This window comes from Cupriavidus sp. a3 (assembly GCF_051015765.1).
Taxonomy (GTDB): Bacteria; Pseudomonadota; Gammaproteobacteria; order Burkholderiales; family Burkholderiaceae; genus Cupriavidus; species Cupriavidus oxalaticus_A.
In genome coordinates this window covers 848,411-903,425 of sequence record NZ_CP170644.1, presented here as the reverse complement: position 1 = coordinate 903,425, position 55,015 = coordinate 848,411, and the positions used below count along the sequence as shown (strand labels likewise).

At 68.4% G+C, this 55,015-nt stretch carries 54 protein-coding genes, 2 tRNA genes and 1 pseudogene (2 of these 57 cut by a window edge); 27 read left to right on the top strand and 30 right to left on the bottom strand.

All coding sequences use genetic code 11. The features are described 5' to 3' along the window. The 3 genes in view from ACAD63_RS26005 to ACAD63_RS25995 are tightly spaced (at most 52 nt apart) and all read left to right on the top strand, a layout consistent with a single transcriptional unit that may run on beyond the window. Positions 1-92 carry the 3' end of a BON domain-containing protein gene (locus tag ACAD63_RS26005; protein ID WP_133094494.1) on the top strand. It extends 280 nt beyond the left edge of the window, so 92 of the gene's 372 nt are visible here — the last part of the coding sequence; the start codon falls outside the window, past its left edge; the stop codon is at positions 90-92. A 35-nt stretch (positions 93-127) separates the two neighbouring features. Next, positions 128-361, top strand: a complete 234-nt coding sequence (locus tag ACAD63_RS26000; RefSeq protein WP_133094493.1) for a hypothetical protein — start codon at positions 128-130, stop codon at positions 359-361. Positions 362-413: 52 nt separating this feature from the next. Further along, positions 414-803, top strand: a complete 390-nt coding sequence (locus ACAD63_RS25995) for a hypothetical protein (RefSeq protein WP_133094492.1) — start codon at positions 414-416, stop codon at positions 801-803. Positions 804-867: 64 nt separating this feature from the next. Here ACAD63_RS25995 and ACAD63_RS25990 read toward each other — a convergent pair whose 3' ends face one another. The 4 genes from ACAD63_RS25990 to uvrA all read right to left on the bottom strand — a co-directional run bounded on the left by ACAD63_RS25990 (position 868) and on the right by uvrA (position 9,005). Further along, on the bottom strand, positions 868-1,599 hold the full coding sequence (locus ACAD63_RS25990) for a BON domain-containing protein (protein WP_135702847.1): 732 nt from the start codon (positions 1,597-1,599) through the stop codon (positions 868-870). A gap of 42 nt (positions 1,600-1,641) precedes the next feature. Then, positions 1,642-2,535, bottom strand: a complete 894-nt coding sequence (locus ACAD63_RS25985; protein ID WP_434034572.1) for an endonuclease/exonuclease/phosphatase family protein — start codon at positions 2,533-2,535, stop codon at positions 1,642-1,644. Between the two features lie 111 nt (positions 2,536-2,646). Beyond that, on the bottom strand, positions 2,647-3,000 hold the full coding sequence (locus tag ACAD63_RS25980) for an endonuclease (RefSeq protein ID WP_133094489.1): 354 nt from the start codon (positions 2,998-3,000) through the stop codon (positions 2,647-2,649). A gap of 107 nt (positions 3,001-3,107) precedes the next feature. After that, complete coding sequence (gene uvrA / locus ACAD63_RS25975; RefSeq protein WP_195427832.1) at positions 3,108-9,005, bottom strand: excinuclease ABC subunit UvrA; 5,898 nt, start codon at positions 9,003-9,005, stop codon at positions 3,108-3,110. A 311-nt stretch (positions 9,006-9,316) separates the two neighbouring features. Between uvrA and ACAD63_RS25970 the strand changes: the two genes are divergently transcribed. Continuing rightward, complete coding sequence (locus tag ACAD63_RS25970) at positions 9,317-9,595, top strand: type II toxin-antitoxin system RelE/ParE family toxin (RefSeq protein ID WP_434034571.1); 279 nt, start codon at positions 9,317-9,319, stop codon at positions 9,593-9,595. A 10-nt stretch (positions 9,596-9,605) separates the two neighbouring features. Then, positions 9,606-9,935 (top strand): HigA family addiction module antitoxin, encoded by a 330-nt coding sequence (locus ACAD63_RS25965; RefSeq protein ID WP_133094486.1) that lies wholly within the window; start codon positions 9,606-9,608, stop codon positions 9,933-9,935. Between the two features lie 48 nt (positions 9,936-9,983). Here the strand turns inward: ACAD63_RS25965 and ACAD63_RS25960 are convergent, their stop codons facing one another. The 4 genes from ACAD63_RS25960 to ACAD63_RS25945 form a co-directional block, all read right to left on the bottom strand. Then, the gene (locus tag ACAD63_RS25960; protein ID WP_434034570.1) at positions 9,984-11,342 is read right to left on the bottom strand and encodes a serine hydrolase domain-containing protein; all 1,359 of its coding nucleotides are present in this window, start codon (positions 11,340-11,342) and stop codon (positions 9,984-9,986) included. A gap of 50 nt (positions 11,343-11,392) precedes the next feature. Further along, on the bottom strand, positions 11,393-11,875 hold the full coding sequence (locus ACAD63_RS25955; protein ID WP_133094484.1) for a MarR family winged helix-turn-helix transcriptional regulator: 483 nt from the start codon (positions 11,873-11,875) through the stop codon (positions 11,393-11,395). A gap of 200 nt (positions 11,876-12,075) precedes the next feature. Further along, positions 12,076-12,672: a GTP cyclohydrolase II gene (ribA, locus tag ACAD63_RS25950; protein ID WP_133094483.1), complete on the bottom strand. Its 597-nt coding sequence runs from the start codon at positions 12,670-12,672 to the stop codon at positions 12,076-12,078. Positions 12,673-12,875: 203 nt separating this feature from the next. Further along, positions 12,876-13,346, bottom strand: coding sequence for an Lrp/AsnC family transcriptional regulator (locus ACAD63_RS25945; RefSeq protein WP_133094482.1), 471 nt, complete (start codon positions 13,344-13,346; stop codon positions 12,876-12,878). 152 nt (positions 13,347-13,498) lie between these two features. Here ACAD63_RS25945 and ACAD63_RS25940 point away from each other — a divergent pair, with 152 nt between their 5' ends. Then, on the top strand, positions 13,499-13,861 hold the full coding sequence (locus ACAD63_RS25940; RefSeq protein ID WP_133094481.1) for an AsnC family transcriptional regulator: 363 nt from the start codon (positions 13,499-13,501) through the stop codon (positions 13,859-13,861). Positions 13,862-13,870: 9 nt separating this feature from the next. Here ACAD63_RS25940 and ACAD63_RS25935 read toward each other — a convergent pair whose 3' ends face one another. Continuing rightward, a complete protein-coding gene (locus ACAD63_RS25935) occupies positions 13,871-14,788 on the bottom strand; it encodes a LysR family transcriptional regulator (RefSeq protein WP_135702852.1) in 918 nt (305 codons plus the stop codon). 147 nt (positions 14,789-14,935) lie between these two features. Between ACAD63_RS25935 and metE the strand changes: the two genes are divergently transcribed. Next, a complete protein-coding gene (gene metE, locus ACAD63_RS25930) occupies positions 14,936-17,311 on the top strand; it encodes a 5-methyltetrahydropteroyltriglutamate--homocysteine S-methyltransferase (protein WP_434034569.1) in 2,376 nt (791 codons plus the stop codon). An 88-nt stretch (positions 17,312-17,399) separates the two neighbouring features. Here metE and ACAD63_RS25925 read toward each other — a convergent pair whose 3' ends face one another. Further along, entirely contained in the window at positions 17,400-18,818 is a 1,419-nt protein-coding gene (locus tag ACAD63_RS25925; RefSeq protein ID WP_434034568.1) for a DUF1254 domain-containing protein, read from the bottom strand. Between the two features lie 263 nt (positions 18,819-19,081). Beyond that, complete coding sequence (locus ACAD63_RS25920; protein ID WP_133094477.1) at positions 19,082-19,459, bottom strand: short-chain fatty acid transporter; 378 nt, start codon at positions 19,457-19,459, stop codon at positions 19,082-19,084. A 225-nt stretch (positions 19,460-19,684) separates the two neighbouring features. Between ACAD63_RS25920 and ACAD63_RS25915 the strand changes: the two genes are divergently transcribed. Beyond that, on the top strand, positions 19,685-21,394 hold the full coding sequence (locus tag ACAD63_RS25915) for an MBL fold metallo-hydrolase (RefSeq protein WP_133094476.1): 1,710 nt from the start codon (positions 19,685-19,687) through the stop codon (positions 21,392-21,394). Positions 21,395-21,491: 97 nt separating this feature from the next. After that, a tRNA-Arg gene (locus ACAD63_RS25910) sits at positions 21,492-21,568 on the top strand. A gap of 102 nt (positions 21,569-21,670) precedes the next feature. On the opposite strand, the gene ACAD63_RS25905 is transcribed toward ACAD63_RS25910, so the two are convergent. After that, positions 21,671-22,468: a hydrolase gene (locus ACAD63_RS25905; RefSeq protein WP_434034685.1), complete on the bottom strand. Its 798-nt coding sequence runs from the start codon at positions 22,466-22,468 to the stop codon at positions 21,671-21,673. A 426-nt stretch (positions 22,469-22,894) separates the two neighbouring features. Between ACAD63_RS25905 and ACAD63_RS25900 the strand changes: the two genes are divergently transcribed. Together ACAD63_RS25900 and ACAD63_RS25895 are read left to right on the top strand one after the other, a co-directional pair. Then, positions 22,895-23,032 carry a hypothetical protein gene (locus tag ACAD63_RS25900; RefSeq protein WP_240745813.1) on the top strand — a complete coding sequence of 46 codons (138 nt, stop codon included), beginning with the start codon at positions 22,895-22,897 and terminating at the stop codon, positions 23,030-23,032. Between the two features lie 82 nt (positions 23,033-23,114). Then, positions 23,115-23,330 carry a diguanylate cyclase domain-containing protein gene (locus ACAD63_RS25895; protein ID WP_255519722.1) on the top strand — a complete coding sequence of 72 codons (216 nt, stop codon included), beginning with the start codon at positions 23,115-23,117 and terminating at the stop codon, positions 23,328-23,330. A gap of 110 nt (positions 23,331-23,440) precedes the next feature. Here the strand turns inward: ACAD63_RS25895 and ACAD63_RS25890 are convergent. From ACAD63_RS25890 to ACAD63_RS25860, 7 genes are all read right to left on the bottom strand, one after another. Continuing rightward, positions 23,441-23,527, bottom strand: a tRNA-Leu gene (locus ACAD63_RS25890). A gap of 123 nt (positions 23,528-23,650) precedes the next feature. Further along, entirely contained in the window at positions 23,651-24,937 is a 1,287-nt protein-coding gene (locus ACAD63_RS25885; RefSeq protein WP_434034567.1) for an amidohydrolase family protein, read from the bottom strand. Between the two features lie 111 nt (positions 24,938-25,048). Next, positions 25,049-25,771, bottom strand: a complete 723-nt coding sequence (locus tag ACAD63_RS25880) for a TetR/AcrR family transcriptional regulator (RefSeq protein WP_240745814.1) — start codon at positions 25,769-25,771, stop codon at positions 25,049-25,051. Continuing rightward, positions 25,771-26,481, bottom strand: coding sequence for a uracil phosphoribosyltransferase (gene upp / locus ACAD63_RS25875; RefSeq protein ID WP_135702858.1), 711 nt, complete (start codon positions 26,479-26,481; stop codon positions 25,771-25,773). Before upp ends, ACAD63_RS25880 begins: the two co-directional genes overlap by 1 nt. Positions 26,482-26,580: 99 nt before the next feature. After that, positions 26,581-27,870 carry a URC4/urg3 family protein gene (locus tag ACAD63_RS25870; RefSeq protein WP_240745815.1) on the bottom strand — a complete coding sequence of 430 codons (1,290 nt, stop codon included), beginning with the start codon at positions 27,868-27,870 and terminating at the stop codon, positions 26,581-26,583. A gap of 29 nt (positions 27,871-27,899) precedes the next feature. Continuing rightward, positions 27,900-29,138, bottom strand: a complete 1,239-nt coding sequence (locus ACAD63_RS25865; protein ID WP_135702860.1) for a GTP cyclohydrolase II — start codon at positions 29,136-29,138, stop codon at positions 27,900-27,902. Positions 29,139-29,371: 233 nt separating this feature from the next. Further along, entirely contained in the window at positions 29,372-30,481 is a 1,110-nt protein-coding gene (locus ACAD63_RS25860) for an acyltransferase family protein (protein ID WP_135702861.1), read from the bottom strand. Between the two features lie 252 nt (positions 30,482-30,733). Here ACAD63_RS25860 and ACAD63_RS25855 point away from each other — a divergent pair, with 252 nt between their 5' ends. Next, positions 30,734-31,675, top strand: coding sequence for an amino acid ABC transporter substrate-binding protein (locus ACAD63_RS25855; RefSeq protein WP_195427839.1), 942 nt, complete (start codon positions 30,734-30,736; stop codon positions 31,673-31,675). A 194-nt stretch (positions 31,676-31,869) separates the two neighbouring features. Beyond that, entirely contained in the window at positions 31,870-32,178 is a 309-nt protein-coding gene (locus tag ACAD63_RS25850; protein ID WP_133094468.1) for an amino acid ABC transporter permease, read from the top strand. Between the two features lie 92 nt (positions 32,179-32,270). Here the strand turns inward: ACAD63_RS25850 and ACAD63_RS25845 are convergent, their stop codons facing one another. Next, the gene (locus ACAD63_RS25845) at positions 32,271-33,176 is read right to left on the bottom strand and encodes a hypothetical protein (protein ID WP_434034566.1); all 906 of its coding nucleotides are present in this window, start codon (positions 33,174-33,176) and stop codon (positions 32,271-32,273) included. 199 nt (positions 33,177-33,375) lie between these two features. Here ACAD63_RS25845 and ACAD63_RS25840 point away from each other — a divergent pair, with 199 nt between their 5' ends. The 8 genes and pseudogenes from ACAD63_RS25840 (at position 33,376) to ACAD63_RS25805 (ending at position 40,753) form a co-directional block, all read left to right on the top strand. After that, positions 33,376-33,939: an HdeD family acid-resistance protein gene (locus tag ACAD63_RS25840; protein WP_135702864.1), complete on the top strand. Its 564-nt coding sequence runs from the start codon at positions 33,376-33,378 to the stop codon at positions 33,937-33,939. 284 nt (positions 33,940-34,223) lie between these two features. Further along, on the top strand, positions 34,224-35,963 hold the full coding sequence (locus tag ACAD63_RS25835; RefSeq protein ID WP_135702865.1) for a glycosyltransferase family 39 protein: 1,740 nt from the start codon (positions 34,224-34,226) through the stop codon (positions 35,961-35,963). A gap of 19 nt (positions 35,964-35,982) precedes the next feature. Then, positions 35,983-36,354 carry an EamA family transporter gene (locus ACAD63_RS25830; RefSeq protein ID WP_133094463.1) on the top strand — a complete coding sequence of 124 codons (372 nt, stop codon included), beginning with the start codon at positions 35,983-35,985 and terminating at the stop codon, positions 36,352-36,354. Positions 36,355-36,457: 103 nt separating this feature from the next. After that, on the top strand, positions 36,458-37,630 hold the full coding sequence (locus ACAD63_RS25825) for a DegT/DnrJ/EryC1/StrS family aminotransferase (RefSeq protein WP_133094462.1): 1,173 nt from the start codon (positions 36,458-36,460) through the stop codon (positions 37,628-37,630). Then, complete coding sequence (locus ACAD63_RS25820; protein ID WP_133094461.1) at positions 37,609-38,604, top strand: glycosyltransferase; 996 nt, start codon at positions 37,609-37,611, stop codon at positions 38,602-38,604. The genes ACAD63_RS25825 and ACAD63_RS25820 overlap by 22 nt, the downstream gene beginning before the upstream one ends. Continuing rightward, positions 38,604-39,533, top strand: coding sequence for a formyltransferase (locus ACAD63_RS25815; protein ID WP_195427875.1), 930 nt, complete (start codon positions 38,604-38,606; stop codon positions 39,531-39,533). The genes ACAD63_RS25820 and ACAD63_RS25815 overlap by 1 nt, the downstream gene beginning before the upstream one ends. Before the next feature lie 112 nt (positions 39,534-39,645). Further along, positions 39,646-39,834 (top strand): annotated as a pseudogene (locus ACAD63_RS25810) (bifunctional UDP-4-keto-pentose/UDP-xylose synthase); the annotation flags it as partial. Between the two features lie 13 nt (positions 39,835-39,847). Next, complete coding sequence (locus ACAD63_RS25805) at positions 39,848-40,753, top strand: polysaccharide deacetylase family protein (protein WP_434034565.1); 906 nt, start codon at positions 39,848-39,850, stop codon at positions 40,751-40,753. A gap of 72 nt (positions 40,754-40,825) precedes the next feature. Here the strand turns inward: ACAD63_RS25805 and ACAD63_RS25800 are convergent, their stop codons facing one another. Then, on the bottom strand, positions 40,826-42,976 hold the full coding sequence (locus ACAD63_RS25800; protein ID WP_434034564.1) for a heavy metal translocating P-type ATPase: 2,151 nt from the start codon (positions 42,974-42,976) through the stop codon (positions 40,826-40,828). Positions 42,977-43,072: 96 nt separating this feature from the next. On the opposite strand from ACAD63_RS25800, the gene ACAD63_RS25795 reads away from it, so the two are divergent. After that, positions 43,073-43,204 (top strand): hypothetical protein, encoded by a 132-nt coding sequence (locus ACAD63_RS25795; RefSeq protein ID WP_256376129.1) that lies wholly within the window; start codon positions 43,073-43,075, stop codon positions 43,202-43,204. Between the two features lie 94 nt (positions 43,205-43,298). Here the strand turns inward: ACAD63_RS25795 and ACAD63_RS25790 are convergent, their stop codons facing one another. The 3 genes from ACAD63_RS25790 to ACAD63_RS25780 all read right to left on the bottom strand — a co-directional run bounded on the left by ACAD63_RS25790 (position 43,299) and on the right by ACAD63_RS25780 (position 45,988). Next, positions 43,299-43,709: a VOC family protein gene (locus ACAD63_RS25790; protein ID WP_135702869.1), complete on the bottom strand. Its 411-nt coding sequence runs from the start codon at positions 43,707-43,709 to the stop codon at positions 43,299-43,301. Positions 43,710-43,838: 129 nt separating this feature from the next. Beyond that, positions 43,839-45,290 (bottom strand): heavy metal sensor histidine kinase, encoded by a 1,452-nt coding sequence (locus ACAD63_RS25785; protein ID WP_135702870.1) that lies wholly within the window; start codon positions 45,288-45,290, stop codon positions 43,839-43,841. Then, a complete protein-coding gene (locus ACAD63_RS25780; RefSeq protein ID WP_133094455.1) occupies positions 45,287-45,988 on the bottom strand; it encodes a heavy metal response regulator transcription factor in 702 nt (233 codons plus the stop codon). Before ACAD63_RS25780 ends, ACAD63_RS25785 begins: the two co-directional genes overlap by 4 nt. Positions 45,989-46,203: 215 nt before the next feature. Between ACAD63_RS25780 and ACAD63_RS25775 the strand changes: the two genes are divergently transcribed. Then, entirely contained in the window at positions 46,204-46,650 is a 447-nt protein-coding gene (locus tag ACAD63_RS25775; RefSeq protein WP_133094454.1) for a hypothetical protein, read from the top strand. Positions 46,651-46,727: 77 nt separating this feature from the next. Here the strand turns inward: ACAD63_RS25775 and ACAD63_RS25770 are convergent, their stop codons facing one another. Continuing rightward, positions 46,728-47,042, bottom strand: a complete 315-nt coding sequence (locus tag ACAD63_RS25770) for an H-NS family nucleoid-associated regulatory protein (protein ID WP_135702871.1) — start codon at positions 47,040-47,042, stop codon at positions 46,728-46,730. Positions 47,043-47,334: 292 nt separating this feature from the next. On the opposite strand from ACAD63_RS25770, the gene ACAD63_RS25765 reads away from it, so the two are divergent. Beyond that, positions 47,335-47,610 carry a hydroxyquinol 1,2-dioxygenase gene (locus ACAD63_RS25765; RefSeq protein ID WP_434034563.1) on the top strand — a complete coding sequence of 92 codons (276 nt, stop codon included), beginning with the start codon at positions 47,335-47,337 and terminating at the stop codon, positions 47,608-47,610. Positions 47,611-47,670: 60 nt separating this feature from the next. Here ACAD63_RS25765 and ACAD63_RS25760 read toward each other — a convergent pair whose 3' ends face one another. After that, entirely contained in the window at positions 47,671-48,558 is an 888-nt protein-coding gene (locus tag ACAD63_RS25760) for a 3-keto-5-aminohexanoate cleavage protein (RefSeq protein WP_135702872.1), read from the bottom strand. Next, positions 48,555-49,532, bottom strand: coding sequence for a 3-hydroxyacyl-CoA dehydrogenase family protein (locus ACAD63_RS25755; RefSeq protein ID WP_434034562.1), 978 nt, complete (start codon positions 49,530-49,532; stop codon positions 48,555-48,557). The genes ACAD63_RS25760 and ACAD63_RS25755 overlap by 4 nt, the downstream gene beginning before the upstream one ends. 214 nt (positions 49,533-49,746) lie before the next feature. Between ACAD63_RS25755 and ACAD63_RS25750 the strand changes: the two genes are divergently transcribed. Together ACAD63_RS25750 and ACAD63_RS25745 are read left to right on the top strand one after the other, a co-directional pair. Next, positions 49,747-50,685 carry a LysR family transcriptional regulator gene (locus tag ACAD63_RS25750; RefSeq protein WP_133094449.1) on the top strand — a complete coding sequence of 313 codons (939 nt, stop codon included), beginning with the start codon at positions 49,747-49,749 and terminating at the stop codon, positions 50,683-50,685. Then, the gene (locus tag ACAD63_RS25745) at positions 50,682-50,804 is read left to right on the top strand and encodes a hypothetical protein (protein WP_255519723.1); all 123 of its coding nucleotides are present in this window, start codon (positions 50,682-50,684) and stop codon (positions 50,802-50,804) included. Before ACAD63_RS25750 ends, ACAD63_RS25745 begins: the two co-directional genes overlap by 4 nt. A 180-nt stretch (positions 50,805-50,984) precedes the next feature. Here the strand turns inward: ACAD63_RS25745 and ACAD63_RS25740 are convergent, their stop codons facing one another. From ACAD63_RS25740 to ACAD63_RS25730, 3 genes are all read right to left on the bottom strand, one after another. Then, positions 50,985-51,155, bottom strand: coding sequence for a hypothetical protein (locus tag ACAD63_RS25740; protein WP_165971468.1), 171 nt, complete (start codon positions 51,153-51,155; stop codon positions 50,985-50,987). Positions 51,156-51,321: 166 nt separating this feature from the next. After that, positions 51,322-51,993, bottom strand: a complete 672-nt coding sequence (locus tag ACAD63_RS25735) for a GntR family transcriptional regulator (protein ID WP_434034561.1) — start codon at positions 51,991-51,993, stop codon at positions 51,322-51,324. 3 nt (positions 51,994-51,996) lie between these two features. Beyond that, complete coding sequence (locus ACAD63_RS25730; RefSeq protein ID WP_434034560.1) at positions 51,997-53,751, bottom strand: IlvD/Edd family dehydratase; 1,755 nt, start codon at positions 53,749-53,751, stop codon at positions 51,997-51,999. A 258-nt stretch (positions 53,752-54,009) separates the two neighbouring features. Between ACAD63_RS25730 and ACAD63_RS25725 the strand changes: the two genes are divergently transcribed. Then, a protein-coding gene (locus tag ACAD63_RS25725) for a Bug family tripartite tricarboxylate transporter substrate binding protein (RefSeq protein ID WP_133094446.1) crosses the window boundary here: on the top strand, positions 54,010-55,015 show its 5' portion. It continues 29 nt past the right edge of the window; 1,006 of the gene's 1,035 nt are visible here — the first part of the coding sequence; the start codon lies at positions 54,010-54,012; its stop codon lies off the right edge, out of view.

The window sequence follows — 55,015 nt, the reverse complement described above, 5'->3', positions numbered from 1 at the left end:
ACGACAAGCAGCGCGTCATGGCCATGGAACTGGCGCGCTCGGTGCGCGGCGTGACCGCGGTATCCGACGAACTGCGTGCCGGTACGGACTGACGACGCAGATACGTGAAATTGCCCCTGGAGACACCATGAGCACCCATCGCCAACCCGACCATGACACCACCCGGCGCCGCAGCGAGCCGCGGCCGGACCCGCACAAGGGCGGGCCCGACACCGAGCATGAGCGCGGCAAGCCGGGACGCGACCGCCGCCACGACGTCGAGCGCGAGCACGACATTCCCGACGAGAACGGCGTGCCGCCTTCGGTCAGGCGCCGCAGCGGCAATCCGGAGGAAAGCGAACCCCCGGTGGAGAACACCTGACGGCTGCCGGGAAGCCACACCGGACCGCACAGGAGAGACTAAAGGAGAAAGCATGAGCAAGACCGTACGTACCGGCGCCCGCCACAGGGACCGTGTCGGCAGCACCAGCGGCACGCGGCGCGACGGCGCGCAAGCTTCCGCCGGCGGCGGCCGCCCGCGCGACAAGACCGCGACGGGCGCCGCGCGGGCGCAGGCCGGCAATATCCCGAGCACGCTGGACCCTGATCTCGAGCAAGAGCCCAGCGACATCGAGAGCGAGATCGAGCAGCGCGACGAAGACGCGCACATGCCGCCGGAAGACGAAATCCCGGAAGAAGAGATTGCCGACGAAGTGGTGCGCGCGGCCGAAGGCCTGCCGGCCGAGGTGCCGGTCGACAAGGCCGACCGTACCGACGACCGCGAAGAGCACCCGCCGAACCCGCCCCGGGTCAACAAGGACTGAAGCGCAGGGCAGGAAAAAGGGCGGCCTTGCCGCCCTTGCCATTCTCCCGAGCTCTCCCCCGCCCCTACTCGGAAGCCAGCAACCCGTAGCGCTGCACGCGGATGTGGTTGATCACGTCCTGCACGCCGAACACGCGCTCCGCAATGTCCTCGATATCGTACTTGGTGCGGCGGTCGTTGACCTTGCCTTCCAGCGTCACCACGCCCTCCTGCACGCGGACTTCGACATCGCTGACATCGAGTTCGTCATCGCGCGCCAGCCGGTTGCAGACATCGTCGTGGATGCGGTCGTCGTCGCGCCGGTAGTTGCGTGGGCCGGCGGGACGGCGCTGCGTGGGGGCGTCCCACTCGTCGCCAAGGTCGCCAAGGTCGCCATAGCCGCGCGCCTCGCGCTCATAGCGCTCGTCCTGCCAGCGCCGGTAGCCATAGCGCTCTGGCTCGCCATAGCCGCCATCGCGCTCATTGCGCTGGTAGCGGCCTCGGCCCGCGCCCGCCGGACTACGCCGCGACCATTCGTCCTCGTAGCGGGCGTCGTCGCCGCCACGGCTGGCATAAGTACGCTCGGCCGGCCAGCGCCATTCCTCGACGTACAGTCCATACCACTCTTCGTCGCCTGGCGTTACGTCCTGGGTCTGGTCGCGGGGAAGACGCTCCGCGGCATTGCCATAGCGGCCGCCGCTGAGTTCTCGCTGGCGCCGGTTGCGCGACTCGGCCGGAATGCCGCTGTAGCCCTGTTCGTTGCCGCCATATTGCTTGTCGGGGCGCCTGCGCAGGTAGTTGTCGTCGCTCTGTCTCATCGTCGTGCTCCTATGTTTGCCGGATGTTTGGCCTCTGTTTGCCTATGCTTCGGCACGGATCTCCGGGCCCGCGGCGGCCGAAGGTGCTTCTGCCAACGGCACTTCGAAGCAGGCCAGCAACGGCAGGTGGTCCGAGGCAACGCGCGCCAGCGGCGAGCGGTGGCTGGCCACCGAGACCAGGTGCGCGCGCGGCGAGACCCAGATCCGGTCCAGCGCGAATATCGGCATGCGCGAAGGAAACGTCGCCGTGTGCGGGGTATGTTCGAAATACGCGTGCAGCCAGCGCAGCGGGCGCCCCCACAAGAACCACTCGTTGACGTCGCCCAGCAGGATGGTGGGCAACGGCGGCGCCGCGGCCACGTAGTTCAGCAATTGCTGCACCTGGTGGCGCCGTTCGCCGGGGCGCAGGCCCAGGTGCGTGGCAATGACGCGCAGCGCGCTGGCGTGCCCCGATGCGGTACAGGCAAGCGTGACGTCGATCGCGCCGCGCGCCTCGCAGCCCTTCACCGTGAGGTCGATCTGGTTGACCGCCTGCGGCGCAAAGCGCGTCAGCAGCGCATTGCCGAAATCCGCATTGCCGCGCACGCGGGTAAAGCCCGACACCACGTGCATGCCGGTGTGCCCGGCCAGGTATTCGAGCGTGTGGTCGTTGCTGCTGCCCGACTCGACTTCCTGCAGCGCGACGATATCGGCGCCCAGTTCTTCCAGCACCGCGGCGATCCGGTCGGGCCGGTAACGGCGGTCGGTACCGACGGCGCGATGGATGTTGTAGCTGACCACCGTCATGCGCGCGAGCCCGGCGGACCGAATGGGTCCGCAGTTCAGCGCCTGGCTGGCATACGGCACGCTGAACTGGTCGTTGGCCGCTTGCGCGCTGTGGAGTCCGTGCGCTTGCGCAGGAATTACAAGAGGCGGTAAGTCCGGTTGCATTCGCATTTTGCCGCGCGCCTTCCCCGCTGGAAAGGCTGGAAAGGCCGCTGCCGGCGCGGCATGATGCCGCGCACCTGGCAAGCGGCCGTTGCGAAAATCGCAGTCAGGCGATCAACATCAGGCACCGTCCAGGAACTGGCTGCGCGGGCCAAGGCGGCGGCCCAGTTCCGGGCTGACCCAGCGCGTCCCTTCCATGTACGGATCAGCCGTGCGCTGCACAGGCGCGGTGGTCATGCCAGGTTGCGCCGGCACGGTAGAAGGCTGGGCCTCGGGCGCGGGCGCGAGGTCCTGGCGCGTGGGAGCGTTGGCGCCCTGCGTGTATGGATCGAACTTGTCGGTGCTGCGTGCGCCCTGCGAATAAGGATCATAGGTGCCGCGCGGCGTGCCAGGCGTCATCTGCGCCATGGCGGGAATCGCAGCGGCGGCGAGCGCGATGGCGGCGAGGAGCCGGCTGGGTCGGATATGCTTCATGGTTACCTCCGTTCAGGGCGCGATGTGCGCGCCAGCAACCATGAGCAAGCGAAAGGCGTGCCTGTGCCGTGTGGCCCTGGCTACGCCGCTCGCCTGCGGCAAGGAGCTCAGGCCATGCTGACCTTGCCTGGCGCGCCGGCCTGCTCCGTCTCCGCCTTGCCGCGCGCCAGCACCGGCACCAGCGCCGCGCCGGTATGGCTGGCCTGGATCCGCGCCAGCGACTCCGGATCGGCCGCGCCGACGATGGTGCCGCCGCCCGCGCCGCCTTCCGGTCCCAGGTCGATGATCCAGTCGGCCTCGGCGATCACGTCGAGGTCATGCTCGATCACCACCACGCTGTGGCCGCCGTCGGTGAGGCGATGCAGCACGCGGATCAGGCGCGCCACGTCGGCCATGTGCAGGCCGACGGTAGGCTCGTCCAGCACGTACAGCGTGTGCGGCGCCTTCTGGCCGCGGCGGGTGATGTCGTCGCGCACCTTGCTCAGTTCGGTGACCAGCTTGATGCGCTGCGCCTCGCCGCCGGACAGCGTCGGCGATGGCTGGCCCAGTGTCAGGTAGCCCAGCCCCACGTCCTTCATCAGCTGCAGCGGGTGCGCAATATTGGACATCGATGCAAAAAATTCCACTGCCTCATCGATCTCCATGGTCAGCACGTCGCCGATGTTCTTGCCGCGCCAGGTGACGGCGAGCGTCTCGGGATTGAAGCGCTGTCCGTGGCAGACGTCGCATGGCACTTTCACGTCCGGCAGGAAGCTCATGCCGATGGTGCGCACGCCCTGCCCTTCGCACGCGGGACAGCGGCCATCGCCGGTGTTGAAAGAGAAGCGCGACGCGGTATAGCCGCGCGCACGCGCCTCGAGCGTATCGGCGAACAGCCGTCGGATCGTGTCCCATACGCCGATGTACGTCGCCGGGCAGGAACGCGGGGTCTTGCCGATCGGGGTCTGGTCGACTTCGAGCACGCGGTCGATCGATTCCCAGCCGGTGATGGCCTCGCAGCCATACCAGTCGTGTTCGACCTTGAGCGGCTTCCTTGCCGTCGACTTGCTCGTCCTGGCCTCTTCCCTGGCCGCATTGCGCGCGCGGCGCGTGGCCGGCGACGACAGCACCGAGCGGCCCACCGCATCGAGCAGGTTCGTCATCAGCACGTCGCGCGCCAGCGTCGACTTGCCCGAGCCTGACACGCCGGTGATCGCCACCAGCCGCGACAGCGGGATGCGCGCGTTCACGTTGCGCAGGTTGTGCAGCGAAGCGCCGTGCACTGTCAGCCATTCGGCCGGGTCGGCCGGCTTGCCGGCCGCGCCCGGCTGCACCGGGCGGCGCGCCTGCAGCGGGTGGATGATCGGCTGTGCCAGGAACTGGCCGGTGGTGGAAGCCGGCGCCGCGGCAAGCTCCGCCACGCCGCCCTGCGCCACCAGCGTGCCGCCGCGCTTGCCCGCGCCGGGGCCGATGTCGATGATGTGGTCGGCGCGGCGGATGGTGTCTTCGTCATGCTCGACCACCACCAGCGTATTGCCCTTGTCGCCCAGCTTGCGCAGCGCATCGAGCAGGATCTGGTTGTCGCGCGGGTGCAGGCCGATGGTGGGCTCGTCCAGCACGTAGCACACGCCCTGCAGGTTGCTGCCGAGCTGCGCCGCGAGCCGGATGCGCTGCGCCTCGCCGCCGGACAGGCTGGGCGCGGCGCGGTCCAGGCTCAGGTAGCCCAGGCCCACTTCCTCCAGGAACTGCAGGCGGCTGCCGATCTCGCTGACCACGTCGCGCGCGATCTCGGCGTCGCGGCCGGCCAGGCGCAGGCCGTCGACCCAGCGGCGCGTATCGGACACGGTCCATTGCGCCACGTCGACGATGGCCTGCGTGTCGAACGTGACCGCGCGCGCCACCGGGTTCAGGCGCGTGCCATGGCAGTCGGGGCACGGCGCTTCGCCTACGCCTTCCGGTTCCAGCTCCTCCGATGGCAGGCTCTGCTCGCGGCCGCGGTTGTCGTCGGCCAGCACGGTATCGTCGAACGCCGCGCGCTGCTCGCGCGTCAGCGCCAGGCCGGTGCCCACGCAGCTGCCGCACCAGCCGTGCTTGCTGTTGTACGAGAACATGCGCGGGTCGAGTTCCGGATAGCTGGTGCCGCACTCGGGGCAGGCGCGCTTGGTCGAGAACACCTTGACCTCGCCCACGTGCGCGGTGCCGCCGTTGGTCATGGCGTGGCCCAGCCCGTCGAGCGGCGCCAGCAGGTGCATCACGCCCTTGCCCGCTTCCAGGGCCTGCGCCAGCAGTGCGCGCAGTTGCGGCTCGTGCTCCGGCGTGATGACCAGGTCGCCGACCGGCAGCTCGATGGTGTGCTCGCGGAAACGGTCCAGGCGCGGCCACGGATCGACCGGCAGGAACTCGCCATCGACGCGCAGGTGCGTATTGCCGCGCGCCTTGGCCCATTTCGCCAGGTCGGTATAGACGCCCTTGCGGTTGACCACCAGCGGCGCGAGGAAACCAACGTGCTCGCCGCGATGGTCGCGCAGCAACTGCGCGGCGATCGATTCCGGGCTCTGCGACGTCACCGGCGCGCCGTCATGCACGCAGTGCTGGATGCCCAGCTTTACGTACAGCAGGCGCAGGAAGTGCCAGACTTCCGACGTGGTCGCCACCGTGCTCTTGCGGCCGCCGCGCGACAGGCGCTGCTCGATCGCGACGGTGGGCGGGATGCCATAGACCGCATCGACCTCCGGCCGGCCCGCCGGCTGCACGATCGAGCGCGCATAGGCGTTGAGCGATTCCAGGTAGCGGCGCTGGCCTTCGTGGAACAGGATGTCGAACGCCAGCGTCGACTTGCCCGACCCGGACACGCCGGTGACGACGTTGAACTTGCCGTGCGGGATATCGACGTTGAGCGACTTCAGGTTGTGCTCGTGCGCGTTGACGATGCGCACCACGTCCTCGCCCTCGATCTCGCGGCGCGCGCGGCGGGCCTGCAAGACCGCCTGCAGCGGCACGCCTTCGGACTCGGTGCCGGCGGCACGTTCCGCGGCCAGCATGCCGGCTTCGCCGAGCGCGGCGTCATAGTGGATCAGCGCCTGGCCGGTATGCGACTCGGCGCAGCCTTTCACGTCTTCCGGCGTGCCGGTGCAGACTACCCGGCCGCCGGCATCGCCACCTTCGGGACCCAGGTCGACCAGCCAGTCGGCGGCGCGGATCACGTCGAGGTTGTGCTCGATCACGATCAGCGAATGGCCGCTGTCGAGCAGCTTGCCGAAGGCCAGCATCAGCTTGGCGATATCGTCGAAGTGCAAACCCGTGGTCGGCTCGTCGAACATGAACAGGCGGCGCGGCAGCGTGTTGCCGCGCGTGCGCGACGGCGTGGCCTGCGCGGCTTCGGCAAGGAAGCCGGCCAGCTTCAGGCGCTGCGCCTCGCCGCCCGACAGCGTCGGCACGGGCTGGCCCAGCTTCATGTATTCGAGCCCGACATCGACAATGGGCTGCAGCACGCGCAGCACCGCGGCATCGCCGGCAAAGTAGGACGCAGCTTCGCTGACGGTCAGCTCCAGCACGTCGGCGATGCTGAGCGCGCGCGGCGGCTGCCCGGCGATGGCGCGCTCGATCTTCACCTCCAGCACTTCGGGGCGATAGCGGGTGCCGTCGCAGTCCGGGCAGCGCAGGTAGACGTCGCTGAGGAACTGCATCTCGACGTGCTCGAAGCCCGAGCCGCCGCAGGTCGGGCAGCGCCCGTCGCCGGAGTTGAAGCTGAAGGTGCCCGCGGTATAGCTGCGCTGCAGCGCCATCGGCGCCCTGGCGAAGATCTTGCGGATCTCGTCGAACGCGCCGACATAGCTGGCCGGGTTGGAGCGCGCGGTCTTGCCGATCGGCGACTGGTCGACGAAGACCACGTCATCGACCAGGTCCGCGCCGCTCAGCTTGCGGTACGCCCCCGGCGCTTCCGTCGCCTTGCCGAAATGCCGAGCCATCGCCGGATGCAGCACGTCCTGCAGCAGCGTGGACTTGCCCGAGCCGGACACGCCGGTCACGCACACCAGCCGCTGCAGCGGGATCTCGACGGTGACGTCCTGCAGGTTGTGCTCGGTCGCGCCTTCCAGCACGATGCGCGGCAGCGCGTGGTCGACGGGGCGGCGTTGCCAGTGCGAGGCATCGGCCACGCGGCGGCGCCCGCCGAGATAGGCACCGGTCAGCGTGTCGGCATTGCGGATATCGGACGGCGTGCCGTCGAAAATGATATTGCCGCCGCGCTCGCCCGGGCCGGGGCCCATGTCGATCAGGCGGTCCGCGGCGAGCATCACCGACGGATCGTGCTCCACCACCACCAGCGTGTTGCCCGCGTCGCGCAGCCGGTGCATGGCCTCGACGATGCGGTTCAGGTCGCGCGGGTGCAGGCCGATGCTGGGCTCGTCCAGCACGAACAACGTGTTGACCAGCGAGGTGCCGAGTGCGGTGGTCAGGTTGATGCGCTGCACTTCGCCGCCGGACAGCGTGCGGCTCTGGCGGTCCAGCGTCAGGTAGCCAAGGCCGACGTCGCACAGGTACTTCAGCCGCGTGCGCACCTCGGCCAGCAGCAGCTTGAGCGCGTCGTCCAGCATCGCGCTGGGCAGCGTCAGCGCGTCGAAGAAGCGGCGGATGCGCTCGATCGGCAGCAGCATCAGGTCGTGCACGGTCAGGCCAGGCAGCGCTTCGAGCTGCGTTCGGTCCCAGTCCACGCCGCGCGGCAAGAAGCGGCGTCCGGCCGCCAGCACGGCGTCGGCATTGTCCTTCGAGCCCAGGCGCCACAGCAGCGACTCGGTTTTCAGGCGCGCGCCGCCGCAGGTTTCGCACGGGGTGTAGCTGCGGTACTTGGAGAGCAGCACCCGGATGTGCATCTTGTACGCCTTCGACTCCAGGTAGCTGAAGAACCGCATCACGCCGTACCACTGCTTGTTCCACTGGCCGTTCCAGTCGGGCGAGCCATGGACAACCCAGTGGCGCTCGGCCTCGGTCATGTCGGCCCAGGGCGTGTCGCGCGGGATGCCGGCCTTGCCGGCGTAGCGCATCAGGTCGTCCTGGCATTCTTTCCAGGCAGGGGTCTGCATCGGCTTGATCGCGCCTTCGCGCAGCGACTTGCGCGCATCGGGGATGACCAGCCCTAGGTCGACCCCGATCACGCGGCCGAAGCCCCGGCAGGTTTCGCAGGCACCGTAGGCGGAGTTGAACGAGAACAGCGCGGGTTGCGGGTCGGCATAGCGCAGGTCGCTGTCCGGGCTATGCAGGCCGGTGGAGAAGCGCCACACGGGGCCGTCGCGGCCATCGGTCCCATCGGCCAGCACATAGATGTTGACGCGTCCGCCGCCGCGCTTGAGCGAGGCTTCGATCGCCTCCACCACGCGCACTTTTTCGGCATTGCCGATGCGGAAGCGGTCAGCCACCACGTCGAGCAGCTTGCGCGCACCGGTGGGAGACTGCACCACACGCTGCGCCTGCACGCGCGTGTAGCCGCTGACGGAGAGCCACTGCTGGACCTCTTCGTCGGTGGTCGATTCCGGCAGCTCCACCGGGAACGTCACCACCAGCCGCGCATCGTGGTGCGGCTGCCCTTGCGCCGTGCGCGCCAGCAGCTCGGCGTAGATCGTCTCCGGCGTGTCATGGCGCACCGGCTGCGCGGTCTGCTTGTCGAACAGCTCCGCCGCGCGCGCGTACAGCAGCTTCAGGTGGTCGTTCAGCTCCGTCATCGTGCCGACCGTCGAGCGCGAGCTGCGCACCGGGTTGGTCTGGTCGATGGCGATCGCCGGCGGCACGCCGTCGACGCGCTCCACCTGCGGGCGGTCCATCCGGTCCAGGAACTGGCGCGCGTAGGCGCTGAAGGTCTCGACGTAGCGGCGCTGGCCCTCGGCATAGAGCGTGTCGAACACCAGGCTGGACTTGCCCGATCCCGACGGTCCGGTGACCACGGTCATCTCGCCGGGGCGCAGGTCGAGATCGACATCCTTGAGGTTGTGCTGGCGGGCGCCGCGAATGCGAATCAGCTGCTTGCTCGACACGATTTTTTCTTTCGGATCAATGCGTTAAAGGAGGGACAGGCGTGAACGAGGGGTGCCCAGGGGCCAGGCAGGCCTGGAGCAAAACCACCATAGCACAGGGCCTGGGCAGGTCCCGAGAAGGTGTAGCCCATACACTGTACATCCATACAGTGTAACAGTTTGGAAAAGGATTCGTATCGATTGCGTCGCTCGCTTTCGTCGCTCGCTTTCAGAGGATTGACGGTGCGGCGCTATGGCGGCGGCGGTTTCATGAAGCCGCCCCCTCTGCTCAAATTCGTCGATTTGCCATTTATCGATTATCGATATACGATATGATCCAATCCTTCAGATGTTCCGACACCGCTGCACTGTTCGACGGCGATTACGTCGCCCGCTTTGCGAGCATCGAGTTCGTTGCCCAGCGCAAGCTGGAGATGCTTGATGACGCCGCCACGTTGGGTGCGCTGCGCTTTCCGCCGGGCAACCGCCTGGAAAAACTAGGCGGTGATCGCAAGGGACGCCACAGCCTCCGCATCAACGGCCAGTGGAGAGTCTGCTTCATCTGGACCCATGACGGCCCCGCGGCTGTCGAGATCATCGACTACCACTGAGGACAGCAACATGGCACGCTTTGAAAACCGCATGCGCCCGATCCATCCGGGCGAAATCCTGCGCGAGGAATACCTGGTGCCGCTGGGCATGAGCGCCAATGCGCTGGCGCTGGCGTTGCGCGTGACGCCGGCCCGCATCAACGAGATCGTGCGCGAGCAGCGCGGCGTCACGCCAGACACCGCGTTGCGCCTGGCGCGCTATTTCGGTGGCGATGCGCGTTCGTGGATGAATATGCAGGTGACCTACGACCTGAAGGTCGCGCAGCGGGATCTGGGCGAGCGCATCGCGGCGGAAGTGGTGCCGCGCGAGGGCGCCGGCCAGGAAATTCCGGAAAACTAGGAAAGCAGAATGCCGGGGGCGGCGCAGCCTGCCACCCCCGGCACGCCATTACCGCGACAACGTCTCGGCCAGCGCCCGGAACGCGCGGAACGTGATCGGGTTGTTGGCAGCGTTCCCCGCGACCGGGTGCGACGCATAGCGGACGATCGTCAGCTCGGCCTTGGGGTCGATGTAGATGCGCTGCCCATGGATACCTGCAGCCTGGAACATGCCGTGGCTGTCGTGGGACACCCACCACATGTCGCGATAGCTCCAGCCCGGCAGCACGGGGCCGCTGCCCGAGCGCGCAAACTGCCCGCGGTCGCCGCCGCGGCGGATATCGGCCACGACCGATGCCGGGATGATCTGCTTGCCGTTGAAGCGCCCGTTGCCGCGGATGGTCTCGCCGAAGCGCGCGAGGTCGCGCAGCGTGGTGTTCAGGCCGCCGCCGCCCGATTCCGTGCCGATGCTGTCGACCGTGAAGTAGGCATCCTGCTCGGCGCCCATCGGCTGCCAGATCCGTTCCGACAGCAGCCTGGCCAGCGACTGGCCAGAAGCGCGGCGCACGATCCACGCGAGCACCTCGGCATTTACCGTCTTGTAGGCAAAGACATCATCGTGTCCGCCTTCCTTCTGCAGCGTCTTCAGGAAGTCGTAGAAGGTTGCCGGCCCGTTGTAGGCGGCAGGCCGGGCGAGCATGCCGCCGGCGCGCGCATAGTCCCAGACCTCGGCCTTGGGATTGGCATAGTCCTCCGAATAGCGGACGCCGACGGTCATGTCCATGACCTGGCGCACCGTGGCATCGCCGTAGGCGGTGCCGGCCATCTCCGGCAGGTAGCGCGTCACGGGCGCCGCCGGATCGAGCTTGCCGTCGGCCGCCAGCATTGCCGCCAGCGTGCCAACGAACGACTTCGTCACCGACATGGCGATATGGGGCGTATGGCCGTCCAGTACGCCAAAGTAGCGCTCATAGACGACCTTGCCCTTGTGCATGACCAGGATGCCGTCGGTATAGGTCAGCGCCAGCATCTCTTCGAAGGTCCGGCGGGTGCCGTCCGCATCGCTGAAGGGCACCGAGCCGATATCGCGCTCCGCGCGCGGCAGCGGGCTGGGCGGGCCGTTGCCGCGCCAGACCGACGCGGTCGGCACCAGTTCGCGGATATGCGAGAACAGCCAGCGATTGCGCGGGAATTTCTCGGCGCCCGGCACGTGGGTGATCTGCTTCTCGGGCGGCGGCGGAAAGCCTTGCATCCAGCCGAGCCGGACCGGGTCGCTTTCCAGCGCGGCGACCAGCGCCGGCGCCGCGGGCGCAGTGGGTGCGATGGCGCGGCCCGCGTCCTGGCTCCAGGCCGGCAAGGTGGCGGCGCACAGGGCGCCGCATGCAATGGCGCGCCATTGGCGGCGCGTCCGGGTGTGGTTGGCTGGCATGTCGTCTCCTCGTTGTTATGTGGTCGTGCCGTTTTGCGCTCAGCGCCCTGCTACCCTGCCGGCGGCTCGATACCGAGCTGATGCGCCTCGAGCGCCGCGGTCAGCTTGCCGATGCACCGGTCCAGCGTCTGGACTTCGGCTTCGGACAGGACCGACAGGAACATCTTTTCCAGGACATCGCCGCGCTGGTAGGTCTGCGCGACCAGTGCCGCGCCGGCCTGGGTCAGGAACAGGTTCAGTTGCCGGGCATCGGCCGCGCCTACCTCGCGGCGCAGCAAGCCCCGCTTCGCCAGCGCGGTGACGAGCTTGGACGTCACCGTCTTCTCAAGCAGCACCAGTTCGATCAGGCGCGTCAGCGTCAGGCCGGGCTCCAGTCCGGCAAAACGCAATACGCGCAATTCCCTCAGGCCGATGCCGAATTCCCGCTCATAGAAGCCGGAGGCAGACTCCCTGGTCATTTCGCAAAGACGGTTCAGCCGGAATGTCAGGTATTCCAGGATCGAACCGGTGGTGTTGGCGGCGGAGTCGGGCATCAGGACAAAAAACTTGCGGACGGCCGACAGATTCTAATGGCAATAGTTGCCATTAGCAACCAATCAGGCGCAACATCTCCTGCGCGCTGCCCGCTTGCGGATCAACCCTGGATCATGTGAGGAACAAGCCCGCGCACCTGGTCATGACGGGCCCGTGGGTGGCCGGGCAGTTACCCGGCAGGCCACCCAGCCAGCCGCCGTCAGTCGAGCAGGTGCCCCATGCGCGTGCGCTTGGTCGCCAGGTATTTCTCGTTCTCGGCGTTGGACGGCACGATGTGCCGCAGTTGCTCGTTGACCTTGATCCCGGCCTTTTCCAGCGCGGCGGCCTTGAGCGGGTTATTGCTCATCAGCCGCACCGACGTGACGCCCCATTGGTGCAGCAGGTCGGCCGCAAAGGCGTAGTTGCGCGCGTCGATGGCCTGGCCCAGCGCCAGGTTGGCGTCCACGGTATCGAGCCCGCCATCCTGCAGGCGGTAGGCGCGGATCTTCTCCGCCAGGCCGATGCCGCGGCCTTCGTGGCCGCGCAGGTACAGCAGGATGCCGCGGCCTTCGGCAGCGATCTTTTCCATCGCCAGCTCGAGCTGCGGGCCGCAATCGCAGCGGCAGGAACCGAAGACATCCCCGGTCAGGCATTCGGAATGCATGCGGATCAGCACGTCCTCGCCTGCCACTTCGCCCACGCTCAGGGCCAGATGCTCAATGCCCGAGTGGGCGCCCTTGAAGGCGTGTGCCGTGAAGTCGCCAAATCGCGTCGGCAGGCGTGCCGAATCGATCAGCTCAATTTCTGTGTCGTTCATACCGGAATTCTTTTCAATGGGCGCGGGGCGGCCCGGCACCGGCGACATTATGAGCGGAATTGCGCGTTCGCGCTTGATTCGGCAATGGAACGCACCGTTGCGGGTCGCCGGCATATTCCTCCCGCAAGGCGCCGGCTGGTTTACTGACACCACCACCGAAGTGATGTACAAGGCATGATACTCTGGCTGCGCCGGCCGGCGGCTCAGGGTTCGACGGAGGGCTCGCGCTTCAGCGTGCGCAGCACAAAGGTCGAGCGGCTGTGGCGCAGTCCGGGCAGCTTGTACAACTTGTGCCGCAGGAACTCCTCATAGCCCTGTGTGCCGGCCACCGCGACCTTGATCAGGTAGTCGTAGTCGCCGGTGAGCAGATAGGCCTCCATCACTTCCGGCAACTCGGCCAGCGCCTGGCCGAAGCGGTACAGCATGTCGTCGTCGTGACGCTCGAGCGTGACCTCGATCAGGACCGTATCCGGCAAGCCCAGCGCCTTCTGGTTCAGCAGCGCGGCGTAGCCTTCGATGACGCCACTTTCCTCGAGTGCGCGCACCCGGTTCCAGCAGGGTGTGGCGGACAGGCCGACCTGCTCGGCCAGCTTGGCATTGGACAGGCGGCCGTCGCGGCGGAGTTCGCGCAGGATGCGGCGGTCGGTGTCATCGAGCTTGGGAGGTTGCACCATGGCCCCTGAAATATTTGGAAGAAACTTCTGCAAATTTTGCCATAATAAGATGCTTCTTTTTCAATTCCACTAATCTTGGAGAAAATTAAGAAGCTCATTTTGCATCCCGGCTGGTACATTGACTACATCAGAAGACCTGCCGGAAACACCACATGCCAGCCACCGTCCTTCCCACCCTGCGCCTTTCCCTCCAACTCGACGGCACCGACCCGTTCGGTGCGATGGAGTGGGTGTTTGCCAGCGCCCGCCGCACCGGCCTGGCGCCTGAGCAGTTGCGCTTCGACTCGACCCGCTTCGAATCCGTTAGTCAGCCAGTGCTCCACGCGACCTTGACCGCCGCCGATGCCAGCCTGCTGTGGCTGTTCCTGCGCCGTCTGGAAAGTGGCATCGACATGGCCGTGCTGGGCGCTGACGTCGACGATCCGGACAGCGAGGCGCAAGGCGAGCCGGCTCCCGCTCCGCGCGCCGTTGCCCCGCAGGCCCGCAGTGACGCAGGATTGGCGCTTCCGGCCTAGCCACCCACGCTATGCCGGCAGCAGCTCGATCCCATCGAGCTGCGCCGCGCACGTATCCCGCACGATCGCGACAAAGTCCGCCACATAAGGCCGGCGCGCCAGCGGCGCCGGCACCGTGGCATAGAGCTCGCTCCACAGCCCTTTGGCACCGATCCGCTTGGCCAGCACGTAGTCGTGGTCGACGTAGTTCTTCACGCCCCAGTTGGGCAATGCCGCCACGCCGCGCCGGCTCGCCACCAGTTGCAGCACGGCCACCGTCAGCTCCGCGGTGCGGCGCTGCAGCCGGATACCGGCGGGTTCCAGCACCTCGCGGATCAGGTCGATGCGCTGGTCCGGCACCGGATAGGTGATCAGCGTCTCGCCCGCCAGGTCGGCGGCTTCGATGCGGCGCTTGTTGCGCAGCCGGTGCTCGTTGGCGATGACCGCAAGGATCTCGAAGCGGAACAGCGGCGCCACGTCGAGCCCGCGCCGCACCGCAGGCTGCGAGCCGATCACCATGTCGGCGCGGCCCTCGCTGAGCAGCGAGATCGGGTCGGCATGGAAGCCCGCCACCAGGTCCACCTCCACCTCGGGCCAGCGGCGGCGGAATTCATCCATCACCGGCATCAGCCAGTCGAAGCAGGTATGGCACTCCAGCACCACGCGCAATTCGCCGCGAGTGTCGCCCTTGAGCCGTTCGATATCGCGGTCGGCCGCGCTGACCGCGGCCAGCACCTCGCGCGCCAGAGCCAGCAGGCGTTCGCCCGCCGGCGTGAAGCGCAGCCCCTGGCGGGTCCGGTCGAACAGCGGCAGGCCGTAGTGCGCCTCGATCGCCTTGATCTGGTGTGACAGCGCCGACTGGCTGACATGCACGCGCTCGGCCGCGGTGGCGAGCTTGCCGGATTCGGCAATGGCAACCAGCGAGCGGAAATGGCGGACCTCGATCATGCGCAGTCCGGCGCGCGGGCCCGCCCCGTTGTCGTATGAGATGTCGTATGAAATCTATTCATATGTTGTTTAAAACTTGTCGCTTGATTCATTTTATGGGGAAACCGACACTGTGCGCCAGTCATCATCTTCCGGAGCAAGTTCCCCATGGCACGCACCCATATCCTCGGCTTTCCCCGCATCGGCGAACGCCGCGAACTGAAATTCGCGCAGGAGGCCTTCTGGCGCGGTGAAAGCAGCGAAGCCGCGCTGCATGAAGTGGCCGCGCAACTGCGCCGCCGCCACTGGCAGCTGCAGGCCGAGCGCGGCCTGGACACCGTCGCCACCGGCGACTTCGCCTGGTACGACCAGATGCTCAGCCTGACCGCGCTGCTGGGCGCCTTGCCGCGCCGCTTCGGCTTCGACCCGGCGCAGCTGACGCTGACGCAGTATTTCGAGCTGGCGCGCGGCAACCGCGAACAGCCGGCAATGGAAATGACCAAGTGGTTCGACACCAACTACCACTACCTGGTCCCCGAGCTGGACGCCGACACCACCTTCGACGGCGGCCCGGCGTGGTTCTTCGAGGAAGCCGACGAAGCGCTGGCGCAGGGCCTGCGCGCGCGCCCGGTGCTGGTGGGCCCGGTCACCTACCTGTGGCTGTCCAAGAGCCACGTGGCCGGCTTCGACCGCCTCTCGCTGCTGCCGAAGCTGGTGCAGGCCTACCGCCGCATCCTCGGCCAGCTGAAGGCGCGCGGCATCGAGTGGGTGCAGATCGACGAGCCCGCGCTGTGCCTGGACCTGGAACCCGCTTGGCTCGACGCCTTCGACAGCGCCTACGACGGCCTGCGCGACGCGGGCCCGAAGCTGCTGCTGGCGACGTACTTCGACACCGCCGCCGACCACGCCGCGCGCTCCGCCGCGCTGCCGGTCGACGGCTTCCATATCGACCTGGTGCGCGCACCGGGCCAGTTGGCCGCATGGCAGGCCGCGCTGCCGGCGCATGCCGTGCTGTCCGCCGGCGTCATCGACGGCCGCAATATCTGGCGCACCGACCTGCGCCGCGCGCTCGACACGCTGCGCCCCGTGCAGGCGGCGCTCGGCGACCGCCTGTGGCTGGCGCCGTCGTGCTCGCTGCTGCATGTGCCGGTGTCGCTGGCGCATGAAGTGCGCCTCGATGCCGAGCTGAAGTCATGGCTGGCCTTCGCCACCGAGAAGCTCGGCGAACTGCAGCTGCTGGCACGCGCGCTCAACGAAGGCGATGCCGCGGTCGCCGCGCAGCTGGCCGCGTCCGACGCCGTGCAGGCCTCGCGCCGGCAATCGCGCCGCGTGGTCAACCCGCGCGTGCAGCAACGCCTGGCCGGCGTGACTGCCGACATGGCCCACCGCGCCAGCCCGTTCGCACAGCGCATCGAGCGCCAGCGTGAGGCGCTGCAGCTGCCGTTGCTGCCCACCACCACGATCGGTTCGTTCCCGCAGACCGCGGCCATCCGCCAGACCCGTGCGGCCTTCAAGCGCGGCGACATCGGCGCGCTTGAATACCTGGAGCGCATCCGCACCGAAATCGCGCTGGCCGTGCGCAAGCAGGAAGAGCTGGGCCTGGACGTGCTGGTCCACGGCGAGGCCGAGCGCAACGACATGGTCGAGTATTTCGGCGAACAGCTGTGCGGCTATGGCTTTACCGAGAACGGTTGGGTGCAGAGCTATGGCTCGCGCTGCGTCAAGCCGCCGGTGATCTACGGCGACGTGTACCGTCCGGAGCCGATGACGGTAGACACCACCCGCTACGCGCAGTCGCTGACCGAGCGGCCGATGAAGGGCATGCTGACCGGTCCGATCACCATGCTGCAATGGTCGTTCGTGCGCGACGACCAGCCGCGCGCCACCACTGCACGCCAGCTCGCGCTGGCCATCCGCGACGAGGTGTGCGACCTCGAACAGGCCGGCATCCGCGTGATCCAGATCGACGAACCGGCGCTGCGCGAAGGCCTGCCGCTGCGCCGCGGCGACTGGGACGCGTACCTGGACTGGGCGGTCACGGCTTTCCGCCTGTCGGCCAGCGGCGTCAGGGACCAGACCCAGATCCACACGCATATGTGCTACGCCGAGTTCAACGACATCCTGCCGTCGATCGCAGCGCTGGATGCCGACGTGATCACCATCGAGACCTCGCGCTCGGCGATGGAACTGCTGGAAGGCTTTGGTGACTTCGACTACCCGAACGAGATCGGGCCCGGCGTCTACGACATCCACTCGCCGCGCGTGCCGTCGGTGCAGGCGATGGAGCGGCTGCTCGACCGTGCCTGCGAGGTGGTGCCGCCGCAGCGACTGTGGGTCAATCCTGACTGCGGCCTGAAGACGCGCGGCTGGGAAGAAACCGAGGCAGCGCTGTCCAACATGGTCAGTGCGGCGCGCGCGCTGCGCGAGCGCTGGTCCGCTCGCGGCGCGATGGCGTGGAAGCGTGTCGGCAAGCCGGCCGGCCATGTCGCCGCGGCGCCTGCGGGCGGCAGCGCTTGCACCGCGTGTGCGACGCACGCGCACTGAGCAACTCGCGCAACCCGCGCAACCAAAACCTAAAGGCCGCATGCCCACCAGGCATGCGGCCTTTGTTCCTTGCCAAAGCAGCGCTGCGTCAGTTCACCCGCGTCACCGCGGGCGGCATCCAGCTGCCGTCGAGCAGCGCCTGCTCCGGCCAGTACGCGCGCAACATCATGTTCAGTGCATCGGGCGGGGCCGGCAGCCAGTTGGCGGCCCGGGCTCCCGCCGGGCGTTCGTGCTGGATATAGATGTCGAGCGAGCCGTCGCGGTTGTAGCGCAGCCGGTCGCGGCTGCCGATGGCGTAGCGGTGGATCGGGTTGGGGATAAACGCCTGCCGGTCGTTGTAAAGCGTCAGCGACCAGAACGCCCGCGCCGGCGGCAGCTGGTCCTTGTCGAAATGCAGCACGTAGCGCGCGCCGCCCTGCAGCGGCGTGCCGTTGGCATCGGTGCGTGTCGACGCGTAGATCGCATCCTCCGGCAGGTTGGCGCCCAGCCCCACCCACGCGGTCACCGCGCGGCGGGCGTAGTTGGTGCCATAGTTGCCGAGGTCGCGGTGCATGACCCAGCCGTTGCCCGCATCGGCATTTCCCTTGCGCGCGCCCTGCGCGATCGCCGCCAGCGCCGCGGTCGCGCCCTCCTGCACCGCGCGCGCGGTCGACGGTTCCATCACCGTGGTCTTGAACGGCACGCCGGGGCTGATGCCCATGCGGCGCAGTTTCTCCACCATGGCGCTGTCGGCCGCTGCCGGCGGATTGGCCGGCAGCAGCGCGGCGAAGCGCGTGAAGAAGGCCTGCGCGTCCATCGCCGCGACCTGCTCCACCGGCGAACTCTGCGTGTCGACCGCGGCGGCGCGCGGCGCGGGCCGGTCAGGCACGCGGCGGCCGCCGCCCCACGCGGACAGCGGCGTCAGCCGGTACTGGTCCTGCAGCCGGTGCACGGCCGGGAGGTCCTTCTTGCCGTTGACCTGGGTACGGCCGATCAGCCAGACCATCGACGTCGGCGAGCGGATTTCCTGCACGCCCTTGGGCAGCGTGCCGCGCCAGTCGGGTCCGGTGATGGCGAAATTGCCGCGGCGGGTACCGGTGGTGCGCTTGCCCGGCGATGCAAACACATTAGTCCACGCATCCATCAGCGGCATCAGGTAATAGCGGCCTTGCGTGTCGGGCACGGACAGGATCACCGGCTCGCGCGACAGGTCCAGCCACGCCGACGAATACAGCGTATCGGCATTGGGACTGACCACGTCGGTGAAGCTGGCGTCCGGGAACGAGCGCTTGTGGCTGAAGGAGTTGACCGGCGTGCGCAGCGTCATCAGCTCGCGCGTCACGTCCATCAGCACCAGCGGATAGGCATAGGTGAAGACCTCGGCCGACAGGGCCTTCATGGCCTGGTCGGACGGCGGCTGTTCCGCGATGGCGGCCTGGACTGTGGCTGAATCCGGCGCGCTGGCGCAGCCGGACAGCATGACGGCGAGCGTGACCGCGCTCGCCATAAGACGAAGTGAAGGCTTCATGACCCCGTTCCCAATTTTCTTGCGACCTGTCCTGGGATTGCGGCTATGACTGCCGGCATGTCGTCCCGGAGGCGCATGTGTTTGCGCATATTGTGCCTGCCCTTGCGCCGTGTCAATTCCTCGCAGGTAGGGAGCGAGGGCGATCACACTTAAGGTGGTGGCTGGCGGCGGAACATGGATGATAAAGCACCTCTACAGCGCGAGGGAATCACCCGATCGGAAACCGGAATCCCCCTCGATACCAAACCCTCAACACCGACTGCTCAATACCGCATCTGTACATCGTCGACCTTGCCCGTGCGCGCGTTGTACAGGCAGGCATAGTGAAAACCGATCGCCGACGAGCTGTCGTCGGGCTCGAACACGCCTTCACCGTTGACCGACGTCTGCGCGTTGGCGCGCTGGTAGTACTGCTCGCGATCGGCCATCAGCATGACGCTGCCCGGCTGCGGATAGCGGCGCTTGAGCGCCTCGGCGACGGCCGGCTCGCAGGCGACAGAAGCCGCCCTGGACACGGTCTGGGCATCGACCGTGATGCGCGTGGTGGCGGGCGGGACCGGGCGCGGCGCGGTTTGCGGCGGCGTCTCGCAGGCCGCCAGCAGGCACGCCAGCGGCAGGCACAGGATTGAAGCTCGGATCACGCGGACCTCCTCCCAGCGGAAGCGCGCACCTGGCGCCCCTCCAAAAAGTGAAGCGGAGCTATCAGATTACTGCCTTCGGGCGGAAAAGCCAAAGCCGGGCCGCCCTACCCCCCCTGCCGCCTCCGGATTTGCCCCGGATTGCGAATCTTTCAACGCGGCTACACTAACGGCTCCCGGCGTCGGCGCGCAGCACGCGGCGCCGCATGACACCACCATGCCGACACAATGACAACCACAGAGACAAGCGGCGCACGCCCTGCCACCACCGCCATTCCCACGCCATTGCTGCGCAATGCCGCCAGCCTGCTGGTCGTGCGCGACGCGCCCGCCGGCATGGAAGTCCTGCTGGTCCGCCGCGTCGAGCGCGCCAACGACCGCAGCAGCGGCGCCTACGTGTTCCCCGGCGGCACGCTCGACGCGGTGCAAGACAGGGCGCTGCATGCGCATGCCCACGGGCTCGACGATATCGCCGCGAGCGAGCGCCTGGGGCTGCCGGCTGGCGGCCTGGACTTCTATGTTGCCGCGCTACGCGAATGCTTCGAAGAAGCCGGCCTGCTGTTCGCCTGCGGCAGCGACGGACGCCTGCTGCCTCCCGCTGCCCTCGACGCCGCACAACAGGCGCTGTTGCGCGCCGCCGTGCAGCGCGGCGGCCCGGGCCTGGCGCATGCATGCGAGCAGCTCGGGCTGCGGCTGGCAGCCGACCGGCTGGCCTACCACAGCTACTGGCTCACGCCGCCGGGGCTGCCCAAGCGCTTCGATACGCGCTTCTTCGTCGCCATCGCGCCGGAAGGCCAGGAGGTAATCGCCGATGGCAACGAGATCGTCGAACACCGCTGGATCCGCCCTGCCGAAGCCGCCGATCCCGCCAGCGGCCTGCCGATGATGCACGTCACGCGCCGCACGCTGGCGGCGATCGCGCAATTCGAGAACGCCGAGGCCTGCTTCGCGTATGCGGCGCAGTTGCGCGGCATCGCCTGCATCATGCCGCGCCTGGCCACCGGCGCCGCGGGCGTGCGGCCGGTGATGCCCAACGAGGCGTGCTACGCCGAGATCGGCCGCATCGATCCCGAAGGCCGGCAGCATGGCCGTTACGAGCTGTCGCCCGGCTTGCCGGTGCAGCTATCCGAGCGCGTCTGGCGCGTGACCGCGAACAACGGCAGCGTGATGACCGGCCCCGGCACCAACACCTACCTGGTCGGCGGCGGCGCGCGCAACGAATGGGCCGTCATCGATCCCGGCCCCGATGACGACGAACACGTGCGCGCCATCCTGGCCGCGGCGCCTGGCCCGGTCCGCTGGATCTTCGCCACGCACACGCACCTCGACCATTCGCCGGCGGCCGCCGCGCTGCAGGCTGCGACCGGCGCAACGGTGCTGGGCCGTGCCGCGCCCGCCGGCCAGTGGCAGGACGCGGGCTTCGCGCCGCAGCGCGAACTCGCGCACGGCGAGCGCATCGCCATCGGCGACGGCTGCACGCTGCGCGTCTGCCATACGCCGGGCCACGCATCGAACCACCTGTGCTACCTGCTCGAAGAGGAAAAGACGCTGTTCACCGGCGACCACGTGATGCAGGGCTCGACGGTCGTGATCGGACCGCCTGACGGAGACATGCGCGCCTACCTCGATTCGCTGGCCGCCTTGCAGGAAGAAGACCTGGAATGGCTCGCCCCCGGGCACGGCTTCCTGATCGCACGGCCGCAGGACGCGATCCGCCTGCTGGTGCGCCACCGGCTGCAGCGTGAAGCCAAGGTCGCGGCCGCGCTGCGCGGACTGGGCCCCGCGCCAATCGAAGCGCTGGTGCTGCGCGTCTATGACGACGTGCCGCCGCGCATGCACCCGGTCGCGCAGCGCTCGCTGCTGGCGCATTTGCTCAAGCTGCGGGATGAAGGCAAGGCGCGCGAAGCGGACGGGAACTGGTCGGAGGTGGCGGCGTAAAGATCGGAGCGAGGTGCCAGCATGGGCAACCGCAAAAGTTTTTATCTCGGACCCCTTGCGCAATCCCGAAATTCCGCTACAATTCGGCCTCTCGTGTGCGGCTGTAGCTCAGTTGGATAGAGTACTTGGCTACGAACCAAGGGGTCGTGGGTTCGAATCCTGCCAGCCGCGCCACCTATGCAGAAGGGAAAAGGGCTTCCGGAAACGGAAGCCCTTTTTTCATGGCGGCGAGGTTGCGCCCGACCCTGTGCGCAAGCGCTCGCCGGCACTCTGAAACTACCAGCGGTACCTCGCACCGACCGTACCGCCCGGATTGCGCCCCGCCCTCACCTTGAACCACAGCTTCACGCCGGTTGCCGTGTTGCCGTGCGCGCCGATATTGAACGAGAACAGCCCGCGCAGCAGGTCGGCATCGATCTTCGTGCCATTGATGTTGATGCTTTGCTTGCGGCTGTCCTGCCACCAGTCGGCTTCAACGAACGGATAGATGCCGGCCAGGCGTGTCGGCTGCGCGCCATAGAGCCGTACGCCGATGCCGGTGGCACTGGAATCGCCGGGCATGCCCTGCGCCTGCACGCCGCTGACCGGCGACATGCCGGGCTGGTAGGCCAGCTGCAGCCGCGGCTGGATCGTCAGGCCGCCGGCGCGCGGCACCACGGCATCGACCGCCAGCGCCATGGTGCGCACGTGGCTGTCGACAAAGCCGCCAGCGCTGGTGACATCGTCCATGTGCAGCGTCAAGCGGCGCGGGCGCTCGACCACGGCGACGAGATCGCGATCCACGGCGGCCAGCCCCGGCGCGTCGTCGTCCGGCCCCACTCCCATCGCAGGCGGCAATGATGGCGAAGGCTCCGGTGCCCGAGTCGCGTACTCGATGGCGATTGGTTCGGGGACACTACTGAAGAATGCGGGCGCGCCGGCCGGCATGTCGGCGCCGGCCACCAGCGTGTCGGGTGCCTGGGCGACCGGCGCTGGCGCAGCCTGCGCCTGCAGCGGCTGGTCCCAGCCGGAGACGCCCTGGCTGTCGGCTACCCTTTCCGGAACCGCATCATCCGCGTGGGCCAGCGCACACATCAGCACGGCCAGGATGCTGCAGCATTGCAGGTGGTGCAGGATCGGACCCGGATGCGTGGCACACGGGTGCCAACCGGGGCAAATCCCCGCCTCCCTCTCTCTCGATGATGACAAGACCATAGTCATGGCAACCACCTTCGGACGTTATATCAGCCTGCCCGATGAGCTTGAGCATAGGTCAATCCGCCTGCTTGCGTTAGCGGGGAATGTTGGCGTCCGCGCGGTGGCAATGACCGCGTTCCGGACGACGACCGCGGCCGGACAGGCAACGCCGCACCTGGACACGGATAGCGCGGATCAAATCGCCGCGGTCTTTCGATCGCCTGGCGGATCGCGTCCATGTCGCGTTCTGCAAGTGGGTGCGCGGCCAGCTGATCGCACTCCTGCGCCGACACGAATCACCAGTTTTTCGGACAGGGGATGGCGTTGATCGACAGCTTGGTCGCGCAAGGACGCGTGTCGGGCCATTACTCGATGACACCCGAGGAACTGACCAATCGCTACATGCGCACGCTGGAGCCGCTGGAGCGGCTGCTCAGCGGGTCAGTGCCGGCCTGGTGCTGATCGACGTCGATCGCTTCAAGCAGATCAACGACCCCATGGCCACGCGGCCGGCGACGAAGTATTGCGCGAGGTGGCGACGCTGATGCGTGCGCTGGTGCCGCCGGACAGCGTGCTGGCCTGCGTCGGCGGCAAGTCGCTGCACGTGACGGCCAGTTTCGGCGTCGCGATCGGGCACGGCGGGGCACGTCACTGGCAGCAGCTGTTCGCCGCGGCCGATGCGGCGATGTACCGGGCCAAGGCGGAGGGGCGCAATTGCGTGCGCGAAGCGCAGAGCGAGGAAGGGGTACCGGCGGCCTGAGCTTGCCGGCGGGAATTCGATCGGCGGGACCTGCGATCGAGACGCGGGTCGAGATCCGTAAGGGACCCGTAAACGACGAAAGGCTCGCTTGCGCGAGCCTTTCCGAATATTGGTGCCCAGAAGAGGACTCGAACCTCCACAGTGTTGCCACCGCTAGGACCTGAACCTAGTGCGTCTACCAATTCCGCCATCTGGGCTTCGTTTCGCTGCATTGCTGCTGCGATGCGAAGAACGAAATTATGCCGCGCGTACCTGACGCTGTCAACAGCTTCAAGCAAAAATCTTCGCAGGCATGCTGCCGGCATGAGCCCGGCCTAAACCTATTGTGGGCCACCCCTCCGCATGAAATCCACCTGCGCCGGCCGCCCGGGCAATTGCAGGGCCGCCGTCGCCGGCGGCGTGCAGGCGATGGTCTTGCCGGCACGCAGCACACGCAGCCGCGTGGCGCGCAGCCGGATCGCCTCGACCGGGTCGCGCGCCTGCAGCAGCACCAGGTCGGCCCGGCAGCCCGGCGCGATGCCGTAGCCGTCCAGGCCAAGGATTTGCGCCGGCGTCGCGGTCACCGCGGCAAAGGAGGCCCGCATCGCCTCCTGCCCGGTCATCTGCGCCACATGCAGGCCCATGTGCGCGACTTCGAGCATGTCGCCCGAGCCCAGGCCGTACCACGGGTCCATCACGCAGTCGTGGCCGAAGGCAACCGGCACGCCCGCCGCCAGCAATTCGGGCACGCGCGTCATGCCGCGGCGCCTGGGGTAGCTGTCGTGCCGGCCCTGCAGCGTGATGTTGATCAGCGGGTTGGCGATCGCCGCGACGCCGGCCTCGCGCATCAGCGGGATCAGCTTGGACACGTAGTAGTTGTCCATCGAGTGCATCGAGGTCAGGTGCGAGCCGGCCACGCGGCCATGCAGGCCGAGGCGCACCGTCTCGCTCGCCAGCGTCTCGATATGGCGCGACAGCGGGTCGTCGCTTTCATCGCAATGCATGTCGACGCGCAGCCCGCGCTCGGCCGCAAGCTCGCACAGCAGCCGCACCGACTCCGCGCCCTGCGTCATGGTGCGCTCGAAATGCGGGATGCCGCCGACCACGTCGACGCCCATGTCGAGCGCGCGCGTCAGGTTCTGCATCGCGCCGGGGGCGCGCAGCACGCCGTCCTGCGGAAACGCCACCAGTTGCAGGTCGAGGTAGGGACGCACGCGCTCGCGCACGTGCAGCAGCGCTTCCACCGCGAGCAGGCGCGGATCGCAAACGTCGACATGCGAGCGGATCGCCAGCAGCCCGCGCGCCACGGCCCAGTCGCAGTAGGCCAGCGCGCGTTCGACCAGCGCCTCCTGCGTCAGCATCGGCTTGAGTTCGCCCCACAGCGAAATCCCTTCTAGCAGCGTGCCGGACTGGTTCACGCGCGGCAGCCCGTACGACAGCGTCGAGTCCATATGGAAATGCGCGTCGACGAATGGCGGCGTCACCAATTGGCCGGCGGCATCGATTTCCTCGGCAGCGCGCGCGGCCAGCGCGGGCTCCACCGCGGCGATGCGGCCATCGGCAATGCCGATATCGATGCCGGTGCGCCCGTCGGGCAGGTTGCAGTGCCGCAGGATCAGGTCGAGCATGGCGTCTCTTGACGGGAAAGGTTAGGACGGAAAGCACGGGAAAGCACGGCCGCATGATCGCATGGCCCCGCGGGGCGCAGGTAGCGCGTGCGAACGGTACGGACGATGCGCTCACCCCTGCCCGTCAGCCAGCACCTGCATGGTCATGGCCTCGGGCGCGAGGCCGCAACCGCGCAGCAGCAGCGCCACCAGATGCTCGGTCGCCTGCGCATAGTCCTGCCGCCCCAGCCGGCTCACGCCGAGCACTGCGCAGACCTGCGACTCGAAATCGGCATAGGTCTGCGTTGCGGCCCAGATGGTGAAGAACAGGTGCTGCGGGTCCACCGGCGCCATCTGGCCGCTGTCGATCCATTGCTGCACCACCGCGGCCTTGCGCGCCACCAGTTCGCGCAGCGCATGGCGCAGGATCTCGCCGATCTCCGGCGCGCCGTGCAGCAGCTCGTTGGCAAACACGCGCGAGGCATCGGGATGGCTGGCGGACAACCGCATCTTGGCGCGAATGTACTGCTCCAGCGCCACCTGCGGCGGAAGGTCGGCGCGGATGATGTCGGTCTCCGACAGCCACAGCTGCAGCGTGTGGGCCAGCACCGCGCGGTACAGCGCCTGCTTGGTGCGGAAGTAGTAGTGCAGGTTCGACTTGGGCACGCCGGCGCGCGCCGCGATCTCGGCCATGGTGGCGCCGGCAAACCCCGCGCGCGCGAACACGTGCTCGGCCGCGCGCATGATCATGGCCTGGTTCTCCTGCCGGATGCGGCCGGCGGGACTTTCGTGCGCAAGCTGCGCGCCGCGCATCGACAGCGGCCGGCGCGATGGAGCGCTGGCGCGCGGGTCCATCAGCGTGTGCCGTAGAGGCGGTCGCCGGCATCGCCCAGGCCGGGCACGATATAGCCGTGCTCGTTGAGCGTGTCGTCGATCGCGGCGGTGACGATGCCGACCTCGGGGTGCGCGGCACGCAGCGCGCGCAGACCCGGACGCGAGGCGATCAGGCACACGTATTTCATGGTGGTGACGCCCGCTTCCTTCAGCCGGTTCAGCGCGGCTATGGCCGAGTTGCCGGTGGCCAGCATCGGATCGACCACGATGACCATGCGCTCGTGTATATCTTCCGGCATCTTGAAGTAGTACTCGATCGGCTCAAGCGTCTCGGGGTCGCGGTATAGCCCGATATGGCCGACGCGCGCCGCCGGCAGCAGCTCCAGCATGCCGTCGATGAAGCCATTGCCGGCACGCAGGATCGACACCAGGCATAGCTTCTTGCCCGACAGTATGCGCGACTGCGTCGGCGCGATCGGGGTGCGGATGGCGATGGTCTCCATCGCCAGGTCGCGTGTGGCCTCGTAGGTCAGCAACTGGCTGATCTCGCGCACCAGGCGCCGGAAATTGTCGGTGGTGGTTTCCTCGCTGCGCACCAGCGTGACCTTGTGCTGCACGAGCGGGTGGTCGACGACCAGCACGCCGGGCACGCCGGCAGCGTCGTCGTCGCGGGTGGCTGCAGTGGGAACAGCGGTGGGAACAGCGGCTGGTACAGCGGACATGTCGTTCATGGGGACGCTCCTGATGCCATGTTTGATGCCACGTTATCCAACGCAAACCTTGCCGATTGCGCAAGCAATGGTGGCGGGCGCGCGGGGCGCCCGCCATGCTCAGAACACGGTGCCGTCGCTGATGATGCTGAACGGCGGTGCACCGCCCGGGCGCCGCTTGGCGGCAATGCGCCGGCCCGCGGCCCAGGTGCCGCCCTCCAGCACGCGCGCCAGCGGGAAGCCGGCTTCCGCCAGCCCCAGCGCCTGGCGCACGCCATCGGCCACCAGGTCCAGGCCAGTCACGGTCAGCGCGCGCCATTCGACGATCACGGGCTCGTCCACCGCATGCGGCTCGGCGGCAAAGGACGCATCGCGCGGCACCATCAGTTCGAAGTCGAACAGCAGGCCGCCATTGCGGTATTCGGGCAGCCCGGTCAGCGCATCCAGCCCGGTGACCGTCAGGCCCGCGTCCTCCAGCGGCTCCAGCAGCGAATAGGTCAGCCACTGCGTGAGCTTGTGGAACGGCACCAGCCCGCCGGGCGCGGCCGGATGGCGCCAGCAATCGCCCAGCGACACACCCTCGATCACGATCCGCCCCGGCCACACCGGCCCCAGCCCCACCAGCAGCGTACGCAGCAGGAAGCTGGCATCGAGCCGGTCGTTGACCGCATGCGCCTTCAGGTAGTCGAACAGGTTGCCCAGCCGCGCCGGCCGCCCGAACAGCGCCGGCGTCGCTTCCATCACCTCGCCCAGCCGGCGCAGCAGCCCGGCGCGGCCTTCGAGCCCCACCAGCGGGTTGTGCTGCGCCACCTGGAAGGCGTGGGCGATGCTGTCGGCATCGATGCGCTGCAGCCGCTCGGCATCCGCGCGCAGCGGATCGCCGGGCGCCGCGGAGAAGCCGCCGCGTGCGAACAGGTCGAAGCTGGCCACGCCCAGTCCCTCTGAACGTGTCAGCACCAGGTCGCTGGCCGGATCGCGGTAACGCCAGTCGGGGCCAGCGCCGGCGTCGAGCAGTACGCTCGGGATCACCAGGTCGATACCGATGCGCGCGCGCTCTTCGCGGTGCTCGGGCCCGCTCAGGCCGGCGCGCTCGCACAGCACCTGCCAGCGGTCCGCGCGCTGGTCGACGCCGCCGCTCTCGAAGTGGCGCCAGCGGCTGTGGTAAGGCACCTGCAGGTCCGGATAGCGCTGCCGGATCGTGCTGGCCACGTAATCGGCGATCGCGTGGACACGGTCGGGATGCCAGGTGAACAGCTCGGACGCGCCGCCGGCCACGTGCTCGGTGACCGCCGCGCAATGCGTGCGCACCGCCTCCGCGCACAGCAGCCCGGAAGCGGGGTGCCCTTCCGGCACCGGGCTGAGCCAGCCCGCGCCCGGACGCATTTCCTCGCCTGCTCCCCGACGTTCCATGCCGCCACGATCCTCTTCGGGATACATTGTCATTCGTTCAACCCCCTGCCCTTTGCCAGGGCCAGTTCATCGGCATCCGGCGGCGTGTAGTGCGTAAAGTAGCCCGCCGCCACCTTGGCGTCGATCTCGACACGGGCATCGGCCGGGATCAGGGCTTCGGGGATCGCCACCTGCTCGACCACCTCGATGCCCTGCGCCACCAGCGCGCCATGCTTCATGTTGCTCATCGACGCCCAGCGGTCGATGCGGCGGATGCCCAGCCAGTGGAACACATCCGGCATCAGCTCCTGGAAACGCATGTCCTGCACGCCTGCCACGCATTCGGTGCGGGCAAAGTAAGTCTCGGCCCGGTCGCCGCCCGCCTGCCGCTTGCGAGCGTTATAGACCAGAAACTTGGTCACCTCGCCCAGCGCGCGGCCTTCCTTGCGGTTGTAAACCACCAGCCCGACACCGCCCTGCTGCGCCATCTCGATGCACACCTCGATGCCATGCGCCAGGTAGGGCCGGCAGGTACAGATGTCTGACCCGAACACGTCGGATCCGTTGCATTCATCGTGCACGCGGCAGGCCACTCTTGTTTCTGGCTTGCCGAGTTGACTGACGTCGCCGAAAAAGTACAGCGTCATGCCGCCGATAGGCGGCAGGAACACTTTCAGGTCGGGCCGCGTGACCAGCTCCGGGAACATGCCGCCGGTCTGCTCGAACAGGCCGCGCCGCAACGCGCTTTCCTTGATGCCGAAGCGCGCCGCCAGCCCCGGCAGGTACCAGACCGGATCGACCGCCGCCTTGGTCACGCGCACGTCGCCATTGGCATAGAGGATGCTGCCGTCGGGGGTCAGCCGGCCGGCAGCAATCGCCGAGATCAGCTCGGGCATGTTGATATGGGCGCGCGTGATGGCAATGGTCGGGCGGATGTCCACTCCCGCCGCGATGCGGTCGGCGAAGACGGAGGAAACAAGGTGGCCCCAGGGATCGAGCGAGACGATCTTTTCCGGATCGGCCCATTGCGGGTGCGGGCCGATCGACTCCGCGGGGGCGGTGTCGGTCAGGTCTGGCCGATGGTCGCGCTGCAGCGACCCCGAGGCCACCGCCAGCGCGCGGTATATGGCATAGGCGCCGGCGTGGGTGCCGATCACGTTGCGCTGCGCGGGATTCGCCAGGCTGGCGATCACCGGTCCGCGTTCGGCCGCGGTGGGCGCACCCCAGTGGATCGGCTCGGCCGGCTTGTCGCGGCGCGCGTGCGAAGTGAGGACGATATGGTCGGACATGGCACCCTCGGTTCCCGATGGAATCCTGACCAAATGGTCAGGTTTACGATTCCATACTAGGCAACGTTCATGCCATCGCCCAATGCCGGTTTACGCGAGTTTTGCCGCGCTCTGTATGGCGCCGTACGCAAGCGCAGCGCAGGCATGCACGCAGGGAGTGCCGGCAGCATGACACCGCCGGTGCACGCGCACCAGCAGGAGGCAGCCTGCCGCACGCGCAGGGGTTGCAAGCCTTACACGGTAGGACGGCTCGCCGAGCCGCGCGAGTCAGACAGCCATGCCCTCGCCGCGCGCAGCGCTGCCAGGGGGCTTGCGCTTTCCACGTAGCGATGGAACAGCGCGCCCGCAACGTTGCTCAGCGCCCACGCAGCCGCCATACCCAGCGCGTTCAGCACCGGCTGCCCCGGCGCAAGGTTCGACACCAGCACATTGACCAGCAGGCACACCGGGAAGTGCACCAGGAAAACCGAATAGGAAATGCGGCCAAAGAAACCCACCACATGGCCGCGCGGCCAGCGCTCCATCCAGCCGCCGCGGCGGGCCACCGCCAGCAGCAGCGCGGTGGCCAGCGCTATGGCGATACGCAGGCGGAAATCGACGATCAGCGCCGCCAGCGCCACCGCGCAGAGCACCAGCAGCGGCATCGCCGATCGGCCCGGGTTCGAGGCCCACCATGCCAGCGTGCCCATGCCATAGGCGCCGAAGAAGTACACCGCCCAGATATCCCAGGCGGCATCGCGGTTGAACCAGAACAGCGACGCGACCGCCAGCAGCGCCACCACGCCGATGCCGGCCGCGGCGCCCGCCTGCGCCTGGCGCGGCGCAAAGGCGCGCGCGGCCCACAGCGCCACCAGCAGCAGGCCGAACAGCTGGAGGTCGATCGCGACGTACCAGACTCCGGCCGAGAGGGCCTCGACATCCAGCACGTTATGCAGCAGCGTAAGGTGCGCCAGGAACTGCGTCAGGTGCGCTGGCGCCGGGATCGATTCATGGATCATCCACTGCCGCGCCAGCGCGGCGCCGGCAATGCTCAGCAGCAGCGCCGCGGCGAAGGGCACCACCAGCTTCAGGTAACGGCGCCACAGCATCGCCAGCGGGTGTTCGCGGATTTCCAGCCGGCCGTGCGGCGCCAGGCTGCGCGCCGCGAGGAAGCCGCTGATCACCAGGAACACCTGGACCGCGATGCGGGCATAGTCATACAGCCAGTCCACCAGCCCCGGCGCGAGACGGTATGCGGTGTCGGACATCGGGCCGTAGAAAGCGAGATGGTGCAGCACGATCAGCTGAGAGCTGACCGCCTTGAGCGCGTCGATGCAGGGCAGGCGTGACGGACGGGGGCTCATTGTTCTTTGGAATCTGACAAAGCGCACGAAAGGCGGGATTCTACCTGTTTGCCCTGATTGACATGTGGCGTCATGTCCACAAATTGCGGATTGGTTACACACTGGCAGCGATTGTTTCCGATTGCTTGCCGCGCCATTCATGTCTCACCAGAGAAGCATTTGCTTATGACGACTTTATCCTTCGCCGAGCAAAGACCCGGGTATACCCTAGCGTTTTTGCCGCGCCTGCGGTTAGCTCTCCGGTTTGCTCGAATGTCCGTCCCTGCCCTGTCTTCCCTGCTCGCCCGCTTGTCTAATGCGCGTCGCCCCCTGGCGGCGCTCGCCTTCGGCGTCATGGTCACCGCGCTGGCACCGGCTGCGGCCCATGCCCAGCCGCAAACCCCCGTGCTCGACAAGATCCGCGATTCCGGCACCATCGTGCTGGGCTATCGCGAATCGGCACTGCCCTTTTCCTTTGCCGACGACAAGGGCCAGCCGGCCGGCTATGCGGTCGACCTGTGCCTGCGCGCTGCCGAAGCCGCGCGCCAGAAGCTGGGCCTGAAAGACCTGAAGGTGCGCTGGATGCCGCTGACGCCGCAAAACCGCATCCCCGCGGTGGTCAACGGCCTGGTCGACCTCGATTGCGCCCCCAACACCAACTCGCTCGAACGTCAGAAGCAGGTGGCCTTCAGCGTCTCGCACTATGTCTCGACCGTGCGCATGCTGGTCCGCGCCGACTCTGGCATCCGCACGTTCGGCGACCTGCGCGGCAAGACCGTGGTCACCAGCGCGGGCTCGACCGGCGACCGCCACGTGCGCCGGCTGAAGGGCCAGTATGGCTACCACGACGTCTACGCCAAGGACCATGGCGAGTCGTTCCTGCTGCTGGAATCCGGCCGCGCCCAGGCCTTCGTGATGGATGACGTGCTGCTGGCCGGCCTGCGCGCGCGCGCCAAGGATCCGTCGCAGTACGTGATCGTGGGCCCGTCCCTGTCGATCGAGCAAAATGCGCTGATGTTGTCCAAGGCCGACCCGGAATGGAAGCGCCTGGTCGACCAGACCCTGGGCGTGGCCTTCACCGGCCAGGACGTGATCGCGCTGCAGAAACGCTGGTTCCAGCAGCCCATCGGCAGCCGCGGCATCAACCTGGCGCTGGCGCCGTCGGGCGAGGTGCGCGCCGCGTGGAAGCACCCGTCGGACGCCGTCACCGAGTAACTCCGGTTCACACCGGGAGAGCCGGAACCGGAACCGGTCCGGGGCCGCAATTCAGGATTTCCATGAGAGTGCCGCGCCGGGCAAGCCCCAAGTTGACAGCGACGAACGATGTTGGCGACACTGGCCCGAGCCGTCCCCGTGTGGGACAGGCCACATACACGACCGCCCGACGGCGGCATTTCTCAGGAGAAATCATGAACAAGTTTGTCGCGACCGCGATCGCGCTCTGCCTCGGCGCTGCCTCGCTGGCTGTCCACGCGCAGGGTACCGGCAAGAAGCAGTTCGATCCGTATTCCCAGGGTGCCAAGTCGGGCGAGAAGTTCGACCCGTACTCCCAGGGTGCCAAGTCCGGCGACAAGTTCGACCCGTACAGCCAGGGCGCGAACAAGAGCACGCGCAGCGACCTGAACCCCGCCGCACCGGCCACCGAGCAGAAGCCGGCCAAGAAGTCGTCCAAGAAGTCGTCCAAGAAGAAGGCCGCTCCGGCGCAGGCTGCCAGCTGAACCGCAACGGCTCCGACGAAAAAACCCGCCGAGGCGGGTTTTTTTGCGCCCTGCGCAGGCCAAAGCCTGCTCAAAGCCGTTCCGAAGCCCGTTCAAGGCATCTGCGTGTCGCGCTCCAGCGCGGTGACGTCGATGCGCTGCACCTTGCCATCCTGCCTCACCTCGGTGCGCAGCACGAAGGCATCGGACGGGCAGTACCAGTCGGTCACATGCATCACCGAAGGCTCGACCTGCACCACTTCCTCGCCCACCAGCACAGGCCCCAGCGACGTGCGCTTCTCATAGGTGATCGGCAGGCACTCCTTGCGCCCCATGACGGTCTCGATCATCTGGCGGCGGCCAACCTGGCGCGAGCCGATGTGGATCGACGCATGCAGCGCGCGCATGGTGCTGACCACTTCGCCGGAGCCGAGCGGGTAGACCTTGAGCGATACGCTGGACTGGAACGTCTCGCCGTCGAGCGTGCTGCCTTCGCGCAACTCCAGGCCGGCGTAGTTGAAGACGCCCTTGCCCCGGAACGAGGCTTCGCCGTACATGCGCGCATAGCGGGCCCGGGCGTTGATGGTGGCATGCTGGCTTTCGATGCTGGTCTCGTCATTCGGCGTGCGCCGGTCGATCACGACCTCATGCACCTGCTCCATGATCACCGGCGGCCCCATCAGCGCCGACATCGCGGACTTGGAGCTGACCGTCAGCTGCGCGCGGCATCCGGATGCGCTGCGGCCGACGTCGCGCAGCGTCATGCGGATCGACATCGGCAGGGCGCCGTCGCCCTCCATCTGCACATGCGAGCCGGAACGGAACCAGGGCGCGTTGCAGAGCACCGCCGCTGCCGACGCGGCCATCTGCGTGGCGGCCACCTGCGCCGCGGCGCTGACCGCGGTCGCGGCGGCAGCGCCGGCGGGCGCGGCCGGCTGTGCCGCCGCCGGCATGGCCAGACACAGGCCTGCCAGCGCGGCAAGATTTGCAAGCCGGTATTGCTGCGCCTTTGTCTTCACATGAATCCCTGTCTAGAATGTCTTGGCGCCCCCGATAGCGCCCGGCCTGCCAGACGACCGCCTGGTCACTCAGATTATTCGTGTTTTTCGTGCAAGTGGCTATCTCGCTGATAACTTATCGGCGGCCCGCACCACCGTCCGCGATCGCCGGGCTGTTTCCGTGCACCGGCCCCCCGCGCGCGGGCCCAGAGGAGGTTCCATGCTTCAGTACTACGCGAAACTATGGTGGGTGGTCGCCCTGCGCGGCCTGTTTGCGCTGGTATTCGGCGTCTGCGCGTTCTTCGCGCCGATCGCCACGCTGGCCGCGCTGGTGATCGTGTTCGGCGCGTTTGCCGCGGCCGACGGGCTGATGGCGCTGGTCATGGCCATCTCCGGCAAGGACCGCGAGACCAGCGACCGCTGGATCCTTGCGCTGCAGGGTCTGCTCGGTCTCGGCGTGGGCGCGCTGACGTGGTTCAGCCCGGCCATCACCGCGCTGTCGCTGCTGGTCTATATCGCGGTATGGTCGCTGGCCACCGGCGTGCTGCAGATCGTCGCGGCGATCCGGCTGCGCAAGGAGATTCCCAACGAATGGTGGCTGATCCTGACCGGGCTGGTCAGCATCGCCTTTGCCTTCCTGGTGCTGTGGCAGCCGCTGGCGGGGGCGCTGGCGGTGCTGTGGATGATCGGCGCCTGGGCCATCGTGTGCGGCGTCCTGCTGCTCGGCGTCGCGTTCCGCCTGCGCCGCGCGCGTCCTGCCGCGGCAGGCATCCAGGCGGCCTGAACGCCATCCGGCGGGCCCACCGGCCCGCCCGCCGCTGGCTTTGCGACTGACGGGTCACCCCGACACCGTGCTACCATTGCCCGCCGCGCGTGCCCACGCGGCGGCTTTGGCCTCCCATGCGCCTGGCAGCCGCATCGGCGCGGCCATCCCGCATGACTTGCGGCTGGTTCTGAAAAAGCCGCCAGCGCCTGTCCACCAACGGACCGCGCAATGCGTTGTGATGGCTTGCCGTCGTCGTGCACCCACGCAAGACCATCCCAATCCGTCGTTTTTCCAGGAGCTCCATGCGTAGTTCATCGACCTCGCGGTATGCCGGGCTGTCAGTAGGTGCCACCACCACCAGTGCCGTCGTGCTGGTCAGCCTCGCCATCCTGCTGGTCTGGTTCGGCACGCTCGACATGCGCCACCTGCTGCGCTCGGACGAGGGCCGCTACGCCGAAATCGCGCGCGAGATGTTTGTCACCGGCGACTGGGTGACGATCCGCTACCACGAGCTCAAGTACTTCGAGAAGCCGCCCTTCCACCTGTGGGTGACCACGCTGGCCTATACGCTGTTCGGCGTCGGCGACTGGCAGGCGCGCCTGTGCGTGGCGTTGTCCGGCCTGCTTGGCCTGGGCGCAACCATGCTGGCCGCGGCGCGGTGGTATGGGCAGCGCGTGGCGCTGCTGGCCGGGCTGGCGCTGGTGGCGGCGCCGATGTGGAATGTCGCCGGGCATTTCAATTCGCTGGACATGACCCTGGCGGGAGCGATGGCGTGCGTGCTGGCCTGCATGCTGATTGCGCAGCACCCGCACGCCACGCCCGCCGCGCGCCGCAACTGGATGCTGGCTTGCTGGGCCGCCATGGGCGTGGCGGTGCTGGTCAAGGGGCTGGTCGGGCTGGCGCTGCCCGGCCTGGTGCTGGTGGTCTATACCGTCGCCACGCGCGATTTTGGCCTGTGGCGCAGGCTCCATGTGCTGGCCGGCATGGCGGTGCTGCTCGCGGTCACCGTGCCGTGGTTCTGGCTGGTGTCGGTGCGCAACCCTGAATTCCCGCATTTCTTCTTTATCCACGAGCACTGGCAGCGCTACACCTCGAACGTTCACCAGCGCGAAGGCAAGATCTGGTTCTTCGTGCCGCTGCTGCTGGCCGGATTCCTGCCCTGGCTGGGGCTGGCGCCACAGATGTGGCAGGCGGTGCGCGAGCGCGCCGGCGTCGCGCGCGGCACTACGCCGCGGCCGTTCCAGCCCGCGCTGCTGGCGGCGCTGTGGGCCGCGGCGATCTTCGTGTTCTTCAGCCTGTCCGGCTCCAAGCTGCCGGGCTATATCGTGCCGATCTTCCCGGCGCTGGCGCTGCTGGCGGGCGTGGCGCTGGACACGGTCACGGAACGCGCGTGGCGCTGGCAGGTCAATGCCGTGATTGCGCTGGCGGTCATCGGGCTGCTGGCGTGCCCCTTCGTCGCCATGCTGGACAAGCCAAGCACGCCCAATGCCGTGTACCGCGAATTCACCCTGTGGATCGCCATTGCCTTTGCCATCATGCTGGCCGGGGCCATCGCTGCGCGGCGGCTGCTGCGCACGCGCGGCGTATTTCCCAGCATTGTGGTGTACGCGCTGGCGATGTTCGCCTGCTGCACGGTGGCGCTGCGTGGCCACGAGGCGATGGGGCGGCCCGGCTCCGGCGCGGACCTGGCGCCGGCGATCAATGCAGTGCTGACGCCGCAGATGCCGCTGTACAGCGTCGGCATGCTGGACCATACGCTGCCGTTTTACCTGCGCCGCACTGCCATCATGGTCGCGCATCAGGACGAACTGGAATTCGGCATCGGCCAGGAGCCGCAGAAGTGGATCCCCACCATCGACGGCTTTATCTCGCGCTGGCAGGACGGCCAGCGCGCCGTGGCGATCATGATGCCCGAGACCTACAAGATGCTGGCGGCGCGCGGCGTGCCGATGCACCGGATCGGCGGCGATCGCCGGCGCGTGGCGGTCGCCAACTTCGCCCTGCCGGGCGAAGGCCCGCACGCGCCATCCCAAGGACAGTAACTTTGCACCACCCGGCGCCATGACGCTCTCGACTTTCCTGTTTATCGTTACCGGCGTGCTGCTCAACGCAGCCGCCCAACTGCTGCTCAAGGCCGGCGTCAACACCATCGGCGCGATCACGCTGGATCGCGGCACGCTGCTCGTCACGGCACTGCGCGTGCTGACCCAATGGCCGGTGCTGGCCGGCCTGACGCTGTACGTGGTCAGCGTCGGCGTGTGGATCGTGGGGCTGTCGCGCGTGGACGTGTCGGTCGCCTACCCGATGCTATCGCTCGGCTACGTGGTCAACGCGCTCGCCGCCTGGTGGCTGTTCGGCGAGATGATCGGTCCCTTGCGCGTGGCCGGCATCCTGCTGATACTGGCTGGCGTCTTCCTGATCGCCCGTTCGTGACCGGGCTGTCCTGGCTTGCCTGGCCTGGCTTGCCTGGCCGGACTTGCCTGCCTGACTTGCCGACCGGAACCGATTCTTCGCGGATTTTTTCGTTTTTTAGCCCATGACTGCTCCCGCTTCCGAGTTCCTGCCCTTTGTCCGGCCTGAAATCGATGCCGCCGCCATTGCCGATGTCGGCAGGGTGCTGGCGTCCGGCTGGATCACCTCCGGGCCGAAGATGCAGGCCTTCGAGGCCGCGCTGTCTGACCTGTTCGGCGGACGCCCGGTGCGCACCTTCGCCAACGGCTCGGCGACGATGGAAATCGCGCTGCGCATTGCGGATATCGGCCCTGGCGATGAAGTCATCACTACCCCGATCACCTGGGTCGCCACCGCCAACGTGGTGATCGCGGTCGGCGCGCGCCCGGTGTTCGTCGACATCGACCCGCGCACGCGCAACCTGGACCTGGACGCGGTCGAGGCGGCCATCACGCCGCGCACGCGCGCGATCATGCCGGTGTACCTGTCGGGCCTGCCGGTCGACATGGACCGCCTCTACGCCATCGCATCGAAGCATGGCCTGCGCGTGATCGAAGACGCCGCCCAGGCGATCGACTCGCGCTGGCGGGGCCAGCGCATCGGCGCGTTCGGCGACCTGGTCAGCTTCAGCTTCCAGGCCAACAAGAACATCACCACCATCGAGGGCGGCTGCCTGGTGATGAACACGCCGGAAGAAGCGGTGCGCGCCGAGCGCCTGCGGCTGCAGGGCGTGATCCGCACCGGCATGGACGGCATGGACGTGGAAGAACCCGGCGGCAAGTTCAACCTGACCGACGTCAATGCCGCCGTCGGCCTGGCCCAGCTCGAAAAGCTCGACACCATTACCGCACGCCGCGCCGAACTGGCCGAGGCCTACTTCCGCTGCGCCGCCGACCATGGCCTCGCCGGCCTGGGCATCGAGCTGCCGCAGCCGCTCGATGCCCAGGCCGCCACCACCAACTGGCACATGTTCCAGGTGGTGCTGCCGACCGAACGCCTGCAGGGCGGTCCGGCGCAGGCGCGCCGGCAGGTCATGGAAGCCCTGCGCGAGCGTGGCATCGGCACCGGCGTGCACTACCCGCCCATCCATCTTTTTACCTACTACCGCTCGCTCGGCTGGCGCGAGGGCATGCTGCCGCATGCCGAACGCATCGGGCGCGGCATCGTCACGCTGCCGCTGTTCCCCGCGATGCAAGCCGCCGACGTCGAGCGGGTCTGCGCAACCCTCAGCGAAACATGCAAACGTCTCTCCACATGAGCCCGGTCGAAGTCTCGGTAGTCATTCCGGTCTACAACGAAGAAGACGGGCTGCAAGCCCTGTTCGACCGCCTCTATCCGGCGCTGGATGGCCTCGGCGACTCTTACGAGATCATCTTCATCAACGACGGCAGCACCGACCGCTCTGCGGCGCTGCTGGCCACGCAGTTCCACAAGCGCCCGGACGTGACCCGGGTGGTGCTGTTCAACGGCAACTTCGGCCAGCATATGGCGATCCTGGCGGGCTTCGAGCATACCCGCGGCAGGATCGTGATCACCCTCGACGCCGACCTGCAGAACCCGCCGGAAGAAATCCCGCGCCTGGTCGAAGCGATGCGCGCCGGCCATGACTACGTCGGCACCATCCGCCGCCAGCGCAACGACACCGCATTCCGCCGCTACGCGTCGCGCGCGATGAACCGGCTGCGCGAGCGCATCACCAAGATCCGCATGACGGACCAGGGCTGCATGCTGCGCGCCTATGACCGCAACGTGATCGACACCATCAACGCGTGCCGCGAGGTCAACACCTTCATCCCCGCGCTGGCCTACACCTTCGCGTCGAATCCCATCGAGATCGAGGTCGGCCACGAGCAGCGCCATGCGGGTGAATCGAAATATTCGCTGTACCAGCTGATCCGCCTGAATTTCGACCTGGTGACCGGCTTCTCGATCGTGCCGCTGCAGTGGTTCTCGGCGATCGGCACGATCCTGTCGCTGTTCTCCGGCGTGCTGTTCGTGATGCTGCTGGTGCGCCGCTTTGTACTCGGCTCGGAAGTGCAGGGGGTGTTCACGCTGTTCGCCATGAACTTCTTCCTGATCGGCATCCTGCTGTTCGGCGTGGGCCTGCTGGGCGAGTACGTCGGCCGCATCTACCAGGAAGTGCGCGGCCGCCCGCGCTACCGCATCCAGGCGGTGCTGGAAAAGGCCGACCCGGCGCACGCCGCACTGGGCCGCAAGGGCCGGGAGCCATGATGCGCGCTGTCGTCTTCGGCTACCACAATGTCGGCGACCGCTGCCTGCGCGTGCTGCATGCGCGCGGCGTGGAAGTGGCGCTGGTCATCACGCACCGCGACCGTCCCGACGAGAACATCTGGTTCCGCCGTGTCGCGGACACCGCCGCGGAGCTGGGCCTTCCCTTTATCTACGGCGAGGATCCTGCCGATCCCGCGATCGCGCAGGCAGTGCGCGACGCGCGCCCGGACGTGATCTTTTCCTTCTACTACCGCGCGATGATTCCGGCGGCAGTGCTGGCGCTGGCTCCTGGCGGCGCCTTCAACATGCACGGCTCGCTGCTGCCGAAGTACCGCGGCCGCGTGCCGGTGAACTGGGCGGTGCTGCACGGCGAGACCGAAACCGGCGCAACGCTGCATGCAATGGAAGCGAGGCCGGATGCGGGCTATATCGTCGACCAGACCGCCGTGCCGATCCTGCCGGACGACACCGCCGGCGAAGTCTTCGAAAAGGTCACGGTGGCCGCCGAACAGACCCTGTGGCGCGCGTTGCCGGCGATGATCGCCGGGCAGACGCCGCAGCGGCCCAACCGGCTTGCGGAAGGCAGCTATTTCTCCGGGCGCAGGCCGGAAGACGGCCGCATCGACTGGAGCCAGCCGGCTGCGAGCGTCTACAACCTCATCCGCGCGGTCGCGCCGCCCTACCCCGGCGCATTCACCGAGGTGGCCGGACAGCGCTTTATCGTGGCGCGGGCGCGCCGCCTCCAGGCCGGCAGCGCACCCGCCGGCTTGCCGCCCGGCCTGCACGTGCAGGACGGCAGGCTGCTTGGCCTGTGCGGCGATGGCGGTGCGGTGCTCGTGACCGAATTGCTGGCGCATGACGGGGCGCTGGTCACGCCCGATACCTTTTCCCAGATTCTCAGAAAACAAACCAACGAGGAAAACCGATGAAAAAGGTCCTGATTCTCGGCGTCAACGGCTTCATCGGCCATCACCTGACGCGCCGCATCCTGGAAACCACGCCGTGGGAGGTCTACGGCATGGACATGAACACGGACCGCCTACCTCGTCGGGCGACTTCTACGGCAAGGGCTACCAGGACGTGCAGCACCGCGTGCCGAAGATCGACAACACCGTCGAAGAGCTGGGCTGGAAGCCCGAGGTCACGATGGAGCAGTCGCTGCGCCGCATCTTCGAGGCGTATCGCTGCAAGGTGGTCGAGGCCCGCACGCTGGTCGACTCGGCCAACTGAGCGCGCACCGCAGATGGCACGCATTGCCCTGAAGGTCGACGTCGACACGCTGCGCGGCACGCGCGAAGGCGTGCCGAAGCTGCTGTCGATGCTGGACGCCGCGCAGGCACAGGCCACCTTCCTGTTCAGCCTCGGGCCTGACCATACCGGCTGGGCGCTGCGGCGCGTCTTCCGGCCGGGCTTCCTGAAGAAGGTGTCGCGCACCTCGGTGGTATCCAACTATGGCTTGCGCACGCTGATGTACGGCGTGCTGCTGCCGGGCCCGGATATCGGGCGCAAGGGCGCGGCGGAAATGCGCGCGGCCCGCGCCGCCGGCCACGAGTGCGGCATCCACACCTGGGACCACGTCTACTGGCAGGACAACGTGCGCGAGCGCGATGCGGCCTGGACCCGGCGCCAGATGCAGCAGGCGTTTGCGCGCTACACCGAGGTCTTCGGCGAACCGCCGGCGACGCATGGCGCAGCGGGCTGGCAGATGAACGAGGATGCGTTCCGCCAGATCGACGACTGGGGCATGGCCTATGCGTCGGACGGGCGCGGCACGGCGCCCTATATCCCCACCATCGACGGCGTGCCGTGCCGGCACGTGCAGATGCCGACCACGCTGCCGACGCTGGACGAGCTGATCGGCACCGGCGGGCTGACCGAAGACAATGTCCATACTGCGCTGCTGAAGCTGACCGAAGGCGCGGGGGACCATGTCTTTACGCTGCATACCGAACTGGAAGGCGGCAAGCTGGCGCCGGTGTTCGGGCGGCTGCTGGCGGGATGGCGCGCGCAGGGGCACGAGCTGGTGTCGATGGCGGCGTGGTATCGCGGGCTGGAGCGCAGCGGGCTGCCACAGTTGCCGGTGACGTGGGGGGAGATTCCCGGGCGGAGCGGGGAATTGATTGTGCAGCCCGAAGTGTTATCGCGCTGAGCCGCAGCCAACGCCGTCTGAACCAGGCTCCCCTCTCCCGCAAGCGGGAGGGGAGCAAACCCGTGGCAATACTCAGTCCCTGCGGCTGGCTGCCCCCACGCGCAGCCCATTAAACACCACCAGCAGGCTCGCCCCCATATCGGCGAACACCGCCATCCACATCGTCCCCATCCCCATCACAGTCAGCGCCAGGAACACCGCCTTGATGCCCAGCGCCAGCGTGATGTTCTGCACCAGGATGCGCGAGGTGCGGCGCGACAGCCGGACGAACTCCGGAATCTTGCGCAGGTCGTCGTCCATCAGCGCCACGTCGGCGGTTTCGATGGCGGCGTCGGTGCCGGCCGCGCCCATGGCGAAGCCGATATCGGCGCGCGCCAGCGCCGGCGCATCGTTGATGCCATCGCCGACCATGCCGATGCGGCCGCCGCGCGCATGCGCGGCGTCGGCCAGCGCGGCGATGCCGTCGGCCTTGTCCTGCGGCAACTGGTTGCCGCGCGCCTCGTCGATGCCGACCTCGGCCGCGATGGCCTGCGCGGTATGCGGGTTGTCGCCCGACAACATCAGCGTCTTCACGCCCAGCGCATGCAGTCCGGCAATCGCCTGCCGGCTGGTCTGGCGTACCGTGTCGGCCACCGCAAAGAGCGCCAGCGCGGTCGCGGCGCCGTTGCCTTCGACGCGCACCAGCAGCACCACGGTCTTGCCTTCGCGCTCGATCGCTTCCAGGCGTGCCTCCAGCGCCGGCGAGCAGGCGCCCAGGTCATGCACCAGCCGGTGATTGCCAAGCCGGTATTCCACGCCCTGCACCGTGCCACGCGTGCCGCTCCCCGCGAGCGCCTCGAAATCGTCCACCGGCAGCGTCGCAATGCCTTCGCCCGCCGCGGCGGCGGCCACCGCGCGCGACACCGGGTGGTCCGAGCGAGCGGCCAGGCTGGCGGCAATGGCGCGCACCTGCGGCGGCGCGGCGGCCAGCAGCGCATGGTCGGTTTGCACCGGCTTGCCGTGCGTGATCGTGCCGGTCTTGTCCAGCGCCACCCAGGCCAGGTGCCGGCCCTGCTCCAGGTAGACACCGCCCTTGACCAGGATGCCCCGGCGCGCGGCCGCGGCCAGGCCGCTGACGATGGTCACCGGCGTGGAAATCACCAGCGCGCACGGGCAGGCGATCACCAGCAGCACCAGCGCCTTGTAGATCCAGTCGGCCCAGCCACCGCCAGCCAGCAGCGGCGGCACCACCGCCACCGCCACGGCAATGGCGAACACGGTGGGGGTGTAGATGCGCGCGAACTGGTCGACGAAGCGTTGCGTCGGCGCGCGGCTGCCCTGCGCGGCTTCCACCGCGTGGATGATGCGCGCCAGCGTGGAGTCGCCGGCGGGCGCGGTCACGGTGTATTCCAGCTCGCCCGACTGGTTGATCGAGCCGGCGAAAAGCGGATCGCCTTCGGCCTTGTCGACCGGCACGCTTTCACCGGTGATCGGTGCCTGGTCCAGCGCCGACTGGCCGCGCACGACCTTGCCGTCCAGCGCCACGCGCTCGCCGGGGCGCAGCCGCACCAGCGCGCCGACGGCGACGCTGGCCGCGGACACGGCTTCCCAGCTGCCGTCGTCGCGGCGCACCGTCGCCTGCTCCGGCGCCATCGCCATCAGCCCGCGGATGGCATTGCGGGCGCGGTCGAGCGACGCTGCCTCGATGCGCTCGGCCAGCGCGAACAGCACCATCACCATCGCCGCTTCGGGCCATTGCCGCAGCAGCAGCGCGCCGGTGACGGCGATGCTCATCAACGCATTGATATTCAGGTTGCCGTTGCGCAGCGCGATCCAGCCCTTGCGGTAGGTGGTGAGGCCACCCAGCGCCACCGCCGCCAGCGCCAGCGCGGCCGGCAGCCACGGCAGGCCGAGCGCCAGCCATTCGGTCGCTTCCGCGCCGACCGCGGCCACGCCGGCCAGCACCAGCGGCCACCACGGCTTGCGTGCGGTGGTCTCGGGCAGGACCTGCTGCGCGGCTTCGGCATCCAGCGGCACCGCCTGCATGCCGAGGCTGCGGATGGCCGCGACCACCGGCTCCGGCGACGGCAGCGTATGGTGGAGCGTCAGCACCCGCTGGATCAGGTTGAACTCCAGCGCCGCCACGCCCGCCATATTGCCCAGCTTGTTGCGGATCAGCGTTTCCTCGGTGGGGCAGTCCATCGCGTCGATGCGATAGGCGGCGGTGCGGGTTCCGGCCGGCACCTCGACGGGCGCGGCCGGCGTCAGCGCAATCGTTGACGAGCAGCCACCGCCACAGCAAGAGGGCGCCGCGGCGTCCGGGGCGGCCTGCGAATGTGCATGCCCGTGATTGTGGCCATGAGCATGGCCAGGACCGTGATCATGGACGTGATCGTGGCCATGTTCATGGCGGCGTCCGGAGTGATCGTGCCCCGGGCCGGCATGATCCCGGGGCAGTGCGTCTTCAGGTGACGTGCGAGCCATCTCTTGTTGTTCGCGTGGTTTGACCTGATGACATTGAAGACCCTGTAGCGGCTACAAAGTCAAGCAGGCTTCAAGCGGACCCTTAGTGCTCGCAATTGACCATCCACGACATGCCGAAGCGATCCACCAGCATGCCGAAGCCTTCGGCCCAGAACGTCTTCTGGTACGGCACCACCACCTGCCCGCCTTCGGCCAGTCCGTTGAAAATGCGCTCACCCTCTTCCTTGCCGACCGCGCCGACCGACAGGCTGAAGCCGCTGAAGGCCGGCCGCTCGCCCGGGCGGCCATCGGACGCCATCAGCTGGGTCTCGCCGAACTGGATATTGGCGTGCATCACCTTGTCCTTCCAGTCTTCCGGGATCTGCATGCCCTGGTCCGGCGGCGCCTCCTTGTAGCGCATCGCGAATGTCACCTGCGCGCCCAGCACCTTGCCGTAGAACGCCACGGCTTCGTCGAAGCGGCCGCCAAAATCCAGATAGGGTTGCACCTGCATGTCACTCTCCTTGTGGGTTGTGATCCTGGTTGCGTGTGGATGCGCCGGCCGGAGTTGCCTTGCCGGCACGCGCGCCATTATGAGCGAGTGCCGGGCACATGCAAGCGCAGCGGTCCGCTGCCGATCGCTTCAGGCCACCGTGGCGGGAGCCTGCGTCGCCGCGGCCGAGGTTTCGGCCGGGAATTGCAGCGAGAACACCGTTTCGCCGTCGGCGCTGCGCACGGTCACGCTGCCGCCGTGCAGCCGCATGATGGTGTCGACGATTGCCAGCCCGAGGCCGGTCGAAGTGGCCGAATTGCGGCGCGACGGGTCCGCGCGGTAGAAGCGGCCGAAGATATGCGGCAGGGTGTCCGGCGGGATCGCCGGTCCCGCGTTGCTGACGCGGATGCAGGTGTTGGCCGCCCCACCCGGCGCGGGAACGCGCGTGGCATCCAGCCGCACCGTGGTTCCCTCGGGCGCGTGGCGCAGCGCGTTGTCGAGCAGGTTGGTGACCGCGCGCCGCAGCAGCGCCTGGTCGGCCTGCACCAGCGCGTGTCCGCCAACCGCCAGCGTGACGTCGCGGTCGGCCGCGACCGCCTCGAAATACTCGGCCATCTTGTCGAGCTCTTCACGCGCATCCAGCGTGCGCACGCCCAGCGCCACCTGCGCATGGTCGGCGCGCGCGAGGAACAGCATGTTCTCGATCATGCGCGCCAGCCGTTCGTATTCTTCCAGGTTCGATTCGAGCAGCGCCTCGTATTCCGCCGCGCCGCGGCTTTGCGCCAGCGTTACCTGGGTCTGGCCGATCAGGTTGCTGATCGGGGTGCGGAAATCGTGCGCCAGGTCGGCCGAGAACTCGGACAGCCGCGAGAAGCTGTCCTGCAGCCGCGCCAGCATGTCGTTGAGCGCGGCCGCCAGTTCGCGCAGCTCGGCGGGCGCACTGCCCACATCGAGCCGCGTGGCAAGCCGGCTGGTGGTCACCGCGGCCGCGTCGGTTGCCATGCGCCGCAGCGGCTGCAGACCGCGCCGCGCCAGCACGAAACCGAGCCCGGCCGCCGCGGCCGCGCCGCACAGCGTCGCCCACAGCAGCCGGTAGCGGTATTCGCGGATCAGCGCCACGCGGTAGCCGGCATCGCGCAGCACCACGATCTCGACGGCCTTGTCGGAATCCCCGAGCTGGCCGAGCGCGGCAATGCCGCGCGAAGGCACGCCGTTGCGCGGATACCAGGTCTGCAGCATGTCTTTCTCCGGCTGCATGCCGGCCGGCAGCACGCGCAGCGGCGGCACGGACTCGTTGCGCGGATTGAGCGTGACCAGCGGCTCGCCCTGGCGCGAGCGCACCACCAGGATCAGCCCCTCATGGCCCATGGCGATATCGGCGAACCGGTGCGTATCGGCGCGGATCTCAGCCTCGCTGCGCACTTCGCGCAGCAGGTGGCGCACCAGCAGCACTTCGCCGACCAGTTCGCTCTCGTCGCGGCCCTGCAGCTGCGCCGACAGAGCGCTGGACAGGTAGGCTGCCACGCTGACCAGGATCGCGGCCGTGGCCAGCCCGTACGCCAGCGCCAGCCGCGTGGTCAGGGACGACGGCAGCCGCATCATGCCGCGCCGGGCCCGAAGCCATCGCTGTCTTCGCCGTCATCCAGCACATAGCCCATGCCGCGCCGGGTATGGATCAGCTTGCGCGCAAACGGGTCGTCGACCTTGGCGCGCAGGCGCCGGATCGATACGTCGACCACATTGGTGTTGCTGTCGAAGTTGACGTCCCACACCTGCGACGCGATCAGCGAGCGCGACAGCACCTCGCCGCGGCGGCGCGCCAGCAGGTACAGCAGCGCAAACTCCTTGGAGGTCAGGTCGATCTTCTGGCCGGCGCGCACCACGCGACGGCGGATGGCATCGATCTGCAGGTCGGCCACTTCGATGAATTCGCTCTCGCGCAGCGGCCCGCGGCGCAGAATGGTGCGGATGCGCAGCACCAGCTCCGCGAAGGCGAACGGCTTGACCATGTAGTCGTCGGCGCCAAGCTCCAGGCCCTTGAGGCGGTCCGACAGCTCGTCACGCGCGGTCAGGAACAGCACGGGCGTGTCGCGCTCGCGGCGCAGCTCGCGCAGCACCTGCCAGCCGTCAAGGTTGGGCAGCATCACGTCCAGCACGATCAGGTCGTAGGGGTGCTCGCGCGCGTGGGCCAGGCCGTCGACACCGTCGCGCGCCAGGTCCACCACGAAGCCGGATTCGGTGAGGCCCTTGAGCAGGTAGTCGCCCGCCTTGGGTTCGTCCTCGACAATCAGGATACGCATGTGTCAGTCACTTTCCGGCGGCACCAGTGCCGCCATGGCGTAACGCTAGCCGAGGATGGCGGGAAATGGGCAAAGATTTCAGAAATGTCATGGCAAAGACGGCTTTCTGCGGGGAAATGCCAGTAAAATGCGCGGTGACCGCCGGCCCGGCCGATGGTTCCCCCCGCGCTCCGCGCGATTTCGATTACCTGTCCGCTTAGCCTTCGCCCGCCTTGATGAAACGCCTGCCGCGCCTGTCGAACTCCCTGCTGCTGTCGCTTGCACTGCTCGCGCCGGTATCCGGTGCCCTGGCGGCCGTGACGACCGTATGCAGCGCGGTGCAGGCCGCGGGGCTGTCGCTGCCGGAACGGCACGCAGCGGCCAAGATGGAAGCCGAAGCCGCACTGGGTGGCGGCAGCGAAGGCAGCTGCCGCGGCGCCGCGGTGCAGGTCATGGTGGAACCCGGCGGACAAGGCGTGCCGCTGCAACTGCAGGACGGGTCGCCGCAGCCGTCGGACGACGACACCGCAACGCTGCCGGGCCAACCTGCCGCCGCCGCGGGCGAACTGCCGGAACTGCCGCCCGAGGTGATGGCCCACTGGGCGCATGCGGCCCCGATGGCGACACCGGCGGTATTCAACGACCTGCTGCCCGACCTGCTGCCTTTTGCCTCGCGCTGCTGAAGCGCAACGCCGCGCCTGGCGGCGTTCCTGACTGCAACCCGCTTATTGCCGCAAGCCGCTGGCGCTGCGCGTACGGCTTATTCGACGCGGAAGAACTCGATCGATTGCCCCGCATTGACCGCGCGCTGCAGCCAGTCGGGGTATTCGCCCTCGCCGTCCCAGCTTTGCCCCAGGGCATTGCGGTAGAGCGGACGCGGTGCGCCATTGGATTTGGCGCTGGCAACATCGGCGCCGGCCTCGGGCGCGGCCTTGCGTGAGGGTTCCACAGCGCGCGCCGGGACCTTGTCGAAGCATCCCGCGGCGACCAGGTCGTCAAGCGTCAGCGCATGACGGTCCATTTGCTCGTGGATCCACGCCACCGCAGCGAGTTTGGCTGAATCAGACTCGGACATGACTATCGTGAGAGGCCCGCTGCATTTCCGCGGGCAATGAGGACCGGCGATGGAACCGCAGGCCGGTCGGATAGCCATGATTCTACAGCCTTTGCCGGTGCTGCCGGCGTTTGCGCGCGACGGCGCGGCGCATTTCCTTGCATTTCCCTGCATTTGCCGTGCGCTTGCCGCGCAGGGCAAATGCTGCATGACGGCAATGTCATGTCGGCGTCATGCTGGCGTGGATGGCCAGTGCCTAGACTTCTCTCTACCGCCACCCGTACCGGGCTGGCACTCTTACGGAGAAGCATCCATGCAAGCACTCAGGCAAGTCTTTGTCGCCACCGCACTGGTTGCGGCCGCGGTCGGCACCGCGCAGGCAGCACCGCGCAGCGTCGATCCGTTCAGCGACGGCGCGCGCAGCGCCACCGGCACGCGCAGCTCGTTCACCGACGGCGCGCATACGGCCACCGGTACCCGCAGCAGCTTTATCGATGGCGCACACACCGCCACCGGCACCCGCAGCACCTTCACCGACGGCGCACACAACCCGAACGGTCCGCGCGACAGCTTCAGCGACGGCGCCTGACCTCGGCCGCCCGCCGCGCGGCCACCATTGTGCCCACCACGGCGCGCACGCGGGACCGCATCAGCGCACCGCGCCGTAGATCCGGCGCGCATCCGCGGCGTCGGCGATCGGCCGGCCCAGCGTGAGTCCGCCCTGCACGGCCTGCGCCACCAGCGCGGCGTTGCCGGGCGCGCGGCTGCCGTCGCGCAGCAGCAGGTTGTTCTCGAAGCCCACCCGCACATGGCCGCCGAACGCGGCGGCCGCGGTCACGCAGGCATTCTCTTCGCGGCCAAAGGCGCAGATCGCCCACGGCAGCGCATCGTCGCTTTCCGCGGCCACCTGCAGGAACGGCAGCAGGTCGTGCGGCGACGAGACCTGCCCCGCCGAATAGCGCCCCAGCACATACAGCAGCGACCACGCACCCGCCGGCACCAGTCCGCGCGCGCGCAGCGCATGCCAGCGGCGCACGTCGGCCGCGTCGTACAGGATGACCTGCGTCATCACGCGTTCGCGCGCCAGCCAGGCGAAGAACGCGGCCAGCTCGCTTTCCGGGATCTCCGGCACGGCCACCTCGCGCAAACCCACCGACACGGCTTCGGGCCGCAGCTCGCGCACCATCGCCATCTGCGCGGGGGCCTTGTACACGCCGGCGGCTTCGCTGGTCACCTGCACCAGCAGCGAATCGCCGACGGCCTGCTTCACGGCGGCCAGCGCGTCGCGGTAGGCCTGCGCGTCGAGCGAATGGCGGCCCTGCGCATCGCGCACGTGCATATGCATCATGGCGGCGCCGGCATCGAGGCAGGCGCGCGCTTCCTGTGCCAGCGCCGCGGCGGTCAGCGGCACCGCGGGGTGGTCGGCAGCCTGCTTGTAGGCGCCGTTGGGCGCGACCGTGACGATCAGCGGGGAATCGGCAAGCGCCGCGCGGGCCGCGGCGGCTTGTGTCGAGGCAGACGGATTGGCTTGGGTCATGGCTGGATTTCGGGCAATTCAGGAGCGATCAGGTCGAGGCCGGCGCGCAGCAGGCGGTCGTAGCGCGCGCGCTCGGCGGCAATGGCTGCGGGGCTCCAGACATAGAAGCCCTCGCCGCGCTTCATGCCGTGGCGGCCGTCGGCGGCGCGCTCGGCCAGGCAGCGCGCGGGATGGTCGTCGTTGCAGAAGCTCGGGTACATGGTGGCGCCGGCGGCGGCGTGCACGTCGATGCCGGCATGGTCGCGCTGCAGCACCGGGCCAGCCGCCAGAAAGCGGAAGCCGAAGCCGAAGCGCACCGCCGCATCCACGTCCTCGGGCGAGGCAATGCCGCGGTCGATCAGGTTGAAGGCCTCGCGCGACAGCGCGTGCTGCAGCCGGTTCGCAAGGAAGCCGGGCAGGTCCTTGCGCACTTTCACCGGCACCATCGCGCAGCGGCGCATGAACGCGATCAGCGCGTCGGCGCGGCCTTCGTCGCTGTCTTCGCCCATCACCACTTCGACCAGCGGCACCAGGTGCGCCGGCATGAAGAAATGCAGGCCCAGCATGCGCTCGCGCGACTCCAGCCCGGCGCCGATCGCGCTGATCGGGAAGCTGGAGCTGTTGCTGGCGAGCACCGTGTCCGCCCGCGCGCGGCGGACCAGGTCGGCAAACAATTGCTGCTTGAGTTCCAGGCGCTCGGGGATGCATTCGATCACCAGGTCGACGGTGGCCCATTCCACCTGGTCCAGCGTGGCGGCCACGGACAGGCATGCGGCGCCGTCGGCGCGGCCGATGGCGGCCAGGTTGTCGCGCACCCGCCCGGGCAGCGCGGCGCCGCGCGTGGCGTCAGGCTCGATCACGGTGGTGCGGCACAGGGCGCGGGTCAGCACCACGGCGACGTCGGCGCCCATGGTGCCGCCGCCCACCACCACCGCATGGGCGGCGCCGGGACGGCCCAGTGGGCTGGCAGTGACCGCTTCGGTCGGGTTCGGCATAGGTTCTCCGGGGAAGTCCTGCGGGATTGGTGCCGCCCCGGGGGCCGCAGTGGCGCGCCGGGCAACGGAATCCCGGCAGTGTAGAGAACTCGCTTTGATTGATGAAGTCGATTCTCTGGATAAAATGATCCACAAATCAGATCAATCGCACGATCCGACCGCTCGTGCCGCTCATGTCTTCCGCGGCGCACACCGCGCCCGCCACTGCCTGACCATGAAAATCAACCTGTCGATGCGGGACATCGAGACCACGCTGGTGCTCGGCCGCACGCTCAATTACCGCCAGGCCGCCACCCAGCTGCACCTGTCCCAGTCCGCCCTGTCCACGCAGATCCTGCGTATCGAGGAATCGCTCGGCGTGCGCCTGTTCGATCGCACCACCCGCACCGTGCGCCTGACCGCCGCGGGCCAGGTCTTTATGCAGCAGGCCGCGCTGCTGCAGGCCGCCTTCCGCGGCGCCATCGACGCCGTTACCGGCATTGCTAGCGCCGAGCGCGGCCAGGTGGCCGTGGCGGCGCTGCCGTCGCTGGCGGCGCGCATGCTGCCGCGCGTGCTGATGGCCTACCACCGGGCGCGCCCGGAAGTGGCGCTGAAGGTGATCGACACGCTGTCGGGCCCGGCCTTCGACCTGGTGCGCGCGGGCGAGGTGGACTTTGCGCTGACGGCGGCCGATCCGCAGCAGGCCGACCTGCATTACGAGCCGCTGCTGTCCGACCGCTTCGTGCTGCTGATCCCCTCGGCGCACCCGCTGGCGCGCAGCAGCGGCCCGTTGCGCTGGGCCGATACCGCCACCGCGCCGCACGTATCGATGACGCATCCCAGCAGCGTGCGCCAGTACGCCGAATGGGCCTTCCTGCAGAACAAGATCCGCTTCCAGCCGGTGTTCGAGGCCGAGCACCTGGCCACCATCGCGGCCATGGTCGAATGCGGCTTCGGCGTGGCGGCGCTGCCAGAGATTGCGGCCGGCACGGTGCGCCAGGCCGGCATCGTCGAGCGGTTACTGACCGCGCCAGTGACCGAGCGCTCGATCGGGCTGGTGACCTCGCGCAACCGCTCGCTGTCCCCCGCCGCCGCCGAACTTGCCGCGGCGGTGCGCGCGCAGCTGGCGCATCCCGCCGCTGCCGGCGCCGGCGCCATGGAGGCCAGCGCATGAGCATCATCGTCGATATCCTGATCCTGGCCGGCGCGCTGCCGGCCATCGTCGCGGTGGTGCAGTGGTCGCGGTGGTCTGCGCCGGCCTTATGGCCAGCGCGCTCGGGCCGACGCGCCTGAACCCGCCGAACTGGCGCCACCTGCGCATGATGTGGGAGCTCGCGATGCCGCGCACCATTACCCGCACGGCATCGAGCCGGGCTCGCGACCGGCCGCTGGCGCGCGCTGGCCGATCGCTTCGGGCTGCCGATCCGCCGCCGCCGTCAGGACAGGCCCGGCACGGAGCCGGGCCCGCAGGCTTCAGGAAGGGTCTTTGGTACGCGTGCGCGAGACGGCCATCATGATGCCGACGCCGAGCACGATCAGGCAGGCGATGCCGATATAAACGGTCGCGAGGCCGGCCGTTGACATCGCCCAGGCGATGCCGCCGACCAGGACCAGCAAGCCAATGATGTATAGCGCGAATGACATGAATCGGCTCCTTGCGGTGGTGACGCTGCTTCCAATGTAGGCAGCGTCACGCGCGCAAGGGATAGGACGATGGCGGACGGCGGCGTAGGCGGGTTCTGACTTCGCTGTGATGCCGCTGCCACAGGGCGGTGGCCGCAATGCGGCCCGCCGGGGCTGTCCGCAGGGTTCAGGCAGCGCCCCGGGCCTGCGCCGCGGCGAGATAGGCATCGCGCGACGGCAGCAGGTGGCGGCGGCACAGTTCCACCAGCGCCTCGCGGTTGCCCTGCTGCAGCGCCTCGATCATGGCCCAGTGCTCCTGCCGAGCGCGCTCGCGATAGGCCGCGGCCGCCAGCGTGCCGAACCGGATCGGGTGGGTGCGGCGCGCATAGTCGCCGATGGCCTGCTGCAGCACGGCATTGCCGGTCAGCGCGAACAGCTCGCGGTGAAAGGCCTGGTTGATGCGGAACACCGCGCGCGCATCGCCAGCGGCCACGGCGGCGTCATGCTGCTTCTGCACCGCGGCCAGCGGCGCCAGCCGCGCCGGCGGCACCGGCAGGTCGATCTGCGCGGCGGCATGGCATTCCAGCACTTCGCGCAGTGCGTATAGTTCCAGCACCTCGCGCGCGGAGAACGCGCGCACCACCGCGCCGACATTGCGCTTGCGCTCGACCACGCCGATCGCCTCCAGCCCCGCCAGCACCTGCCGCACCACATGCCGCTTGAGGGCGAAGCGCGCCATCAGGTCGTCCTCGGTCAGCCGCTCGCGCGGATGCAGGCGGCTGAAGACGATGTCCTCCTCCAGCGTATCGACGGCCTGCTGCATGGCGCCGGCTTCGGACTGTGGGGTGATGTCCGGCATGGCTCAGCGCTGGTGCGGCACGGTATCGACGGTCTGCGTCGCGCGCAGGAAGTCGAAGTCGACGCCCTGGTCGGCCTGCGTCACGGTCTCGAGGAACAGCTTGCGGTAGCCGCGCTCGGCGCGCGGGCGCTCCACCGGCTGCGCCGCGGCGCGGCGGGCCAGTTCGGCGTCGTCGACCAGCAGCGTCAGGTCGCGCTCGCGCACCGAAAGGCGGATGCGGTCGCCGCTGCGCACCAGCGCCAGCGGACCGCCGATGGCCGCTTCGGGCGTCACGTGCAGCACGATGGTGCCTGCCGCGGTGCCGCTCATGCGGCCGTCCGAGATGCGCACCATGTCCTTGACCCCGGCGCGCGCCAGCTTGCGCGGGATCGGCATGTAGCCCGCTTCGGGCATGCCGGGCGCGCCGGTGGGCCCGATGCGCTTGAGCACCAGGATATCGTCGGCCTTGACGTCGAGCGCTTCGTCGTCGATGCGCAGCGCCATGTCCTCGGCGTTCTCGAATACCACGGCGCGGCCCTCGTGCTCCATCAGCACCGGATCGGCCGCGGACTGCTTGATGATGGCGCCGCCCGGCGCCAGGTTGCCGCGCAGCACGGCCAGGCCGCCGGCCGGGTAGATCGGGTCGGCCGCTCTGCGGATCACGTCCTGCTCGAACGGCGGCGGCGCGGCGTCAAGCTCTTCGCCAAGCGTGCGGCCGGACACGGTCAGCGTGTCCAGGTGTAGCAGCGGGCGCAGCTCGCGCAGCAGCGTGGCCATGCCGCCGGCCTTGTGGAAGTCCTCCATGTAGTGCTGGCCGGAGGGCTTGAGGTCGACCAGCACCGGCGTCTCGCGGCTCATGCGGTCCAGGCCCGCCAGGTCGATATCGATGCCGAGGCGGCCGGCAATGGCGGTCAGGTGCACGATGCCGTTGGTCGAGCCGCCGATCGCCAGCAGCACGCGCAGTGCGTTCTCGAAAGCCTTGCCGGTCAGGATGCGGTCCGGCGTCAGGCGCGCCTTGGCCATCGCCACCGCCGTGGTGCCGGTGCGCTCGGCCACGCGGATGCGGTCGGCCGTCACCGCGGGCGCCGAGGCACCGCCGGCCACCATCATGCCAAGCGCCTCGGTCACGCACGCCATGGTGCTGGCCGTGCCCATCACCGAACAGGTGCCGACGCTGGCCACCAACTGGTTGTTGACGTCGGCGATCTCGGCGGCATCGATCTCTTCGGCACGATAGCGGCCCCAGTAGCGGCGGCAGTCAGTGCAGGCGCCCACGCGCTCGCCACGATGCGCGCCGGTGAGCATCGAACCGGTTACCAGCTGGATCGCCGGCACCCCGGCCGAGGCCGCGCCCATCAACTGCGCCGGCACGGTCTTGTCGCAGCCGCCGATCAGCACTACCGCGTCCATGGGCTGCGCGCGGATCATTTCCTCGGTGTCCATCGACATTAGGTTGCGCAGGTACATGCTGGTCGGCGCGGAAAAGCTCTCGTGCACCGAGATGGTCGGGAAATCCACCGGCAGGCCGCCGGCCAGCATCACGCCGCGCCGGACCGCGTCGATCAGCTGCGGCGCGTTGCCGTGGCAGGGGTTGTAGCTGCTGCCGGTGTTGACGATGCCGATCACCGGCCGCGACAGCGCGTCGTCGGTATAGCCGGCGCCCTTGATAAAGGCCTTGCGCAGGAACAGCGAGAAGCCGGTGTCGCCGTAGTTGGTCAGGCCCTTGGCCAGGCCTTGCGGTCGGGTGGCGTCGGGCTTGCTGGGGTCGTTGGCGGACATGAGGGCTATCTCCAATGAAATTATTGATAATCGATGGCCGGAAGCTTAGCGGCCAATGCTGGCGTAGCGCAAGCCCGGCATCGCACCGCATTAATTGATTCAATCCAGAGATCAGTCGATAGAAAAATACTGATTCATCAATCAAGCGGCCCGGCCTACACTTGGCCCCGATAACGAGCCGGGCGTCATCCGCCGGCGGCCACCCGCCGCCCGCCGATCCATTCCCATTCCAACGATTTCCCGGCACAGGAGACCCACATGCCTGGCATTTCGCCCACGGCCGCCCGCGCCACCACAGCGGCGCGCCGCACCCCTCGCCGCTCCATCCTGGTTGCTTCCCTCGCATTTGCCGGCATGCTGCTCGCCCCGGCTTGGGGCATGGCCGCGGACGCCTATCCCGCCAAGCCGATCCGGCTGGTCGTGCCCTACCCGCCCGGCGGCGCCACCGACGTGATCGGCCGCACGCTGGCCCAGCGCCTGTCCACCACGCTCGGCCAGCAGGTGGTGGTCGACAACCGCGCCGGCGCCGCGGGCAATATCGGCGCCGAGCTGGTCGCCAAGTCGCCCGCCGACGGCTATACCCTGCTGCTGGGCGCGCTCACCAGCCACGCCATCAACGCCGCGCTGTACAAGAGCCGCGTGCCTTACGACCTGGAGAAGAGCTTCGCGCCGGTGTCGATCGTCGGCACCGTGCCGCTGGTGTTCGTGGTCAATCCGTCGGTCAGCGCCAGCAGCCTGCCGCAACTGGTCTCGCTGGCAAAATCCAGGCCCGGCGCCATCACCTTCGCCTCGGCCGGCAACGGTTCTCCGCAGCACCTGGCCGGCGAGATGTTCAAGCGCATGGCCGGCGTGGAGATGCTGCACGTGCCATACAAGGGCAGCGGCCCGGCCATGACCGACCTGATCGGCGGTCAGGTGCTGAGCATGGTCGAGACCGTTCCCGCGGCCCAGGCCTACGTCAAGACCGGCAAGATCCGCGCCCTGGCGGTGGCCTCGTCCGAGCGCGTCAGTGCGCTGCCCGACGTGCCGACCGCCACCGAAGCCGGACTGAAAGACTTCGAAGTCAGCTCGATGTTCGGCATCGTCGCTCCGGCGGGCACGCCGGCGCCGGTGATCGACCGGCTCAGCGGCGACCTGAAGAAGATCCTGGCCGAGCCGGAAGTCCAGGCCACGCTGCTCAAGCAAGGGGCGATTGCCACGTGGACGACGCCGGCGCAGGCGAGTGCGCGGATCAAGGCCGAGGTCGGCAAGTGGAATACGGTGA

Excerpts from the sequence above, each read along its gene's own strand:
- ACAD63_RS25865 (WP_135702860.1), bottom strand. The coding sequence starts at position 29,138 with ATGTCCGACCATATCGTCCTCACTTCGCACGCGCGCCGCGACAAGCCG.
- ACAD63_RS25895 (WP_255519722.1), top strand. The coding sequence starts at position 23,115 with ATGCGTGCGCTGGTGCCGCCGGACAGCGTGCTGGCCTGCGTCGGCGGC.
- ACAD63_RS25985 (WP_434034572.1), bottom strand. The coding sequence starts at position 2,535 with ATGCGAATGCAACCGGACTTACCGCCTCTTGTAATTCCTGCGCAAGCG.
- ACAD63_RS25745 (WP_255519723.1), top strand. The coding sequence starts at position 50,682 with ATGAGCATCATCGTCGATATCCTGATCCTGGCCGGCGCGCTGCCGGCC.
- ACAD63_RS25825 (WP_133094462.1), top strand. The coding sequence starts at position 36,458 with ATGACTGCTCCCGCTTCCGAGTTCCTGCCCTTTGTCCGGCCTGAAATC.
- ACAD63_RS25990 (WP_135702847.1), bottom strand. The coding sequence starts at position 1,599 with ATGAGACAGAGCGACGACAACTACCTGCGCAGGCGCCCCGACAAGCAA.
- ACAD63_RS25880 (WP_240745814.1), bottom strand. The coding sequence starts at position 25,771 with ATGGACCCGCGCGCCAGCGCTCCATCGCGCCGGCCGCTGTCGATGCGC.
- ACAD63_RS25840 (WP_135702864.1), top strand. The coding sequence starts at position 33,376 with ATGCTTCAGTACTACGCGAAACTATGGTGGGTGGTCGCCCTGCGCGGC.
- ACAD63_RS25850 (WP_133094468.1), top strand. The coding sequence starts at position 31,870 with ATGAACAAGTTTGTCGCGACCGCGATCGCGCTCTGCCTCGGCGCTGCC.
- ACAD63_RS25955 (WP_133094484.1), bottom strand. The coding sequence starts at position 11,875 with ATGCCCGACTCCGCCGCCAACACCACCGGTTCGATCCTGGAATACCTG.
- ACAD63_RS25760 (WP_135702872.1), bottom strand. The coding sequence starts at position 48,558 with ATGACCCAAGCCAATCCGTCTGCCTCGACACAAGCCGCCGCGGCCCGC.
- ACAD63_RS25790 (WP_135702869.1), bottom strand. The coding sequence starts at position 43,709 with ATGCAGGTGCAACCCTATCTGGATTTTGGCGGCCGCTTCGACGAAGCC.
- ACAD63_RS25935 (WP_135702852.1), bottom strand. The coding sequence starts at position 14,788 with ATGATCGAGGTCCGCCATTTCCGCTCGCTGGTTGCCATTGCCGAATCC.
- ACAD63_RS25730 (WP_434034560.1), bottom strand. The coding sequence starts at position 53,751 with ATGTCCGCCAACGACCCCAGCAAGCCCGACGCCACCCGACCGCAAGGC.
- ACAD63_RS25775 (WP_133094454.1), top strand. The coding sequence starts at position 46,204 with ATGAAACGCCTGCCGCGCCTGTCGAACTCCCTGCTGCTGTCGCTTGCA.
- ACAD63_RS25735 (WP_434034561.1), bottom strand. The coding sequence starts at position 51,993 with ATGCCGGACATCACCCCACAGTCCGAAGCCGGCGCCATGCAGCAGGCC.
- ACAD63_RS25970 (WP_434034571.1), top strand. The coding sequence starts at position 9,317 with ATGATCCAATCCTTCAGATGTTCCGACACCGCTGCACTGTTCGACGGC.
- ACAD63_RS25855 (WP_195427839.1), top strand. The coding sequence starts at position 30,734 with ATGTCCGTCCCTGCCCTGTCTTCCCTGCTCGCCCGCTTGTCTAATGCG.
- ACAD63_RS25750 (WP_133094449.1), top strand. The coding sequence starts at position 49,747 with ATGAAAATCAACCTGTCGATGCGGGACATCGAGACCACGCTGGTGCTC.
- ACAD63_RS25995 (WP_133094492.1), top strand. The coding sequence starts at position 414 with ATGAGCAAGACCGTACGTACCGGCGCCCGCCACAGGGACCGTGTCGGC.
- ACAD63_RS25780 (WP_133094455.1), bottom strand. The coding sequence starts at position 45,988 with ATGCGTATCCTGATTGTCGAGGACGAACCCAAGGCGGGCGACTACCTG.
- ACAD63_RS25915 (WP_133094476.1), top strand. The coding sequence starts at position 19,685 with ATGACAACCACAGAGACAAGCGGCGCACGCCCTGCCACCACCGCCATT.
- ACAD63_RS26000 (WP_133094493.1), top strand. The coding sequence starts at position 128 with ATGAGCACCCATCGCCAACCCGACCATGACACCACCCGGCGCCGCAGC.
- ACAD63_RS25965 (WP_133094486.1), top strand. The coding sequence starts at position 9,606 with ATGGCACGCTTTGAAAACCGCATGCGCCCGATCCATCCGGGCGAAATC.
- ACAD63_RS25870 (WP_240745815.1), bottom strand. The coding sequence starts at position 27,870 with ATGGAACGTCGGGGAGCAGGCGAGGAAATGCGTCCGGGCGCGGGCTGG.
- ACAD63_RS25830 (WP_133094463.1), top strand. The coding sequence starts at position 35,983 with ATGACGCTCTCGACTTTCCTGTTTATCGTTACCGGCGTGCTGCTCAAC.
- ACAD63_RS25960 (WP_434034570.1), bottom strand. The coding sequence starts at position 11,342 with ATGCCAGCCAACCACACCCGGACGCGCCGCCAATGGCGCGCCATTGCA.
- ribA (WP_133094483.1), bottom strand. The coding sequence starts at position 12,672 with ATGAACGACACAGAAATTGAGCTGATCGATTCGGCACGCCTGCCGACG.
- ACAD63_RS25860 (WP_135702861.1), bottom strand. The coding sequence starts at position 30,481 with ATGAGCCCCCGTCCGTCACGCCTGCCCTGCATCGACGCGCTCAAGGCG.
- ACAD63_RS25945 (WP_133094482.1), bottom strand. The coding sequence starts at position 13,346 with ATGGTGCAACCTCCCAAGCTCGATGACACCGACCGCCGCATCCTGCGC.
- ACAD63_RS25785 (WP_135702870.1), bottom strand. The coding sequence starts at position 45,290 with ATGATGCGGCTGCCGTCGTCCCTGACCACGCGGCTGGCGCTGGCGTAC.
- ACAD63_RS25925 (WP_434034568.1), bottom strand. The coding sequence starts at position 18,818 with ATGAAGCCTTCACTTCGTCTTATGGCGAGCGCGGTCACGCTCGCCGTC.
- ACAD63_RS25885 (WP_434034567.1), bottom strand. The coding sequence starts at position 24,937 with ATGCTCGACCTGATCCTGCGGCACTGCAACCTGCCCGACGGGCGCACC.
- ACAD63_RS25940 (WP_133094481.1), top strand. The coding sequence starts at position 13,499 with ATGCCAGCCACCGTCCTTCCCACCCTGCGCCTTTCCCTCCAACTCGAC.
- ACAD63_RS25980 (WP_133094489.1), bottom strand. The coding sequence starts at position 3,000 with ATGAAGCATATCCGACCCAGCCGGCTCCTCGCCGCCATCGCGCTCGCC.
- ACAD63_RS25765 (WP_434034563.1), top strand. The coding sequence starts at position 47,335 with ATGCAAGCACTCAGGCAAGTCTTTGTCGCCACCGCACTGGTTGCGGCC.
- ACAD63_RS25835 (WP_135702865.1), top strand. The coding sequence starts at position 34,224 with ATGCGTAGTTCATCGACCTCGCGGTATGCCGGGCTGTCAGTAGGTGCC.
- ACAD63_RS25815 (WP_195427875.1), top strand. The coding sequence starts at position 38,604 with ATGCGCGCTGTCGTCTTCGGCTACCACAATGTCGGCGACCGCTGCCTG.
- ACAD63_RS25740 (WP_165971468.1), bottom strand. The coding sequence starts at position 51,155 with ATGTCATTCGCGCTATACATCATTGGCTTGCTGGTCCTGGTCGGCGGC.
- metE (WP_434034569.1), top strand. The coding sequence starts at position 14,936 with ATGGCACGCACCCATATCCTCGGCTTTCCCCGCATCGGCGAACGCCGC.
- ACAD63_RS25755 (WP_434034562.1), bottom strand. The coding sequence starts at position 49,532 with ATGCCGAACCCGACCGAAGCGGTCACTGCCAGCCCACTGGGCCGTCCC.
- upp (WP_135702858.1), bottom strand. The coding sequence starts at position 26,481 with ATGAACGACATGTCCGCTGTACCAGCCGCTGTTCCCACCGCTGTTCCC.
- ACAD63_RS25820 (WP_133094461.1), top strand. The coding sequence starts at position 37,609 with ATGCAAACGTCTCTCCACATGAGCCCGGTCGAAGTCTCGGTAGTCATT.
- ACAD63_RS25905 (WP_434034685.1), bottom strand. The coding sequence starts at position 22,468 with ATGTGTGCGCTGGCCCACGCGGATGATGCGGTTCCGGAAAGGGTAGCC.
- ACAD63_RS25770 (WP_135702871.1), bottom strand. The coding sequence starts at position 47,042 with ATGTCCGAGTCTGATTCAGCCAAACTCGCTGCGGTGGCGTGGATCCAC.
- ACAD63_RS25795 (WP_256376129.1), top strand. The coding sequence starts at position 43,073 with ATGCCCGTGATTGTGGCCATGAGCATGGCCAGGACCGTGATCATGGAC.
- ACAD63_RS25805 (WP_434034565.1), top strand. The coding sequence starts at position 39,848 with ATGGCACGCATTGCCCTGAAGGTCGACGTCGACACGCTGCGCGGCACG.